Consider the following 57,671-nt stretch of genomic DNA (forward strand, 5'->3'; position numbering starts at 1 on the left):
CGCGGTGATGTAAGTCGCGATGACGTGAGTCGCGGTTGCGTAAAGACCCCCACCCCACCGAAACCGCACCGATACAACGGCTGGTCACACCTCAATTTTCGAGCGAAGCGAGACCGAGCCCCAAAGTTCGCGGCCCGTCTCGCGTCTCCGCTGCCGCTGCGCAAGCCGAAGGCAAGCAGCGGCAGCGGAGACGCGAGACCCAAAGGGGCCGCGAACACGCGACGCCGCAGGCGGCGCAAATCAAACACAGCCCGCGAACACGCGACGCCGCAGGCGGCGCAAATCAAACACAGCCCGCGAACACGCGACGCCGCAGGCGGCGCAAATTATGCAGAGTAGTTACCGGGGCCTACGTTGCGGCTGTTGCGGGTGCGCAGGGCGTGGACGTAGTCCTCGGGGGCGCCTGCTTTCTCCGCGGCGTCGGCCATCACGCCGATATAGCGGGCCGAGGGCAGTCCGCCCTCATAGGCGTCGAGGACGTAGAGCCACGCCAGGATCGGTTCGGTGCCGCTACCCGGACTCGGGGTGACCCGCAGCCGGATCTTGCGATGGATACCGAAATCCGAGCCCTCCCAGCGGTCGAGTCGCTGTTCGTCCTCGGGTGAGACGTCGTAGAGCACGACGAACACCCGCGAGCCCGGTTCTTCGACGACGGTTGCCAGCGGGCCTTCCCAACCGATGTCGTCGCCGCTGAAGGTGAGGCGCCAGCCCTCCAGCCACCCCGTTCCCGACATGGGGGAGTGCGGACAGCGCTCGAGCATCTGGGACGAGTCCATGTTGGACCCGTAAGCGGCGTAGATCGGCACCAGGAAAGGGTAACCGGTGTTGGATTTGCCGTGCTTGCGGCGCGGCCTACCGCGTCGATCCGGCGCGGGCCCGGCCGGATAACGTTGACGAGAACCGGAGATCCCGGTCCAACTGCTCGAGCGGAGGTATCCATGACCCGCATTGCGATCATCGGTGGCGGACCGGCCGGTTACGAGGCGGCGCTGGTGGCGGCCCAGCACGGCGCCGAGGTCACGCTGATCGACGCCGACGGCATCGGTGGGGCGTGTGTGCTGTGGGATTGTGTGCCGTCCAAGACCTTCATCGCCTCTACCGGGGTGCGCACCGATCTTCGTCGCGCCCGCGATCTCGGGATCACCCTCGATCCGAGTCAGGCCACGGTGCGGTTGCCCGAGGTGAACTCGCGGGTCAAGGCGCTGGCGCTGGCGCAGTCCTCCGATATCCGCTCCAAGTTGCAGACCGTCGGGGTGCGGGTGCTCGCGGGCCGCGGGCAGTTGATCGATCGGGCCACCGGCCTGGCCGCGCATCGGGTGCGTGCGCTCCTCGACGACGGAACCGAACAGGTCGTCGAGGCCGAGGTGGTGCTCATCGCCACCGGTGCGAGCCCGCGGGTGCTGCCGGGCGCCGAACCCGACGGTGAGCGCATTCTCAACTGGCGTCAGCTCTACGACCTGACCGAACTACCGGAGACCCTCGTGGTGGTCGGTTCCGGTGTGACCGGCGCCGAATTCGTTTCCGCGTACACCGAAATGGGTGTGCGGGTGAAGCTGGTGTCCAGCCGCGACCGGGTGCTGCCGGGTGAGGACGCGGACGCGGCCCTGGTGTTGGAGGAGGCGCTGGCCGAGCGCGGGGTCGAGCTGGTCAAGCACGCGCGCGCCGATGCCGTGGAGCGCACCGCAGACGGCATCGTGGTGAAACTGGCCGACGGCCGCACCGTGTCCGGCTCGCATGCGCTGATGACCGTCGGTTCGACGCCCAATACCGCCGAGCTCGGTTTGGAGCAGGTTGGCATCGAACTCGATCGCGGCGGCTACCTGCGCGTCGACCGTGTCTCGCGCACCGCGGTGCCCGGCATCTACGCCGCCGGTGACTGCACCGGTCTGCTGCCGCTGGCCTCGGTGGCCGCCATGCAGGGCCGGATCGCGATGTATCACGCGCTGGGTGAGGGTGTGAACCCGATCCGGCTCAAGACCGTCGCCTCGGCGGTGTTCACCCGGCCGGAGATCGCCACCGTCGGCGTCGGTCAGACCGCCATCGACAATGGTGAGGTCCCCGCCCGGACGGTGATGCTGCCGCTGAACACCAATCCGCGCGCGAAGATGTCGGGGTTGCGGCGCGGCTTCGTGAAGATCTTCTGCCGTCCGGCCACCGGTGTGGTCATCGGCGGCGTGGTGGTGGCGCCGATCGCCTCGGAGCTGATCCTGCCGATCGCCCTTGCGGTACAGAACAATCTGACCGTCACCGATCTGGCCCAGACGTTCTCGGTGTATCCCTCGCTGACCGGGTCGGTGACCGAGGCCGCGCGGCAGCTGATGCGCCACGACGATCTGGACTGAGTGGCGCCTGTCCGGGACAGGGCGAGTGTTCCTGTGAGTGGGTAGGTTTCGTCACGTTGCCTGTACGGCACAGTTGTGGTTCACTTCCCGCAGAGATGCGATCGATGGGTGGTCGTGTGGTTTGGTGTCGGGGGATTTCCTTTCCTGACGCGAACGGCGGGCAGCCCTGGGCTGTTGCAGCCCGAGCGTCTCACCAAAGACAGCTGAGTGTGGTCCGCGCGCGACCGCACCCGGGAAAGGGATTGGGCGAAAAGTGAAACATCGTAAGCCGAGTCGGGCGCAGCGAGCGATGGCGAGTACTTCGTTGCCGCTGGCCACCGCGGCGGCCGTAGCCACTCTGTTCGCATCGCCGGCGGGGGCCGTTCCGAACGAACAACCGGACAACCCGGCGCCGACGCAGGACGAGTCGCCGAGCCAGCCGGGCACCACGCAGCCGGAGCAGTCGCAGTCGCCGACGCAGCCGGGTGTCACCAACCCGGAGCAGCCGCAGAGCCCGCAGGGCAATGCCACGCCGAGCCAGCCGGGAGTCACCACCCCGAACACCGAGAACAACGATCAGAAGGACCCGAAGCTGGCCGGTCCGCGCCAGCCCGGTGTCACCGCGCCGCGCGTGGCGCCGCTGCCGGTGCCCGGTCAGGGCCCGGTGCAGCCGGTGGTCGTGCCCGAGCAGAAGCCGGGCGAGGGTGATCCGAACCGTCCCGGCGCCATCGACCCGCGCGCCGAGGGTGTCGTCACGCCGGAGGGTGACTCCGAGGCCGAACCGGCCATCGACGACGACACCGCCCGCGCCATCGTGCCCGGTGCCGAGTCCGAGACCCAGACCCTGGTGCAGCCGCAGTGGGAGGCCCCGCGCCTCGACGCCGCTCCGGCCGCTCCGGTCGTCCAGATGACCGGCCCGCACGCCGAGGTCGGCGCCACCATCGATGGCGGTAGCCTGCTGCCCGGCCACCTGGCCAACACTCACCACTTCACCAACGAGGCCGGTTACGTCGGCACCGTCGGCTACAGCACGCCCACCGGTCGCGGTGACGCGGGCATCGCGTGGGAGTTCCTGGACCAGGACCACATCAAGGTGAACACCTTCACCGGTGGCGCGGGCCTGGCCGACAACAAGTTCGAGACGGTGCTCGACACCACGCAGCTCAATGCCGCGAAGGCGACCGTCGAGCAGTGGATCGCTCAGCAGCCGGGCGGCGTCGCTGCGCTGGAGGCGGCCTCGCAGGTTAAACTGCCGACTATCGTGCAACCGGGCAACTTCGACCCGCAGACGATCAATGTCGCTGGCGTCACCACCCAGTGGGGTGGTTCGCTCCAGTACTGATATGTACTGATTCGACGGGTGGGGCGGTCGTTCGCGGCCGCCCCACACGTGTGTTCCGGGAAAGGATTGGGTGTGTCCGGCGAGGGCGAAGGCAAGGACAGCGGGTCCGGCGGTTCGGATTTCGGCCCGCCGGTGGGGGACTTCGGGCCTCCGATGTCGGATTTCGGTCCGCCGCTCAGCGATTTCGGCCCGCCGACCACCGGTGGTCCCGATGTGGGGTGGCAGGCCGAACCGGCGCCCGAGAAACCTGGTCTGACCTGGCGCCCGGCCGGTGAGCCCGCGCCCGAGCCGCCGCCGAACCTCCCCCCACCGCCGCCGCAGTTCCGTGCGCCGGACAGTACGACCTTCCCGGACAATCCGCCGCGGCCGCCGCGCCCTGAACCCGCGGATGTGGGGGAGGACCGGACGGTGCGCATGTCGACCACCGAGGACGAGAGCTGGTGGAACCAGCCGACCAAGTCCGGTGAGCCGCCCGCACCGCCCACCGAGCCCGCGCGGGAGTCGGGTCTGTCCTGGGCCGATGATCCGATCGCCAAACGACTGACACCGCAGTCGGTGAGCGAGGCGCTCGCGCGTCCGGCCAAACCGAAACGTCCGATGGGGCCGATCATTGCCGGTTCGGCCGCCGTCATCGCCGTACTGGTCGCGCTCACCCTGACCATCGTGCTGATGACCGGCGACGACAGCGACGCCGAATCCGCCCAGGCACCCGCCACCACCAGCGCGGCCCTGAGTTGCCCGGCCAGCAAGGACGGCAAGGTCACCGTCGGTAACGGCGCGGGCGATACCTCGAGCGGGGCGGGGGCCATTCTCGGTTACCAGCATGCGTTCTACTCGACGCGTGACGGTGCGAAGGCGCATACCTTCGCCGCACCGGGCGCGAACGTGCTGCCCGTCGCGGATCTCCAGCGGGTCATCGATGACGAGATCCCGCAGGGCACCACCTACTGCCTGCGCATCACCGAGCGTGAGCCCGCTCTCTTCGACGTCGATCTGACCGAGCACCGTCCCGACGGGAGGACATTCGTGTACGCGCAGACCGTGCAGACCGTCGAGCAGGACGGTAAGAATCTGATCTTCGTCATCCTCGACCGATGAGCCGAAGGGCTGACCCGATCTGAAAGACTCGCGATGCGTGCTTCATGAAAATCACATGAGCACAACAACTTTCGCTGTTCGTGCGCGGAGATTGCCATTGCGTTGCGCGGATTCTCTCCGGTAGGGTTCGAGACGGAATCAAGGGAGGGAGTACCCATGTTGAAGAAGTCGTTCGCCGGTGCCGTGATCGTGGCCGGTCTGCTGTCTGCCGGGTCGGTCGTCGCACCGGCCATCGCGGTGGCGGGTCCTTGTCAGCCGGGCGTCACCACGGACTGTAAGGAATCCAGGAAGCAGCCGCCGTGCCAGCCCGGCGTGACGAAGGACTGCAAGGGCACGAAGCCTCAGCGGCGGTAATCCGCGAGGATGAACAACGGCCCCATCTCGGTCACGAGATGGGGCCGTTTCTTTCCCTCATTGCCCCTATTCGTCTCAATATATGAGACAGTGATTTCACATCATGGTTAGCGGCATGCGACAGTGGAGGCGGCGCACCTCGCGTAATCCCTGGAGGTTCCATGTCGCAGCACCTGCCCCCGCTGGCCGGACGGCTGAGCGGCCTGACCAGCTCGGCCATCCGTGACCTGCTCAAACTCACCGCTCGCGCGGAGATCATCAGCCTCGCCGGTGGTCTACCCGACGCGGCGTTGATGCCGGCCGAACGAATCGCGGTAGCCGCCGACGCCGCCCTACGCGACGCCGCCGCCCTCCAGTACACCGAATCGCCCGGATGGGGGCCGCTGCGCACGGTCTTGGCCGAACGTGAGAGCGCCCGGCTGGGGCGTACCGTCGCGCTCGACGAGGTGTTCGTCACCCACGGTTCCCAGCAGGCGTTATCGCTGCTGTCGGAGGTGTTGCTCGATCCGGGCGCACTGGTCGTCGTCGAGGACCCGGCCTATGTGGGGGCGCTGCAAGTCTTCCGGGCGGCGGGCGCGCGGATCGTGGCATTGCCGTTGGATGCCGACGGTATGCGGATGGATCTGCTCGATGAGCTGCTCGCACGTGGTGAACGTCCCGCAGTGGTGCACACCGTGAGCAACTTCCACAACCCCGGCGGCGTCACCATGAGTCCGGCGCGACGCCGTGAGCTGGCCGCGCTGGCCGACCGGTACGGCTTCTGGGTGATCGAGGACGACCCGTACGGCGAACTGTGGTTCGACAAACCCGCCCCGGAACCGGTCGCGACCTACTCGCCGAAGGTGATCCGGCTGTCGAGCGCATCCAAGATCCTGGCGCCGACCCTGCGGGTGGGCTGGATGGTCGCGCCGGACCCGGTGTGCCGCGCGGTGGAACTGCTCAAACAGGGCGCCGATCTGTGCGGTTCGGCGCTGACCCAGCAGATCGCGACCGACCTGCTCGCCGACACCGACTGGCTCACCGACCATATCGACACCGTTCGCGCCGCGTATGCCGAACGCGCGAGCGTGCTGGTCACCAGCGTGCGCGAACGCTTCGGCAACCGGCTCACCTGCACCGACGCCGATGGCGGCATGTTCGTCTGGGCGGACTTCACCGACGGCACCGATACCGCGACGCTGCTACCGCACGCGCTCGACGCCGGAGTCGCCTACGTTCCCGGACAGGCGTTCTCGGTGAGCACGCCGCGCCCGCATTCGCTGCGCATGTGCTTCACCACGGGCGATCCCGAGGCGCTGGCCGAAGCCGTGGCCCGCCTCGATCGCGCGGTGGCCGCGCAGGCTCCGGTTCAGTCGGCCCAGTTGTAGGTGCGTTCGACGGCCTTGTTCCACGCCGCCAACCGCGCCTGACGATCGGCGTCGGTCATGGTGGGCTCCCAGGTCTTGTCGGCCGCCCAGTTGGCCTGGATATCCTCGGTGCCCGCCCAATAGCCGACGGCAAGCCCCGCCGCGTACGCGGCACCCAGCGCGGTGGTCTCGTTGACCACCGGCCGCACCACCGGGACACCGAGAATATCGGCCTGGAACTGCATCAGCAGTTCATTGCTCACCATGCCACCGTCCACCTTGAGGGCAGTCAACTCCAGCCGCAGCTGCTGGGATTCGGCATCGGCGCGCATGGCGTCGGTGACCTCGCGGGTCTGGAACGCGGTGGATTCGAGCACGGCCCGTGCCAGATGGGCCTTGTTCACGAAACGGGTCAGACCCGCGATCACACCGCGCGCGTCCGGCCGCCAGCGTGGGGCGAACAAACCGGAGAACGCGGGCACGATATGGGCGCCGCCGTTGTCGTCGACACTGCGCGCCAGCGGTTCGATCTCGGCGGCGGAGGAGATGATGCCGAGGTTGTCGCGGAACCACTGCACCAGGGAGCCGGTGACGGCGATGGACCCCTCGAGCGCGTAGACCGGCGCCTGCTCGCCCAGGCGATAACACACGGTGGTGAGCAGACCGTGCTTGCTGAACACCGGCGTCGTCCCGGTGTTGAGCAACATGAAATTGCCCGTGCCGTAGGTGTTCTTGGCGTCGCCGGGTGACAGGCAGGCCTGGCCGAAGGTGGCGGCTTGCTGATCACCGAGGATGCCGGCCACCGGAACACCGGCGAGCGGTCCCGAGGTGATCTCCGCGTACACCTCCGATGAGCTGCGGATCTGCGGCAGCATCGCCATCGGCACACCGAATTCGGCGCAGATCTGACCGTCCCACTGGAGTGTGCGCAGGTCCATCAGCATGGTGCGCGAGGCATTGGTGACATCGGTCAGGTGCTGACCGGTCAGATTCCACAGCACCCAGCTGTCGACGGTGCCGAAGCACAGCTCACCCGCCTCGGCGCGTTCGCGCGCACCCTCCACGCGATCGAGGATCCACCGCAGCTTCGGGCCGGAGAAATACGTCGACAGCGGCAGCCCGGTCCGGTCCTGATACCTGGTCCGGCCGATATCGCCTGCCAGTTCGGTGCACAGCGCCTCGGTGCGGGTGTCCTGCCAGACGATGGCATTGTGGATCGGCTTGCCGGTGGTGCGGTCCCAGACGACGGTGGTCTCACGCTGATTGGTGACGCCGACCGCCGCGATCTCGGCGGCGGTGATACCGGCCGCGGTCAGCGCCTCGCCGAGCACGGCCTCGGTGTTGTGCCAGATCGTCTCGGCGTCGTGTTCCACCCAGCCCGGTTGCGGGAACAGCTGCTCGTGCTCGCGCTGGGCGATACCGGCGACGCGGCCCGCGCGGTCGAAAACGATGCACCGACTCGACGTCGTCCCCTGATCGATGGCGGCTACATAGCGTCGCATTGGTGCAGGCTACCGGAACCAGCGGCCGGTCACGGCGGGCTCGGGCAACCAGGAACCGCAGGCGCGCAAGGGCGTCGCGCGCATGCGGTGCGCCCACGGCGATAGGGTGTATCCCGAAGCTCGAACGCGCCCGATCCAGGACCACAACGTCGACCACCGGCGCTTGCGTCGGTTGGAGGAGCCGAGCAATGACCAAGAAGCCCGAATCGCAGTTCCTCGGTCCGCAGCAGCGGCTGGACGCCTGGGGCAGGCTGGGCAAGGACCATTTCGATGTGGTCGTCGTCGGCGGTGGTGTGGTGGGCGCGGGTATCGCGCTCGACGCCGCGACGCGTGGTCTGCGGGTGGCGCTGGTCGAGGCGCGCGATCTCGCCTCCGGTACGTCGAGCCGTTCATCGAAGATGTTCCACGGCGGGCTGCGGTATCTGGAGCAGCTCGAGTTCGGTCTGGTGCGTGAGGCGCTGGCCGAACGCGAACTGTCCATGTCTACCCTGGCGCCGCATCTGGTCAAGCCGCTGCGGTTCCTCTACCCGCTGACCCACCGGGTGTGGGAGCGGCCGTATGTGGCGTCGGGGTTGCTGCTCTACGACACCATGGGCGGGGCCAGATCCGTTCCGGGGCAACGTCATCTGAGCAGGCACGGTGCGCTGCGGTTGGCGCCTGGTCTGCGCCGCGATTCGATGATCGGCGGGATCAGCTACTACGACACCGTCGTCGACGATGCCCGCCACACCATGACCGTTGCCCGCACCGCCGCCCACTACGGTGCGGTGATCCGCACCTCGACCCAGGTGGTCGGTTTCCTGCGGGAGGCCGATCGGGTGGTCGGAGTCAAACTGCGCGACAGCGAGGACGGGCGGACCACGGAGACCCGCGCGCATGTGGTGATCAATGCGACCGGCGTGTGGACCGATGAGGTCCAGGCCCTGTCGCATCAGCGCGGACGGTTCCATGTGCGCGCCTCCAAGGGTGTGCACATCGTGGTCCCGCGCGATCGGATCGTCAGCGATGCGGCGATCATTCTGCGCACCGCGACGTCGGTGTTGTTCGTGATCCCCTGGGGCAGTCACTGGATCATCGGCACCACCGACACCGACTGGAATCTCGATCTGGCGCATCCGGCCGCCACCAAGGCCGATATCGACTATCTGCTCGAACACGTCAACCGGGTGCTGGTCACCCCGCTCACCCCGGACGATATCGACGGCGTCTACGCCGGACTGCGGCCGCTGCTGGCAGGGGAGAGCGACGATACGTCGAAACTGTCCCGCGAACACGCTGTCGCCCGGATCGCGCCCGGTCTGGTCGCCATCGCGGGCGGTAAGTACACCACCTACCGGGTGATGGCCTACGACGCGGTCGACGAGGCGGCGCAGGATATTCCGGCGCGGGTCTCGCCGTCGATCACCGAGAAGGTGCCGCTGCTCGGCGCCGACGGCTATTTCGCGCTGGTCAACCAGACCGTGCAACTGGCCGAGGACTACGGTGTACATCCCTACCGGATCAAACATCTGCTCGACCGCTACGGCTCGCTGATCGATGAGGTCATGGCCGTGGCCGACGGTAAACCGGAACTGCTGCAACCGCTGACCGACGCACCGTCCTACCTCCAGGTCGAGGTGGTCTACGCGGCCGCCGCCGAGGGCGCGCTGCATCTGGACGACATCCTGGCGCGGCGCACCCGCATCTCCATCGAGTACTCCCATCGCGGAGCCGACTGCGCCGAGCAGGTGGCCGGATTGGTGGCGCCGGTGCTCGGCTGGGGCGCCGCGGACATCGAACGGGAGGTCGGTCTCTATCTGGCCCGGGTGGAAGCCGAGATCTGTTCGCAGACCCAGCCCGACGACGCCGGTGCGGACGCGCTGCGGGTGGCCGCGCCGGAGCCACGCCCGGAGATCCTGGAGCCGGTACCGCTCGACCGGTGAGTCGCGCCGCGCGGCGGCCGGCATGCTCGGATGGTCGGGGCCGGACCAGCCTTGCGGTTCGTTGTGCGAACTACAGCGCTGACGACCGCCGGATCAGACCGCGGCGGCCTGCATGGCCCGCAGCTCACCCGCGTGGTGGGCGCTGAATATCCGCACGTCGTCGCCGTGCGTGGCGACCAGTTCGCGCAGCCGCTGCTGGTTGTCGATCCGGGCTCGGGCAATGGTCTGCACCGAGCGCTCGAACAGGGTGATGCCGAGTGGCTGATGTGGATGGACAGGGTCGAGGATTCCCGGATGGAAATACGAGTCACCCGCGCTGAGCAGCCAGCCGTCGCCGGTGTCGATGGCGACTCCGGCGTGACCGCGGGTATGGCCTGCCAGCGGCACCAGCAGGATCTCCGGTGGGAGTCCGGGTAGTTCGCGTACGGCCTCGAACCCGAACCACGGCTCGCCGGACTCACCGTGCACCTGCCAGTTCGGGCCGTGCTCGAACTGGATCGTTCGATAGCGGAAGCGTTCCCGCGGGCCGTGTCTGCCCTCGAGCGCATGCATTTCCTCGGCGTACACGTGCACCCGCGCCTGCGGGAAGTCGGCGAGCCCACCGGCGTGGTCGAGGTCGAGATGGGTCAGCACGATATCGCGCACGTCCTCGCGGCGATAGCCGAGCCGCTCGATCTGCCGGACCGCGGTGGCCTCCAGCTCGAGCACCGGGTTGGTGAGCCGCACGAACTCGCGGCCGAGCCATTCGCCGGGACGAAGCACCGCCTGTTCGCCGATCCCCGTTTCCACCAGCACCAGACCGGTGTCGTGTTCGATGAGGACGCAGTGGCAGACCATATCGGCGCGGTGCAGCAGTCCGCCGGTGCCGGTCATCAGGCGGCCGCCGAGGGGGCGCATGGTTCCGCCGTCGAGATGATGGATCTTCATCGGGATGTCTCCTGGTCCAGGATGGTGCGGAAGTGGTCGGCGACCGCGCGCAGTGGCTCGATATCGCGGTTGGTCTTGGCGAGCAGCAGAGCGCCCTCGAACAGGGCGAGCGCGACGGTGGACAGAGGGTCGACGCGGTCGGCGGCCACGCCCTTGACGCGGAGATATTCCGCGAGTGTGCCGCGCCAGGATTCGAAGCCGTCGGCGCAGGCGGTGCGGATCGGCTCGCTGTCGGCGGCGTCGAGTGCGACCGAGGCCAGCGGGCAGCCGCGTTCGAAACCGGAATCGATGAGCGTCGACGCCAGTCGGTCGAATACGGCATCGATATCGCCGTGTTCGAGTGCGGCGGCGAGGATCTCGCGCAGCTGTCGGCTCGATTGGCCGAGCGCTTCGGCGGCGAGTTGTTCCTTGCCGCCGGGGAAATGGAAGTACAGCGAGCCCTTGGGTGCGCCGCCCGCGCTGACCAGCTGATTGAGTCCGGTGGCGTGATAGCCCTGGGTGTGGAACAGGTCGGCGGCGGCGTCGATGAAGCGTTGCCGGGAGTCCGTGCGTGGTGTCACGCCGGAGACGTTACGCGAACTATGACGACCGGTCTAGTGAGAAATGGGGGATTTCTCCATCGGCGAAGTGGGTGGCGCCGGGGCCGACGGTGAGATAGGCGCGATCTCGGGACCTGTCGCGTGCAGCAGGAGGTAGCTGAACAGCACGGTGGCCAGCACAGCGAGCGCGGTGGCGAGGATGCGGCCGGCGATAGCGGCCAAGCGCTGCCGCGTCGGTGCCCGCATGAGGTGCTCGCTTTCGATCGGTCGGCGAAATCGACTACGCCATCCTTGTCGTGCGAACTCGTTGAATCATTAGCAACTGAAGGGCAAATCACAGCGAAAGCGCAGGTTGGCAGTGCGGACAGAAGTATATTCCGCGCTCGCGCCGCGAGACCCGATCCGACTCCGGCGCGGTCTCTCCGAGCAGCTCCACTCTGATCGGGGTACCGCAGCGTTGGCACGGTCGGCGGGCTCGCCCATAGGCCAGCGGACGCCACGGCGGCTGCTGCGCGGCCGTGGTGAGGACCCGATGCGCCTCGTTGACCAGTGCGGGCAGATCCGGTACGGCCGCGACCGGTGTCGCCGGATGCACGCGACGCAGGAAACACACCTCACTGCGGTAGATGTTGCCGATGCCCGCCAGATTGCGTTGATCGAGCAGCGCGATGCCGATGAGTTCGCCTGGATGGTTCATGAGCCGGTGCACGGCCTCGACCGGATCCCAGTCGGGACCGAGCAGATCGGGACCGAGGTGGTCGATCGCGCGGTGCTCCTCGCCGCGACGCAGCACTTCAACGGTGCCGAGGGAGAATCCGACCGCCTCCACCTCATCGGTGGCCAGCACCACGCGGGCGGTGACGCGCGGCTTGGTCCAGCGTTGGCCGCAGTGGAACACTCGCCAGCTGCCCTCCATCTTCAGATGGGTGTGGATGCTGACCGATTCGGTGCGGATGAACAGGTGTTTGCCGTAGCTGCCGACACTGTCCACGGTCTGTCCGCGCAGATCGACCGTGGCGTAGCGGGGGACGCGGAAATCGCTGCGGGTCAACACCGCACCGGCCAGTGCGGCCCGCAGGCGTTGTGCGGTGAGATAGACGGTGTCACCCTCCGGCATCGTGCGCACCGGAGAGTACGGAGGTCATGGGCGGCCTCGCAATCGCAGGCCACGCGGTGTCGCGGCGAAACCGGCGTCGGTGAGGAAGGTGGCGAAGGTGTTGCCGTGCACGGATTCGCCGTCGACCCGGTCGATCACCAGCGAATCGACCCTGCGTTCGTGGACCAGAGCCGCCAGCGCCCGTGTCGCCCGCTGCCGGGCCGACGGGTCTTCGGTGAAGGTGAGCAGCGTTTTGCCGCCGCGTTCCAGATACAGCACCAGCTCGCCGTCGACCAGCACCACCAATGCGCCCGCCTTGCGGCCGGGCCGATGCCCCGACTCGGTCTCACCCTTGGGCCAGGCCAGTGCTGCCCCGTACGGATTGGCCGGATCGCAGGCGGCCAATGCCAGCGCCTCGGGTCCGGCCTCACTGCGGTTCGTGCGTTCCGAGTCGAAAGACCGCAACCGGTCCACCACATCGGTGGTGGAGAACTGCGCGCCACCGAGCGAATCGATGAAATAGCCGCGGCGGCACCGGCCGCGGTCCTCGAATTCGGTCAGCACCCGATACATCAACGCGAAACCACCCGGCACACCCTCGCTCTGCACCGAACCCCTGGTCAGGACCCCGTAACGCTCCAAGAGCAGATCCGCGGTGGCGTGTGCGCGGATCGTGTTGTCGGACAACCGGTCCGGTAGCAGTGACCAGCGCCCGGCGACGGTCGGCGGGCCGGAACGCGTGGGCAGCGCCTGGCGCGGAAGGTAGGCCCGGCCGCGCGGGGTGCGCCGTGGTGCGCGGTGTGTGGTCGGGGTGCGGGTGGACCCGGACAATCGTGCGCGAACGGGGGCGAAGGTGTCACCGGAGACGAGCCCGGCCCACACCAGCTCCCATAGGGCCTCGGCGACGGCGGCGTCATCGAGGAGGCCGGTGGCATCGGACAGCTGACGGAAGAAGTAGGCCCCACCGCCGTGTAATACAGGTGGTACTCGCATGACAGGTGGGTGCGCGTCCGGGGCCCGGTGGGCCGGGGCAGCCGGTCGTCTGGATGCCGTCCTGTCCGTCGCCGGGTGCTCGGTGTAATCGGTCGAGTCCGCCGAGCCGTTCGGTCCCGATCGATCGCGGTTCGCGGCGGGTCGATTTCGCCCGGCGCCGGGACGTGATTTCGGTCCGGTCGGTGTGTCATCGGCGGGGCTCGGGGAGTGTGGTTGCGCCGCAGCGCCGTCGGTGGTCGGCGCGTCCAGGTCCACCGTCCTGAACGACGGCGCCGGTGCGCCGGGGGACCAGGCGGGCAGCTCGGCGCCGAGGGCGGTGAGCAGGCGCAGGTGTAGTTCGGTGAGTTCGATATCGTCGGTCGGTGGGAGGGTGATCGGTGCTTGATCGGCCGGGTGCAGGGCGATCCAGCCGTCCTTGGCGTTGATGGCGCCGTGGCCGGACCACCGCACCTCGCCGGTGGCCATGAGTTCGTCCAGCATGGCGGGGGAGTAGTCACGCACCCGCGCGGGCAGTACCAGCGATTCCAGCGCCGAGGCGGGTATCGGTACCCCGGCCAGCTGCTCCACGGCCGCGGCGACTCCGTCGACGCCACGTAGCTCGCCGGTGCCCAGATGCTGCCAGGCGGGCAGAAAACGGCCGAAGGTGGCGGTGGACACCGGCTCCACCTCGTGTCGGGCGGCAGCCAGACTGCGCCTGCGCAACCGGCGGAGCACCTGGGCGTCGCACCATTCGGAACCAGACGCAGTGGGCGTGAATTCGCCTTCCACCACCCGTTTCTCGGCGGCGAGACGATGCAGCGCACCAGCGGCGACCGCGACACCGAGACCGAACCGGGCCGCGACCGCGTCCACCCCGAACGGTCCGTGCGTGCGGGCATAGCGGGCCACCAGATCGCCGAGCGGATCGGCCACCGGCTCGATGAACGCGGCCGGAGTGCCGATGGGCAGCGGTACACCGAGCGCATCCCGTAGCCGAGCCGCGTCCTCGACGGCGGCCCACCAGACGCGACCGGCGAAGGAGACCTCCAGCGCGCGTCTGGTGCGTACCAGCTCGGCGAACCAGGGTGCCGGTTCCTCGCGACAGCGTTCGGCGGCCTCGGCGGCGGTGAGCGGGCCGAGTAGCCGCAGCAGATCGGCCAGACCCTCGATATCGCGCGCCAGGCGTTCCGGTGTGCGCCGCTGCAATTCGCTTTCGGTCTGCTCGATGACGGCCGCGTCGAGCAGTTCCCGCAGCTCCACCCGGCCGAGCAGTTCGGAGAGCAGCCCCGAATCCAGCGATAGTGCCGCCGCTCGTCGTTCGGCCAGCGGACTGTCGCCGTCGTACATGAACTGGCCGATGTAGTCGAACAACAGCGCGTTGGCGAACGGTGACGGTGTCGCCGTCTCCACCTCGATCAGCCGCACCTGCCGCCGTGCCAGCCGCCCGAGGAGATCGGTCAGGGCGGGCAGATCGTAGACATCACGCAGACATTCGCGCACCGTCTCCAGCAGGATCGGGAAGTCCGGGAACTTACGCGCCACGTCCAGCAGTTGCGCCGACCGCTGGCGTTGCTGCCACAGCGGGGCACGTTTGCCGGGATCACGGCGCGGCAACAGCAGGGCGCGCGCGGCGCATTCGCGGAACCGAGAGGCGAACAGCGCGGACCCACCCACCTGTTCGGTGACGATCTCGTCGATCTCATCGGGTTCGAAGGCGAACAGTTCGGCGCCGGGCGGGTCGTCGGTGGTATCCGGCAGCCGCACCACGATGCCGTCATCGGAGGCGTTCGGCGCGACATCCACCCCGAACCGTTCGCGCAACCGCGCACCCACCGCCAGCGCCCACGGCGCGTGCACCGGCAACCCGTAGGGCGAGTGCAGCACCAAACGCCAATCGCCGAGTTCATCGCGGAACCGTTCCACGATCAACGTGCGATCGGTCGGCAGTCGTCCGGTGGCGGCGCGTTGATCATCCAGCAGTGCAACCAGATTGGTGGCGGCGTTCGCATCGAGCCCGGCGGCGTTCAGCAGCTCCGCGATACCGTCGTGCGCGGGATCGTTGTCGGTGCTCTGCCGAGCGGGTGAGCGGGTCTGCTGCCAAGTGCCGGACCGGACCCGGTCGTCGCCCGCTGGAACGCGGCCGGATTCCTGCCCGGCCCTGCGGATGAATTCACCGAGCGCCGCGCCCAATTCGGCCGGGCGGCCGAGGCCGTCGCCGTGCCAGAACGGTAGCCGTCCCGGCTGCCCGAACGCCGGTGTCACCACTACCCGGTCGAAGGTGATCTCCTCGATCCGCCAGCTGGTCGCGCCGAGCGCGAAGACATCGCCGACGCGCGATTCGTAGACCATCTCCTCATCGAGTTCGCCCACTCTGGAGGCCTTTTCGCCCACCATGTACACCGCGAACATGCCGCGGTCGGGAATTGCGCCGCCGGAGGTGACGGCCAGCCGTTGGGCGCCGGGCCTGCCGGTCAGGGTGCCGGCGTCGCGATCCCAGACCACGCGTGGGCGAAGTTCGGCGAATTCGTCCGAGGGGTATCGCCCGGACAGGAGATCGAGCACCGATTCGTAGGCCGAACGCGGCAGCGTCGCATAGCTTCCGGTGCCGCGGACCACCTCGAACCAGGTATCGACATCGACCGGCTCGAGCGCGCATACCGCGACGGTCTGCTGGGCGAGGATATCGAGCGGATGCGCCGGGATCTGGATGGCTTCGATCTGCCCGGTGGTCATGCGCTGTGCCGCGACCGCGCAGTGGATCACATCGGTGCGGTGTTTCGGAAACAACACACCGCGCGAGATCTCGCCGACCTGATGCCCGGCCCTGCCGATGCGTTGCAGTCCGCTCGCCACCGAGGGCGGCGCCTCCACCTGCACCACCAGATCGACCGCACCCATATCGATACCGAGTTCGAGGCTGCTGGTGGCGACCACACAGCGCAGCCGCCCGCTCTTCAGATCGTCCTCGATCAGTGCGCGCTGCTCCTTGCTGACCGAGCCGTGATGGGCGCGGGCCAGCAGCGGCGCGGCGCCGTGGACCACCTCGGTGGACGCGCCGAGCTGCGCGGGCGGCGCGTGTTCGGTGTCGACCGGATCGCCGGTCCGTTCGGCGAACGTCTCGTTCAGACGAGCGGTGAGCCGCTCGGCCAACCTACGCGAATTGGCGAATACGATCGAGGAGCGATGGGCGAGCACCAGATCCACGATGGCCTCGTCCACATGCGGCCAGATCGACCCAGGCTGATCCGATTCACCGGGTTCGGTCATATCCGCGACCGGCACCCGCACCGACAGGTCGAAGGTCTTCGGCGCGGGCGGTGACACGATGGTCAGCGGTGCGTTGCCGACGAGGAAGCGCCCGACCTCCTCGGGCGGACGCACCGTGGCCGACAGCCCGATCCGCTGCACCGGACGTTCGGTGAGCTGATCGAGCCTGGCCAGCGACAAGGCCAGATGCGAGCCGCGCTTGGACCCGGCGATGGCGTGCACCTCGTCCACGATCACCGTTCGCACCGTCCGCAGCGTCTGCCTCGCGGCCGAGGTGAGCATGAGGAACAGCGACTCCGGGGTGGTGATCAGGATGTCGGGCGGGGTGCGCTGCATCGAGCGCCGTTCGCCCGCGGTGGTGTCGCCGGAGCGTACGCCGACGCTGATATGCGGCGGGTCGAGGCCGAGGCGTTTGGCGGTCTGGGTGATGCCGACCAGCGGAGCACGCAGATTGCGTTCCACGTCGACGGCGAGGGCCTTCAACGGCGAGACGTAGAGCACCGTGGTGCCCGGCTCATCCGATTTCGCCCCGGTGGCCAGCTGATCGATCGCCCACAGGAATGCCGAGAGCGTCTTACCCGAGCCGGTCGGCGCGATGACGAGGGTGTGTTCACCGGCCGCGATCGCCCGCCATGCGCCGAGCTGGGCGGCTGTGGGCGCGGGAAATGCGCCGTCGAACCACTCCCGGGTCGCGGTGGAGAACTCGGTCATGAGATCAGTGTGCACCCCGGCACCGACACGAACGCCGCGACCAGCGCCGATACCCGTACCCTTCCCCTGTGCCCGGTGTGCTGAAACTCGATCTGATCGGCCACGGCGTGACCGAGGCCATGCGCCGCGCGCGATTCCCCGATGATGAACCACTCACCGAATCCGGCCGCAACGCGCTCGGGCCGTATCGCCCGCCCGCCGATGCGGCGGTGTTGATCGCCCCCGAGCGCCGCGCCGTGGACACCGCGCGCGAACTCGGCCTGTCGGGCAGCACCGACTCCGCCCTGCGTGATCTCGATGCGGGCAGCTGGCGCGGCCGCGAACTCACCGCGCTCCCGGTGGCCCAAGCGCATGCATGGCTCACCGATCCCGGGTTTCGCGGACACGGCGGGGAATCGGTCAGCGAGGTGATCACCCGGATCGAGGCGTGGCTCGGCACGGTCGCCGCGGGCGGCCGATCCACGGTCGCCGTCACCCACCCGGCGGTGATCCGGGCCGCCCTGCTGGTGGCTCTCGACGCGCCGGCCGCCTCCTTCTGGCGTCTCGATATGGCACCGGGGCAGGCCGTCCGGCTGCACTATCGCGGTGCCTGGACACTGCGTTTGGGTGGCTGAACAGCGCGAACGTCAGCGGTGAGCAGCATGCGGGCGGCGTCGGTGATCAACCGCGCCGACAGGCTAGTGTCTGGAAACATGAGTAACAACAACAGGCCACACCGTCGTGGCTTGGCCATCGGATGCGGTGGCACGCTCGGCGCCGCCTGGATCGTGGCCGCGCTCGACTCCGTACGCGATGCGCTGAACTGGGACCCGCGCACGGCGGACGTCTTGATCGGCACCTCGGCCGGAGCGGAGCTGGTCACCATGCTCGGCAGCGGTATCGGGGTGGACGAGCTGGTGTCGATGCAGCGTGGCACGACCTCGAACCCGATCCTGGCCGCGCATATGCGCGATGAACCCGGTCGATTCCCGCCGCTGCCGCGGTTGCGGTGGAATCCGTCGCGGCTCGCACTGCGCGGCCCGGCTTCCGGGCAACGGCTGCTGACCGCCGGTAGCACGCTGCTACCGGTGGGCGGCGGTGACGCGAGCTGGTTGCAGCGGCTCGCCGACGGCGTCGCGCCCGGCCGGAATTGGGTGTCACATCCGGCGGCCTGGCTGGTGAGCATGGACGCCGCGACCGGCGCGCGCGTTCCCTTCGGCGCTCCCGATGCCCCCGCCGCCACGCTCGGTGAGGCATTGCGCGCCTCCTGGGCGATTCCCGGCTGGTATCCGCCGGTGACGATCGACGGCCGCCGCTTCGTCGACGGCGGCGCCGGTTCCACCGCTTCGGTGGATCTGCTCGCCGGACAGCAGCTCGACGAGGTGATCGTGCTCGCCCCGATGGCCTCGGCCGAACGGGTTCCGGCCGACGGCCCCTGGCATCTGCTCGAACGGCAGTTGCGCGATCGGATGAGCGCTCAGCTCGCCACCGAGATCGCCGCCCTGCGCGCCACCGGCACGCGGGTGCTCATGCTCGGCGCGACCGCCGACGACCTCGCCGTGATGGGCCCCAACTTCATGGACGGCCGTCGCCGCGTGGCCACCTTCGAACACAGCCTGCGCAGCACCCGCTGGGCGCTGGAACATACCGCACTCGTCTGAGTAAACGGTCCGGGAGGCGGTCGCGCCACGCTTCCCTCCGAGCCCTGACCAGGCGCCGATGGACACTCTGAGGAGAACGACAATGGGAATTCTGGGCCACGGATACCCCGGTATCGACCTTTCCGCCGCGACGGTGCTGATCACCGGCGCCGGTCGCGGAATAGGCCAGGCCACCGCGGAACTGTTCGCCGCCAAGGGATCCGATGTGGTGATCGCCGATGTGGACCTGGCCGCGGCCGAAGCGGCGGCCGCCGCGATCGGTGCGCGCGCCTTCGACCTCGATGTGCGTTCGCGGCCGGGCTGGGACGCCGTCGTCGCCGCGATCGGCGCGGTCGACATCCTGGTCAACAATGCGGGAGTGATGCCCGCCGGAGCCTTCCTCGACGAATCCGATGAGGTCGGCCACGCCACCATGGACATCAATGTCTGGGGCCCGATCCACGGTATGCGCGCGGTGGTGCCCGGCATGATCGAACGTGGTCGCGGCCATGTGATCACTGTGGCCTCGCTCGCGGGTAAGGTGCCCGTGGCGGGTCTGGCGGTCTACAACGCGAGCAAGTTCGCCGCGGTCGGTCTCTCCGCCGCCACCCGGCTGGAATTCGCCGAACACGGTGTCAGCGTGAGCGCGGTGCTGCCATCGGCGGTGCGCACCCGTTTGTCCTCGGGCCTCACGCTCGGCCGCGGGATGCCGACGGTGGATCCGTCCGATGTGGCCGAGGCGATCGTGCAGACCTGCCGCACCCGCCGCGCCGAGGTGGCCGTGCCCGGCTACCTGGGCCCGATCGATATCGCGCTGGCCGCGGCGCCGGAACGTGCGGTCCGGCTGGTGCGCGACCTCTTCGACGGCAACCGCGCGCTGCACCCGGCCGATGAGCAGACCAGGGCCGCCTATGAGGCCCAGGTCCGTTCGATCACCTGAGCGCTCAGCCGAATTCGATGCCCTGCGCCAAGGGCAGGTCGTCGGAGTAGTTGACGGTATTGGTGGCGCGGCGCATATAGGCCTTCCAGGAATCGGACCCGGATTCGCGCCCGCCACCGGTCTGTTTCTCGCCACCGAAGGCGCCGCCGATCTCCGCGCCGGAGGTGCCGATATTGACATTGGCGATACCGCAATCGGATCCGTCGGCGGCCAGGAAGCGTTCGGCCTCCCGCTGATCGGTGGTGAACACCGACGACGAAAGCCCCTGCGGCACCGCATTGTGCAGTTCGATCGCGGTATCGAAATCGTGGTAGGTCAGCACGTACAGGATGGGTGCGAAGGTCTCCTCCCGCACCACCGCCGTCTGGGTGGGCATGCGGATGATCGCCGGACGCACGTAGTAGGCGTTATCGCCGAACCCGTCCACTCGTTCACCGCCGCAGATCAATTCGCCACCGTCGGCCAGTGCGCGATCGACCGCTGCTGTCATCCCCGCGTAGGCCCGCCCGTCGATGAGCGGTCCCACCAGCACGCCGGGCTCGAGGGGATTGCCGACGCGCAGTTGCAGATACGCGTTCTCCAACAGCTCCAGCAGCGGGCCCGCCACATCGGCGTGCACGATCAGCCGCCGCAGCGTCGTGCACCGCTGTCCGGCCGTGCCCGCCGCGGCGAAGACGATGCCGCGCGCGGCCAACTCCAGATCCGCCGATTCGGTCACGATGGCCGCGTTGTTGCCGCCCAGCTCCAACAGGCAACGCCCGAGGCGGGCCGCGACCCGCGGCGCGACCGTGCGACCCATCCGCACCGAACCCGTTGCGCTCAGCAAGGCCACCCGTTCGTCGTCGACGAGCCGCTCACCGGCCTGCGCGCCACCCAGGATCAGCTGATGGACCTCCGGATCGGCGCCGACGTCGGCCGCGGCGCGACGCAGCAGCGCATGGCAGGCCAGCCCGGTCAGCGGGGTGGTCTCCGAGGGCTTCCACACCACGGTGTCGCCGCAGACCAGTGCGATCGCGGTATTCCAGGCCCACACCGCGACCGGGAAGTTGAATGCCGAGATCACCCCGACCACGCCCAACGGATGCCAGGTCTCCATCAACCGGTGGCCCGGCCGTTCCGACGGCATCGTCCGCCCGTAGAGCTGACGTGACAACCCGACGGCGAATTCGCAGACGTCGATCATCTCCTGCACTTCGCCGACGGCCTCGGCGCCGATCTTGCCCGCCTCCAGCGAGACCAACTCGCCGAGGAGTTCTTTGTGCGCTTCGAGCAGCACGGCGAGTCTGCGGACCAGCGCGCCCCGCACCGGTGCGGGCACGGTGCGCCAGGTCCGAAACGCGGTGGCGGCGCGGGTGATCGCGGCGTCGACATCGTCGGGGGAGTGGGGGCGCAGGGTGGTCAGCTGTCCGCCGGTGATCGGGGTGCGGGCCACCAGCGTGCCCGGTTCGGGTGGTTCGGCGCCGAGCGCGTCGAGCAGTGCTTCGGCTCGGCCCGGCAGTACGCGGGCCGAGTGTTCACCGACGAGATGGGTCATCTTGGTCCTCCGCTTCGACGTGGGTGACCGGTGGGCACGGCGCTCCGGTCGCGGAATGAACGATCACAAGTTTTCTGCACGGGCCGCGTTGGCTGCGTTAGCCTTCGCTGATGGCGGAAACACCGGCAAAGCCCGTTCTCGACGATATCGATCGGCTGCTGATTCGCGAGTTGATGTCCGACGGCCGGGCGACCCTGTCGAACCTGGCGGAGAAGGCGAGCCTGTCGGTGTCTGCTGTGCAGTCACGGGTGCGCAGGTTGGAGGCGCGTGGCGTGATCCGGGGTTACACCGCGAACGTCGATCCCGAGGCGCTCGGGCATCTGCTGTCGGCATTCGTCGCGATCACTCCTCTCGACCCGTCCCAACCCGATGACGCGCCCGCATTGTTGCAGCAGGTCCCCGGAATCGAGGCGTGCCACTCGGTGGCGGGCGATGAGAGTTATGTGCTGCTGGTGCGGGTGGCCTCGCCGCGCCATCTGGAGCAGTTGCTGCAAGAGATTCGGGCGACCGCCAATGTCCGCACACGAAGCACCATCATCTTGCAGACATTCTACGACAAGTAGGTCTTGACCGGAGTTTATCCGTTTCGTTGTAGAGATTTCGCTAAATTTTTCGTACCCTGCGGATGTGACCATCGAACTGGAGCGCACCCGCTCGGATGGTGACGAGGTATCGGTCACCACCGCTCACCGGGTCCACGAGATCTTGTCGGCGAGCATCCTCGCCGATGGCTTCGAGCTGGTTCTGGACCTGCGACATTCGCAGGGCCGCCATCTCGTCGACGAACGCGACGGCAGCAGCTATCTGGACATGTTCGGCTTCTTCGCCTCCAATGCGCTCGGGATGAACCATCCGGCGCTCGCGGGCGACCAGACGTTCGTCGCCGAACTCGCCGCCGCCGCCCTCAACAAGCCCAGCAACTCCGATATCTACACCGTCGCCATGGCCCGCTTCGTACAGACCTTCGTGCGGGTGCTCGGCGATCCCCGGCTCCCGCATCTGTTCTTCATCGATGGCGGCGGCCTCGCGGTGGAGAACGCGCTCAAGGTGGCTTTCGACTGGAAGAGCAGGCATAACGAAAGCCACGGCCGATCACCGCGACTCGGCACCCAGGTGATGCATCTGACCGGAGCCTTCCACGGCCGCACGGGCTACACGCTGTCGCTGACCAACACCGATCCCACCAAAACCGCGCGGTTCCCGGCGTTCGACTGGCCGCGCATCGACACGCCATACCTGGGCGGGGACCGCGATATCGCGGACGCGGAACGGCACGCGCTCGACCGGGCTGCTCTCGCCTTCGCCGAGAACCCGCACGATATCGCCTGTTTCATCGCCGAACCCATCCAGGGCGAGGGCGGCGACCGGCACCTGCGCCCCGAGTTCCTGCTCGCCATGCAGCGGCTGTGCCACGACAACGACGCCCTGTTCGTCCTCGACGAAGTGCAGACCGGGGTCGGCATGACCGGAACCACCTGGGCCTACCAGCAATTGGGTCTGGCGCCGGACGTGGTGGCGTTCGGTAAGAAGACCCAGGTCTGCGGTGTGATGGCCGGTGGCCGGGTCGACGAGGTGCCCGATAACGTGTTCGCGGTCAGCTCCCGGCTGAATTCCACCTGGGGTGGCAATCTCGCCGATATGGTGCGTACCCGCCGGATCCTCGAGGTGATCGAACGTGACGGCCTGATCGAACGCTCTCGGCAACTCGGCGTCCATCTGCTCGACCGGCTCACCGACCTGGCGGATCGGCATCCGACCGTCACCGAGCCACGCGGACGCGGACTCATGTGCGCGATCGACCTGCCCGACACCCGATTCCGTGACGATGTGCTGATCCGGCTGCGCGAACGCGAACATGTGCTCATCCTCGGCACCGGTGCACGCGGCATCCGGTTCCGCCCGCCGCTGACGGTCACCGCCGAGGAACTCGACGCCGCGGTGGCGGCACTGGACCGAGTGCTCACCGATCCCGACTGAGCGGTCCCCGGCCCGACTCGGACTCACACCCCGCTCGGCGCGGACAGCTGCGCTATCGCCTGGCTATCCCTATGCTTCGCAGCCATGTCCTCCCGTCAGCAGCACAATCCATCGCCGGTATCCGGTGTGCGCGGTCGGTGTTCGGCGGCTGCGGCACCGGCGACCAGGGCCCGCATACACCGGATCGAGCGCGGCGTGCGGCGCCGCCGGGTATCACTCGTCGCTTCGATCGCGATGGTCGCCGCCGTCGCCGGTTGTTCCACCACGAGCGAGGCGGGCTCGGTCCAGCACACCGGAGGTGATGCCAGCGCGACCACCTCCGCGCCGCCCCCGCATCTGCGCGATCTGCTTCCCGGTATGCCGCCACCACTGTCGGACACCGACGTGTACGCGGCCAACCGAGAACTCGATCCATCGGTCGCCGGCCATCGGGCGCTGGTGTACGTCCCCAACAGCGAATCCGATACCGTCACCGTGATCGACCAGGCCACGTTCCAGGTGGTCGACACCTTCCCCTCGGGCGGACAGGAGCCCCAGCACGTCGTCCCGTCCTACGATATGCAGACCTTGTATGCCACCAACGATCTGCCGATCGGCGGCGGTAGCCTGCTGCCGATCGACCCGCGTACCGGCACACCGGGGACGCCGATTCCGGTGCGCGATCCGTACAACATGTATTACACCCCGGACGGTGAGTACGCCCTCGTCGTCGCCGAGGCGGACAAGTCCCTCGACTTCTACGATCCGAAGACCTGGCAGAAGGTGCACGGCGTTCCGGTACCCGACTGCGCGGGCGTCGACCATATGGACTTCACAGCCGACGGCCGGTTCGCGCTGGCCAGCTGTGAATTCATCGGCCGGATGCTGGTTTTCGACATCGCCGAACGCAAGCCGATCAGGACCATCGACCTGCCCGGCGGCCGCTCCGGCAAACCGCAGGACGTGAAGCTCTCACCGGACGGCACCCAGTTCTTCGTCGCCGATATGGTCGCCGACGGTATGTATGTCTTCGACGCTCTCACCTTCGAGAACACCGGTTTCGTGCCCACCGGCAAGGGTGCGCACGGGCTCTACATCACCCGCGACTCGAAACAGATGATCATCACCAACCGACACGAGGGCAGCATCTCGGTCTGGGATTTCGCCGAGGACGAGCTGGTGCACAAGTGGTTCCTGCCAGGCGGCGGCAGCCCCGATATGGGCAATATCTCCGCTGACGGCCGCGTCTTCTGGGTCTCGGGTCGCCACCACGGTGAGGTGTACGCCATCGACATCATCGACTGGAAGCTGTTGGCCCGCATCCCCGTCGGCAAGGGCGCGCACGGGCTCACGGTATGGCCGCAGCCGGGGCGCTATTCCACCGGGCATACCGGCGTGATGCGCTGAGCCTTCGTGCCGCGCGGTGCGACGTCCGTGGGTCCGGCCTTCGGCGGAGCGAGGTCGGGCTCAGCCCACCGGCCTCGGGTTCAATCCGAGTGCGCCCTCGGTGAATCGGCGGACCGCCGTCAGACCGGCATCGAGGGCTTCGCCGTAGCCCGGTCGGGACCAGCCGGTGATATCGGCCGAATCGTCCTCGGCGGGCGTCACCACGATCTCGGCGACCATTTCGGCAGTGGTGGGTTCGCAGACCGCCCAGGAGAATTCCGTCTCCGCCGCCCAACCCGCCGTGCGCCGGTCGACATGATCGGGATCGGTGATGCCGCCCGCCGCGAGCGCGGGGCGGTCATCGATACGTTCGTCGGCGCGCAGCGCGCGCAGGTACCACGAGCCCGCATTGATCTCGATCGGTTCCATCAGCTCTTTTCCGTGTCGTTTCCCGAACAGCAGCGCGCCCGTCAGCGGGATCGCCAGAAACCACAACCAGCCGCCCGCGGTGACGTCAGCCACGTCATTCAGATTAGCGCCGCCCGGCCCCATGGCAGCCGGGCGGTGAGCCACGACCGGAGCCGGTCAGTGCCGATCGCGCTGCGTCACGGTCTCGGCCAGCGCGATATGTGCCGCCTGCCGCCCGATCTCGAGCGCCCGCGCCAGCAGATCGGTATCGCGGGCCGCGCTGTCGACGGTGGGTGAGCCCGCGGGCGGGTGGATTTGCAGGACGGCCGCACCCAGACCGGTCAGCACGCGGTCCTCCACCGATTGCTGGTGCGGACGCTCCAGCCAGGCACGGTAGGCGCCGGGCGCGCGCATCCGCAGATAGGCGCCACCGACGACGGAATGGATACGCGAGGCGGGTGGGCGTTGCTCGTCGACCCGCCGGGTGCGCAGCACCAACGCATGGGTGGCGCCCGAACGCAGCGCGGTGCGAATCGGCACCGTCTCGGCCAATCCGCCGTCCAGGTAGTACGCATCGCCGAGCGCCACCGGCGGCCCCGCCAGAATCGGCAGCCCCGCCGAAGCACGCAGCGCGGTCATCAACGTGCGCTTGTCCACGATATGGCGGCCCAGATCCACCGCGAGCCCGGTGCGGACATCGGTGGCCACCGGATGGAAGGTGGTGGAGTTGGCCAGGATCGCCGGAAAATCCATCGGCTCGATGCCGTCGTAGACCTGATGCACCAGATACCGCAGATCGAACGCCGGACGGCCACGCAGCAACCGAGCCGGATCGATGGCGCGGCGCATGATCACCGGATCGGTCCACGACCGCATACCCGGCTCGGCCCGCCCACAGAGCAGCCACGCACCGTTGATGGCGCCCGCCGAGGTGCCGTAGACAGCGTCGAACACCGAAGAAAGCCCGAGTTGCTCCAGCCCGTGCACCATGCCGCTGGAATACACCCCACGGCTGCCGCCACCCTCCACGACGAGCACCAGCCGGTGTCCGTCGGCGCGGCTAGCGGATTCGACGCGGGCACGAATGACCTCCGCGACGGCGGGTTTGGAGCTGGTCACCCGACCACGATACTGGGTTCATTGGCCGCTGGCGCGGCGTGTTCGCGGCCCCTGGTGTCTCGGGTTTGCGCTCCCGCTGCTTGCCTTCGGTTTGCGCAGCGGGAGCGGAAACGCGAGACGGGCCGCGAACGGGGCTCCTCGAGGTCGCCCCTCCGGGGTCTACGGGTGGGTGGATTTCGTGCGTTGAGTGGGTCCGGTGGAAGTCGAGGCGCCTTCGAGTGGGCGGTGGAGTTCTGCCGTTCGGTATCTCCGGGAGGGTTGGTTTCGTGCGTGCCTTCGTGTAGCAGTCGCAGAAATGGCGAACGGGCTCCGCGAGGTCGTCCTCGTGGAGCCCGTTCGGGAGGGTCTTACTTGATCTCGGCGAGGACGGTGCCCTGGGTGATGGCGGCACCGGCTTCCACGGCGAGGCCGGTGACCACACCGGACTTGTGCGCGTTGACGGGGTTTTCCATCTTCATGGCCTCGAGCACCACGATCAGGTCGCCCGCCTCGACGGTCTGGCCTTCTTCGACCGCGACCTTGACGACGGTGCCCTGCATCGGTGCGGTGACCGAATCGCCCGACGCCGCGCCGCCGCCCGCGCCGCCACGCTTGCGCGCCTTCGGCTTCTTGCGGATCACACCGGCGCCGTTACCGCCCGCGCCCGCCGCACCCGCACCGACGGTGAAGTTGCCGGGCAGCGACACCTCGACGCGACGGCCGCCGACCTCGACGACCACCTTCTGCCGCGGGCCGTCCTCGTCCTCATCGAGCGGGGCGCCGCCGGTGTAGGGCTCGACGGTGTTGTTCCACTCGTTTTCGATCCACTTGGTGTAGACGTCGAACTTCTCGCCGTCACCGATGAACGCTGGGTCCTCGACGATCGCGCGATGGAACGGGATGACGGTGGCGAGGCCCTCGACGTGGAACTCGGCCAGCGCGCGCCGCGCCCGCTCCAGCGCCTGGGTGCGGTTCTCGCCGGTGACGATCAGCTTGGCCAGCATCGAGTCGAACTGGCCGCCGATCACACTGCCCTGCACGACGCCGGAGTCCACACGCACGCCGGGGCCGGTGGGCTCGGAGTAGACGGTGACCGGGCCGGGGGCGGGCAGGAAGCCGCGACCGGCGTCCTCACCGTTGATCCGGAACTCGAACGAATGCCCGCGTGGGGTCGGATCCTCGGTGATCGTCAGCTCTTCGCCGTTGGCGATGCGGAACTGCTGGCGCACCAGATCGATACCGGCGGTCTCCTCGGTGACCGGGTGCTCGACCTGGAGACGGGTGTTGACCTCGAGGAACGACACGGTGTCGCCCTGCACCAGGTACTCGACGGTGCCTGCGCCGTAGTAACCGGCTTCCTTGCAGATGGCCTTGGCCGAGGCGTGGATGCGCGCGCGCTGATCGTCGGTGAGGAACGGCGCGGGCGCCTCCTCGACCAGCTTCTGGAACCGGCGCTGGAGCGAGCAGTCACGAGTGCCGGCGACCACGACATTGCCGTGCTTATCGGCGATGACCTGTGCCTCGACGTGGCGGGCCTTGTCCAGGTACTGCTCGACGAAGCATTCACCGCGACCGAAGGCGGCCACGGCCTCGCGGGTGGCCGATTCGAACAGCTCGGGGATCTCTTCGATGGTGTGGGCGACCTTCATGCCGCGGCCACCGCCACCGAAGGCGGCCTTGATGGCCACCGGGACGCCGTATTTCTTCGCGAATTCGACGACCTCGTCGGCGTTCTTGACCGGGTCCTTGGTGCCTGCGGCCATCGGCGCCTTCGCGCGCTCGGCGATATGGCGGGCGGTGACCTTGTCGCCGAGGTCGCGGATGGACTGCGGCGACGGGCCGATCCAGATCAGCCCGGCATCGAGCACGGCCTGGGCGAAGTCGGCGTTCTCGGAGAGGAATCCGTAACCGGGGTGGATGGCGTCGGCGCCGGACTTGGCGGCGGCGTCGAGGATCTTGTCGAACACCAGGTACGACTCGGCCGAGGTCTGGCCGCCGAGGGCGAAGGCCTCATCGGCGAGCTTGACGAACGGGGCATCGGCATCGGGTTCGGCGTACACCGCGACGCTCCCGATACCGGCATCCTTGGCCGCCCGGATCACGCGCACGGCGATCTCGCCTCGGTTAGCTACGAGTACCTTCGTGATCTGCGCGCTGGCATGGCTGGGCACTGAGCCTCCTGTGCAATCTCTGTAGTCGGCCCCTGGTCGACAACTTTTCGTCTGGGGCGAGTGTAGGCAGTCTGCCAATAGACGCCGAACTCGGATAGTCCTACCGAAGAGTAGGTCGTGGATCACACCCGCCGTGCAGCGGGCCTGTTCTACCTGGTGCGAGCCCGTCGACCGGTTCCGGCGGGGGCGGTTCCCGGCTCGGTTCCGCGAGCGATCGGCATGCGCACCGAGTTACCCCATTCGGTCCAGGAACCGTCGTAATTACGCACCGATGCGAACCCGAGCAGATACTTCAGCACGAACCAGGTGTGGCTGGAGCGTTCGCCGACCCTGCTGTACACGACCAGCGCGTTTTCGGCGGCCAGATCGCCGTACAGCTCGTCGAGTTCGGTGCGGGAACGGAAGCGGCCATCGGAGTTGAACGCCTCGGTCCACGGGATGTTCACCGCGGTCGGGATATGCCCGCCGCGCAGGGCGAGGTCCTCGGGGATCGACAGCGCCTCCCCGCTGTACTCCTCCGGTGACCGCACGTCGACCAGCGGTTTGCCGAGGTGGCCGAGCACTTCCGAACGGAAGGCCCGGTCGGTGCCGTCATCGCGGCGCACGGCCGGATATTCGCTGCGTCCGATGCGCGGCGGGTCGAAGGTGGTATCGCGTTCCTCGCCGATCCATGCCTCGCGGCCGCCGTCGAGCAGCCGGACGTCCTCGTGGCCGAACAGGGTGAGCACCCACAGTGTGTGCGCGGCCTGCGCATTACCGCGGTCGCCGTAGACCACCACCGTGTCGTCGCGGTCGATGCCCTTGGCGCGCATGAGTTCGGTGAACCGGGCGCCGTCGATGTAATCGCGGGTGACCGGGTCGTCGAGATCACCGCGCCAATCGATCTTGATGGCGCTGGGGACATGCCCGATGTCGTAGAGCAGGATATCTTCGTTCGACTCGAGGATCTTCAGTCCGGGAGCGCCGATGTTTGCCGACAGCCATTCCGTGGTTACTAGTCGTTGTGGGTGTGCGTAGGCACCGAATGCGGGATTGGGGTCCGGGGCAACGGGCACGTCGAGGATCCTTCACGCGTGGTGGGCGGCGGTAGGGCGGTTTCGAGTCGCACAGTGCATGCTATGTGTGACCCGAAGATGAATCTCGCTTCAGATCACGAATCGGCTGAATGGGCGAATAAGTCGCACGAGCATCCGATAAAGTCTCCCGGGAGGAGGGGTGAGCTATGTCCGATTCATGGCCGCGGCGGCGACTGCTCGCGATCCTACGTGGCGCCAGCGAGCCTCTCGACGCCCAGGAGTTGGCCAAGATCACCGGACAGCACGTCACCACCGTCCGTTTTCACCTCGATGTTCTCACCCGTGAGTCCCTCGTTCGCCAGTTCCAGCAGCCCCCACGCGGCCGCGGACGCCCGCGGATCGGCTACCGCGCCGTGCAGCGAACGGTCGGTTATCAGGAATTGGCCCAGGTGCTCGCCGATCAGCTCGGTCCCGACGCACGCCGCCGCGCCGAAGCGGCGGTGGCGGCGGGCCGCGCCTGGGGCGCACGGCTCGATGTGGTCGAGCAGCCCGCCGAATCGCTGGCCGATGCCAAAGATCTGGCCATGTCGCTGATGTCGGAACTCGGCTTCGCACCCGAACGAGATCCCGCTGGCGACACCGACGAGAAGGTCACCATCCGGCTGACCGCCTGCCCACTGCGCGAACTGGCCCGCACCCACGCCGAGGTCGTATGCGGCGTCCATCAGGGGCTGGTGCAGGAAGTCTTGGATCGTAACGGCGCGCGTGAGCGGGTCGAGGTCACCATCGACCCGTTCGTGGAGGCCGAGGTGTGCGAGCTGCGGCTGGCGTTGGTCGCCGTCGGGCGTGCACGCTACGACGAGAGCCCGCGCACGCCGCCTGCCTCAGTGGTCGGACGGCTCACGCCACAGGTCCGCGACACCGACCCCGACATCGCCGAGCAGCCTGCGCAGCAGCGGTAATCCGATACCGATCACGCTCGACGGATCACCGTCGATGCGGTCGACGAACCAGCCGCCGAGACCGTCGAGGGTGAACGCGCCCGCGACGTGCAGGGGTTCACCGGTGGCGATATAGGCGTCGAGCGCCTCGGGTTCGGGTTTGGCGAAATGAATCGTGGTGGAACTACAGTCCACCGCCTCGGCCGTCACGACCCCGTCGAGCAGCCGCAGCACACAGTGCCCGGTGATGAGATCGGCGCTGCGTCCGGCCATCGCGTTCCAGCGCGCCCGTGCCACCTCGGGTGTGTGCGGTTTGCCTTGCAGCATGCCGTCGATCAACAGCATGGAATCACAGCCGACCACTACACAGTCGGCCGCGAACTCGGGAACGGTACCGGCGACCATGGCCGCCTTGGCCTTGGCCAGTTCGACCACGACACCCTGCGGCGTGGTGTCGGGCGGCAGCGCTGCGGCCACGGCGTCTTCGTCCACATCGGAGACCCGCACGATGGGGTCGATTCCCGCCGATCGCAGCACCGTGCGCCGGGCCGGGGACGCCGATGCGAGGACCAGTTCGGTCACGGTGGATCCCCTCCCGGCACCGATGGATCAGCGCAGATGAGACAGCTGCGGGAACGCGTACGGCGAGAAGGGCGAGGTACCACGGTGCATCATGGTGGGCTTGCCCCAGAAATCGCTCGGTCCCTGCGGACCTGCTGCCGCACCGCTGCTCGCCGCCGCGGTCAGCACAGTCACCAATGCCGCGATCTCCTCATCGGTGGGCGCGCCCTTCTCGATGACGAGGAAGGGCTTGTCGCCGGTGACCGCGGCCAGGGCAGCGTCGACGTCGACGTCGGCGGCGACCACCGCGGTGTCCTCGGCGAGCGAGTCGACAGCGAGGTCGAGTTCGGCGGCGGTCAACACATCTTCATCTGCCACAATCGTCACGGTGCCAGATCCTCTCTCTCACCTCGGCCAGACGGGGGTGGTGTCGGGCCGAGAGACGCAATCATCGTCGGATTCACTCATTGCATCAATGCAACCAGTGTGCGCGGCTCAACGAGGGTATCGCTGATTCACAGCGGAATGTTGCCGTGTTTCTTCGGTGGCAGGGTCACCATCTTGCGTTCGAGCAGTCGCAGCGCGGACACGATCTGTCCGCGGGTGTGCGACGGCGGGATGACCGCGTCGACATAACCGCGCTCGGCGGCGACGTACGGGTTCACCAAGGTGTCCTCGTACTCGTTCTGGAGTTCGAGCCGCAGCGCATCCACGTCGGCGCCCTCTTTGGCGGCCTCGGCCAGCTGTTTGCGGTAGACGAATCCGACGGCGCCCGATGCGCCCATGACGGCGATCTGCGCGGTCGGCCAGGCGAGGTTCACATCGGCGCCCATGTGCTTGGAACCCATGACGTCGTAGGCACCGCCGTAGGCCTTACGAGTGATGATCGTGATTTTGCCCACAGTGGCCTCGCCGTAGGCGTAGAGCAGCTTCGCGCCGCGTCGGATGATGCCGTTGTATTCCTGTCCGGTGCCGGGCAGGAAGCCGGGGACATCGACCAGCGTGATGATCGGAATATTGAACGCGTCGCAGGTGCGCACGAAGCGTGCGGCCTTCTCCGAGGCGTCGATATCGAGGCAGCCCGCGAACTGGGTCGGCTGGTTGGCGACGATGCCGACGCTGCGGCCGTCGATCCGGCCGTAACCGATGATGATGTTCATCGCGCGCTCGGCCTGCACCTCGAGGAATTCGTCGTCGTCGAGCAGGCGACGGATGACCTCGTGCATATCGTAGGGCTGGTTCGGCGAATCCGGGATCAGGGTGTCCAGCTCACGGTCCTCATCGGTGAGCGAGTCCTCGATGGCGCCGTCGATCGGATCGGTGGCCGGGAAGCGCGGCGCCTCGGCGCGGTTGTTGCTCGGCAGGTAGGACAGCAGATCCTTGACGTAGTCGAGGGCGTCCTGCTCGCCGGAGGCAACGTAATGCGCGACGCCGGACTTGGTCATATGGGTGTGCGCGCCACCCAGCTCCTCCATGGTGACTTCCTCACCGGTGACCGTCTTGATGACGTCCGGGCCGGTGACGAACATCTGGCTGGTCTGATCGACCATCACCACGAAGTCGGTCAGCGCGGGGGAGTACACATGCCCACCGGCGGCGGGGCCCATGATCAGCGAGATCTGCGGGATCACGCCGGAGGCCTGGATATTGCGGTGGAAGATCTCGCCGTAGAGGCCGAGCGAGACCACGCCCTCCTGGATGCGGGCGCCCGCGCCCTCGTTGATGCCGATCAGCGGACGGCCGGTCTTGATCGCCAGGTCCATGACCTTCACGATCTTCTCGCCGTAGACCTCGCCGAGGCTGCCGCCGAAGACGGTGACGTCCTGGCTGAAGATGCACACGTCGCGGCCGTCGATGGTGCCGTAGCCGGTGACCACGCCATCGCCGAGCGGGCGGTTGTTCTCCAGCCCGAAGTTCACGCTGCGGTGCCGCGCCAGGGCGTCCAGTTCGACGAAGGAACCCTCGTCGAGCAGGGCGAGGATGCGTTCGCGGGCGGTCATCTTGCCCTTGGCGTGGACCTTGTCGACCGCCGCCTCACCCATCGGGTGCTGCGCTTCTTCGAGCCGATTCCGCAGGTCAGCCAGCTTGCCGGCGGTGGTGTGGATATCTGGGGCACCCGCCGGACCCGGCGAAGGCTGCTGCTGGACACTCGTCATGGGTCGGAGTGTAACCAGTACCAATCCCGTCGGGGAAGCCAGGAAGGGCTACCGGTCAGTAAAAACCGCAGGTGGGCAGGGGTCGGCACGAATAATCGGCTTCTTTTCGCCATACGTCCGCAATACGCTGTGAGCGTTGGTTTTTCGAAGCGGCGAGTAGCCTGCCCGTATGCAGAGGCCAGCGTTGGATATCGCGCAGTTGCGGAGCAGTCTCACCGAGGTTGCCGAGCTGTCGTTCTACACCGGCGTCGAGGTGGTGGAGTCCACCGGATCCACCAATGCGGACCTGATCGCGCGGGCCGCCGCCGATCCCGGCATCGACCGGATCGCACTGTTGGCCGAAGCGCAGGAACAAGGACGTGGCAGGCATGCGCGGGTGTGGGTGAGCCCGCCGCGCGCGCAGATCTCGTTGTCGGTACTCGTGCGGTTGCACGGCATCGATCCGAACGCGCTCGGCTGGCTAACCCTGTTGACGGGGGTGGCCGTGGTGGACGCCCTGCGATCGACCGCCTCGGTGCCCGCGGCGCTCAAATGGCCCAATGACGTCCTGATCGAGGGCCGCAAGGTCGCGGGCATCCTCGCGGAGGTGGCCGAGAGCGGTGCGAACCCGGCGGTGGTGGTCGGCGTCGGGCTGAATGTGAGCCTCACCGAGGACGAACTGCCGGTGCCGCACGCGACCTCGTTGACGCTGTCGGGCGCCGCGATCACCGACCGCACCGCACTCGTGCGGTCGATGCTCACCGAATTCGCTCGTCGGCTCACCGCCTGGCGAGATGCGGGCTGGGCCGTCGACGAACTCGCCGCCGATTACCGCACGCGATGCGCGACGCTCGGCGCCCGGGTGCGGGCCGATCTGCCCGGCGGGCAGGCCCTGACGGGGATCGCCACCGATATCGATGCGGCGGGCCGGTTGCTCATCGGTGATCAGGCGGTGTCGGCGGGTGACGTCACCCACCTGCGCGCCGAGTAGACGAGCGGGCGCGAACGCCGTTTCTCGAGGTAGCCGCTCGCCCGTGGGATACGGTCGAGTTCGTCTCGGAATTCTTCGATGCAGCGCTGAAACTGTTGCGGCCGAAGAGCTTCCACGATCGTAGGAGTGCGAGGGTCGCTGGGTCGCGGCGCCGTTGCGGATCGGGGGCGCACGTCCCAGTGCCGTTGGGGGACAGCGCCGTATCCGATCTCTCTCGGCCCACCTGCCGGTTCGTGACGTTGCGCGCCGGTCATTTCGGCATTCCGGGCGGTAGGGTTCGGCACATGGGTTATCCGGAGGACGTCCTGGCGCCCGACGAAGAGCTGATTCTGCATCGTCATCCGCACTGGAAGATGCTGTTCTGGCCGATCGTGACGCTGATCGCCGCCACCGCGCTTGCCGGTTTCGCCGGTGGTCTGGCCTGGCGCAACACCGAATCGCCCGGCCGGTCGATCCTGTTGCTGGTGATCTTGCTGCTGTGGCTGTTCATCATCGTGTGGCGTTGTGTCGTACCGCTGATCAGCTGGAAGTCGACGCATTTCATCATCACCCAGCGTCGGGTGCTGGTCCGCCAGGGCGTGATCACCCACACCGGCATCGATATCCCGATGAGCCGCATCTCCAGTGTCCAGTTCCGGCACGGACTGTTCGATCGTCTGCTCGGCACCGGCACCCTGATCATCGGATCCTCCTCGGAGGAACCGCTCGAATACGACGACATCCCCGGCGTCCAGCAGGTGCATGCGCTGCTGTACCACCAGGTGTTCGAGGTCGAGCGTGGCCATCGCGACGATCTGCCCGGTTACCGGTGAGCTGCGCGTCGGTGTTCGCGCGGATCCGTAATCTTGCTCTATGACCGCTGTACTGCTGGCCGAGGACGATGAGGCCATCGCCGCGCCGCTCTCGCGCGCACTGGGCCGGGAAGGCTATTCGGTCACCGTCGAACGGTTCGGTCCCGCGGTGCTGCGCCGGGCGCTCGAGGGCAACCATGATCTGCTGATCCTCGATCTCGGGCTACCGGGTATGGACGGGCTCGAGGTGTGCCGGCAGGTGCGGGCGCGTGGGGCCGATCTCGCGGTGTTGATGCTGACCGCCCGTACCGACGAGGTCGACTTCGTGGTCGGGCTCGACGCGGGCGCCGACGATTACGTCGGCAAACCGTTCCGGCTGGCCGAACTGCTCGCCCGCGTGCGAGCCCTGCTGCGGCGCAGCGGAATCGGCGACGACACCGTCGAAGTCGGTGGGATCAGACTGGAGCCCGCGGCGCGGCGGGTGCTGGTCAACGGTGTCGAAGTGGGTCTGGCCAACAAGGAGTACGAGCTGCTCAAGGTCCTGATCGACCGGGCCGGGCAGGTGGTCTCGCGCGAGACCATCCTGCGTGAGGTCTGGGGCGATGCCGAACTACGCGGCTCCAAGACGCTCGATATGCACATGTCCTGGCTGCGGCGCAAGATCGGCGACGAGGGCCCGATGGCCGAACGGCGCATCGTCACCGTGCGCGGTGTCGGATTCCGGCTGAACACCGACTGACGTGCGGCGCCGGATTCTGCGGTCGATGCTGACCGTACTCATGCTCACCACCGTGGCCCTCGGTGTGCCGCTGACCTACACCGCCTGGCTGTGGGTCGAAGACATCACCAGAAACGATTTGCAGAGCAGACTCGAGCGGATAGCGGTGGAGGTGATCGCCCAGGAGCGCGATGACGGTCGGGTGCACGACGGGCTCGATCTGCGTACCGTGCGCCCCCTGGTGCCCGATAACGGCCGACTCACCATCGTGTATCCGGCGCCGCACGACAATGCCTCACAGGTCGATATCGGGGCCGAACGGGTCGTCGATCCGCTGCTGGAATCGCTGTCCATGGGGGCGTCGGGATCGTTGCGGCTGGAGGTGCCGTCGGCGCCGATGCATGCCAGACAGCGTCAGGCCGTGGCCGTGGTCGGACTGGCTGTGCTGGCATCCCTTGCCGCGGCGGTGACGGTGGCGGTGGTGACCACCCGCCGGGTCGCCGATCCGTTGCGCGATGTCGCGGCGCGCGCGGCCCGGCTGGCGATGGGCGATTTCCGGCCCGATCCGCGCAGACACGGCATCGCCGAACTGGATCGGGTCTCCGATGTGCTCGATTCGGCGACGGTCGAGATCGCCGGACGCCTGCAACGTGAGCACGCCCTGGTCGCCGATGTCTCCCATCAGCTGCGCAGCAGGCTGACCGCGGTACGGCTGCGGTTGGACGAACTGTCGGCGCATCGCGACCCGGATGTGGTGCACGAGGCCGAGGAGGCGATGGCGCAGGTCGACCGGCTGACCGAAGCGATCGACGATCTGGTGCGCGCATCGCGCGATGAGGACGCCACTGAACGCGATCCGGTGCCGGTCATGGACGAACTGCGCGGGATCGTCACCGAATGGACCCACCCGTTCACCGAGGCCGGGCGCAACCTACAACTGATCGGCGATGAGGAACTGCGCGCGCCGATCACCGGTTCCCGGTTGCGGGAGGCGGTCGCGGTGCTGATCGACAATGCCCTGATGCACGGCGGTGGCACCTGCACGGTGTCGGTGCGCACGGTGCGGCCGGGCCGGGATCGGGAGCCGCTGGTGTGTGTGGAGATCGCCGATGAGGGCGACGGCGTCAGCGATGAGTTGGCCCCGCATATCTTCGATCGGGGTTTCTCCGGCGCCGGATCGACCGGGGTGGGGCTGGCGCTGGCGCGGGCGTTGATCGAGGCCGACGGTGGGCGGCTGGAATTGCAGCGGCGCAGGCCCGCGTTGTTCGCGGTGTTCCTCGGCGCGCCGACGACGGCGCGTCAGGCCAACGGTGTGGTGGGGGAGCCGCGATAGCAGCCCTCGACCGGATCAGCTGTGGCCGAGCCGACGTTCCTCTTCGACGAGTTCCTCGAACTCTTCCATGATCTGTTCCATCTCATCGGGGAAGACCCAGCGGCGCATGGCCCAGAAACGGAACGCCATCTGGAGCAGGTTGCCGATGATGAACGCGCTGACGAAGTCGGCGATGTTCTCGACCAGGAAGCTCACATCGGGCTGACGCAGGTGGAAGACATAACTGGACACCCACAGCGGTACGAAGCTGAGCACCACACCGACACCGCTGACGGCGAAGAACAGCGCCGCCTCGTGATGGCGTTCCCGGCCGCCACGGTTCTTGAACGACCATTCGCGGTTGAGAATGTAGGAACAGATCACCGCGATCACACCGGAGATGATCTTCGCGGTGACCGGCTTCGGTTCCAGAACGGTCCACTTCAGCAGGTAGAAAATTCCGCTGTCGATGATGAACGTGGTCGCGCCGACGATGGCGAACTTGATCAGTTCGCGGTGGCGATACGCGATATCCTGCGCAGGCTTGGGAAGGACGCGGACCACGTCGTCGACGAATGACACAAGGCCCGAGTGTACCGGTAGCGGTCATTCGCAGCGGACATGACAGTATTGACCGACGTGAGCGCACGTTCCTTCGATCCTTCGGCGATGCCGACCGTCACCATGATCGGCGGTGGCCAGCTGGCGCGCATGACGCATCAGGCCGCCATCGCACTCGGCCAGCGCCTTCGGGTGCTCGCCGAACAACCCGGCGACCCGGCCGCGCAGGTCAGCCCCGATGTCGTCCTCGGTAGTCACACCGATCTGGCCGCGCTGCGGGCCGCCGCCGTCGGCTCGCACGCGCTGACCTTCGATCATGAGCATGTGCCGACCGAGCATCTGGAGACGCTGGTCGCCGAGGGCGTGAATGTCCAGCCGCCGCCGTCGGCGCTGCTGTACGCACAGGACAAGCTGGCCATGCGGACGAAACTGTCGAGCATGGGGTTGCCGGTGCCCGCGTTCGTCGAGGTGTCCGAACCGGCCGACTCGCTGAAGTTCGGCGCCGAACAGGGCTGGCCCATCGTCATCAAGGCGGTGCGCGGCGGCTACGACGGGCGCGGTGTGTGGATGCCGGAGGACGCCGAGGAGGCCGAGCAGATCGTCACCGATCAGCTCGCCCGCGGGGTGCGATTGCTGGCCGAGGCGCGGGTCGACCTGGCCCGTGAGCTGTCGGCGATGGTGGCGCGTTCGCCGTTCGGGCAGGCAGCCACCTGGCCGGTGGTGGAGACCGTGCAGCGTAAGGGGCAGTGCGCGGTGGTGATCGCGCCCGCGCCGGGGCTGTCGGAGCAGGTGGCCGCGGAGGCCGAGACCATGGCGCTCGCACTGGCCAATGAACTCGGTGTGGTCGGCGCCATGGCGGTGGAACTGTTCGAGACCCACGACGGCGCCTTGCTGATCAACGAGCTGGCGATGCGTCCGCACAATTCCGGGCATTGGGGGATGGACGGCGCCCGCACCGGACAGTTCGAACAGCATCTGCGCGCGGTGCTCGACTATCCGCTCGGCGATACCAGCCCGTTGGCGCCGGTGACCGTGATGGCGAACATTCTCGGCGCCCCCGAGGCTCCGACCATGTCGATGGATGAGCGCCTGCATCACCTGTTCGCCCGGATGCCGGATGCGAAGGTGCATCTGTACGGCAAGGGGGAACGCCAGGACCGCAAGATCGGGCATGTGAACGTGCTCGGCGAGGATGTGGCCGCGGTGCGGGAGAAGGCCGAGCGTGCGGCACATTGGATGTCGCATGCCGTATGGACCGATGGATGGGATCCGCATGAGTGAGCAGCAGGAATCCGGCGATCGTTTCGCGGGTCCGGCGGTCGGCCTGATCATGGGCAGCGATTCGGACTGGCCGACGATGGAGGCCGCCGCCGAGGCGCTGGCCGAATTCGGGATCCGCTTCGAGGTCGGCGTGGTGTCGGCGCACCGCACACCGCAGCGCATGCTCGACTACGCCCGTGACGCTGCCGGGCGCGGTATCAAGGTCATCATCGCCGGTGCGGGCGGCGCCGCCCATCTGCCCGGCATGGTCGCCTCCGCGACACCGCTGCCCGTCATCGGTGTGCCGGTCCCGCTGAAATACCTCGACGGGATGGACTCGCTGCTGTCCATCGTCCAGATGCCCGCCGGTGTCCCGGTGGCCACCGTCTCCATCGGCGGAGCCCGCAACGCGGGTCTGCTCGCCGCTCGTATCCTCGCCACCAACGACTCGGCGCTGCTGGCCCGGATGCAGCAGTTCCAGGCCGGGCTCGAGCAGATGGTGCTCGACAAAGACGAAGCCCTGCGACAGCGTCTGCTCGGCTGAACGCTGCTCGCTCGCGACTTCGATCCGCTCGGACAGGGGCTTTCGCTGGTGAACAGCGGGCTGTGGAACACGGCGATGTTCCCGTTCCGGCCATCGGGCGGCCGTAGGTGATCGGTGAGCGAGGCTGCCAGCGCCTCGGGTCCTGTTCGCTCCAGCGGGATTGCCAGTCACGGGAAACGCACCGACGCCGCATTAGGGTCCAGGCGGAATCGTCGCCGGAATCAAGGGGTGCGAGGTGGAGTTCCCATTCGACCGGGTGACCGCCAATCAGTTGTCGTTCGCCGAGCGCGACGAGCGGTATCGACGGCTGCACGAATGGCCGGAGGCGACCCACCGGCATTCCTCGGGCCTGACACTGGTGTGGAAATACGACGACGTCCGGGAATTGCTGGAATCGGCTTCACCCGGCGTGACCAATGCGAACTCGCTCGATCCGCTCGTCGGATATCCACGGATCGCGGCGACACCGCGGGCGATCCCGCATATGGTGCGTCATCTGGTGCCGTTACCGGCGAAGGCGACCGCGAACCTGGCCGATGAGCAGCTGCACAAGCAGGTGTGGGACACGATGGCGGGTCCGAACGGTCATTTCACCATCGCGGCGGCCGACCGACCACGCGAAGCCGCGACCATGGCCGCGCACTTCCGGGAAGCGCTCGACGAACTCGGGACCCGCCGCGGCGGACTGGACGTGACCGCGCTGTCGATCGCCTATGCCATGCGTATCACCGGATCGGCCGTCGGGTTGCCCCCGGCCGACCGCGGCAGTGTCGCGGTCTGGAGCGGTGCGCAGTCGGGGTTGCTCGGCCGGAACATGCGCGGGCGCGAGCTGGCCGACGCCGTCGGAGCGCTCGGGCAGCTGTTCACCGTCAGCGGTCGGGTCGTGCGCGAGGGGACGGGCGGATTCGCCGCTCGGCTGCGCGACGCCGGAATCCCGCGCCGGGTGGCGACGGCCGCACTGGCGAATTCGCTGGCCGCGGGGGTGCACACGATCAGTGGCAGCATCCAGCAGGGTGTGCAGCGTCTACTGAGTGATCCGGACCGGCTCTGGTGGAAGCTGCTCGGCGATCAGCACACCGCAGGCCAGGTCGCGGCGAAGGTACTGCAACTGGATCCGGGACTGGTGGCATGGAAACGCCTGGTGACCGAGCCGGTCACCCTCGCCGGTGGCACCGAGCTTCGGCCCGGTCCGGTGCTGGTGATGTTCGCCGCCGCCAATCGGGATCCTGCGGTCTTCCCGGACTGCCTGAGCCTGCGCGGCACCGGTAAACGTCCGCTGACCTTCGGGTTCGGTCGTCATATCTGTCCTGGCAGGCAACTGGCCACACTCGCGGTCGAGGTGTTCCTGCGGGAGCTGTACGAATTGGTCCCCGACGCCGCGTCCACCTCCGAACCCGGCCCGCCCCGCCCGGCCGACCTGCTGTTCAGCGGCGCGCAGGTGACGCTGGATCGATGACCGGCCTCGCCGCTCCAACGCATCGGCTCGGTGGCCGCTGACTACGGTGAAACGATGGCAACCGACGAGACCGCGCGGGAGAAGACCGGCGACGACACCGTCCGCTTCCGGCTCGCCGTGGTGGATGTGGCCCTGCGTTTGTTCGCCGAACAGGGGTATGAAGCGACGTCGGTAGACGAGATCGCGGAGGCCGCCGGGATTTCGCGGCGCACCTTCTTCCGGCAGTTCCGGTCCAAGGAAGACGTGATCTTCGCCGATCACGAGGCGCAGCTTGCGGCGGCGGCGCAGTATCTGGCCGGGACCGATGAGGATCCGTGGGATGCGGTGTGCTCGGCGGTGGTGCAGGTCTTCGAGCGGTTCACCCAGTGGCGCGATATCGCGGCCCGGCGCTACCGGGTGGTGCGGCGGGCGCCCGCGCTGCGCGAACGCGAGATCGTCGCGGTGTTCCGGTACGAGCGGCTGTTCACCGACTTCCTGCGCGAACGGCTGCCGGAGGTGTCGGATCTGGCGCGGGTGCAGTTCGCCGCGGCGGTCACCGCGACCCACAACTATCTGCTGCGCCGCATGGTGCGTGGTGAATCCGATGCCGGTGCGGCCGATCTGCGGGTCGAGCTCGCCGCCATTCCGCGCGGTGCGGCGCGGGCGAGAAGTGAGGAGATGGTGCTCGCGGTATTCCCGCGTGACCTGCCGCCCCAACGGGTGGCCGATCTGCTCGCGCGTCGCCTCGGTAGTCTGTGACCAGCGACACACTGGATCGGTGACACTGAGTGCCAAGCGGTCTCTGCCGGTACGGCAGGCATGGCGCGTATACTGATCGACGAAGTGGCACTGAGTGCCGGACCGGTCTGTGTGTCCGGATAGGACCACAGCTTTTCTCATACGATCAGGAGCGTGCCCGATGGCGGGAAACCCCGATTTCGACCTGTTCAAGCTCGAGGACTTCCACGATGAGCTGCGCGCGGCTATCCGCGGTCTCGGCGAGAAGGAGATCGCGCCCTACGCCAAGGACGTCGACGGCAATTCCCGCTTCCCGGAAGAGGCGCTGAGCGCGCTCAATGCGGCGGGCTTCAACGCCGTGCATGTGCCGGAGGCCTACGGCGGGCAGGGCGCCGACTCGGTCGCCACCTGCATCGTCATCGAGGAAGTCGCCCGCATCTGTGGCTCCTCCTCGTTGATCCCCGCGGTCAACAAGCTCGGCACCATGGGCCTGATCCTCAACGGTTCCGAGGGGCTCAAGCAGAAGGTCCTCAGCGATATCGTCAACGGTGAGATGGCCTCCTACGCGCTGTCCGAGCGGGAGGCGGGCTCCGATGCCGCGAGCATGCGCACCCGCGCCAAGCAGGACGGCGACGACTGGGTCATCAACGGCTCCAAGTGTTGGATCACCAACGGCGGCAAGTCTTCCTGGTACACCGTGATGGCCGTGACCGATGCCGACAAGGGCGCCAACGGCATCTCCGCGTTCATGGTGCACAAGGACGACGAGGGCTTCGTCGTCGGCCCGCTCGAGCACAAGCTCGGCATCAAGGGCTCGCCCACCGCCGAGCTGTACTTCGAGAACTGCCGTATCCCGGGCGACCGGATCATCGGTGCGCCGGGTACCGGTTTCAAGACCGCCCTCCAGACCCTCGACCACACCCGCCCCACCATCGGCGCGCAGGCCGTCGGCCTGGCCCAGGGTGCGCTGGACGCGGCTATCGCCTACACCAAGGACCGCAAGCAGTTCGGTAAGGCCATCGCCGATTTCCAGAACACCCAGTTCATGCTGGCCGATATGGCGATGAAGGTCGAAGCGGCCCGGCTGATGGTCTACACCTCGGCCGCCCGCGCCGAGCGCGGCGAGCAGAACCTCGGCTTCATCTCCGCCGCCGCCAAGTGCTTCGCCTCCGATGTCGCCATGGAAGTCACCACCAACGCCGTCCAGCTCTTCGGCGGCGCCGGCTACACCACCGACTTCCCGGTCGAGCGCATGATGCGCGACGCCAAGATCACCCAGATCTACGAGGGCACCAACCAGATCCAGCGCCTGGTGATGAGCCGCGCCCTGCTCAAGGGCTGATTCCGTAATCGACCGGTTATTCCGTATCGGCCAGGCCGCTCGCAGGCCGTATGCGAGGGCGGGCCGGAATATCCGGTCGATGGTTGCGGGCCGCGGAAGTGTGTAGAAGAGGCAGGGGCCGGTGTGCGACACCGGCCCCTGCCTTCGTATGTATTTCACGTGGGCGAGTGCGAGTCCCGGAGTGGCCGACATGAATAACGCTGGCCGTGCGGCTATTCGCCGCGCGACCCCCGTTCCGAGGCATCCGGGTCCGGAGTGAGCAGTGGTGGCGCGATGCCCACCGGGGCGATGTGCACGCCCGACCATGGGCAGCGTGTGTGCCCGTCCAGTGTATGAACGGCGATGCGCTCGTCGAGTATCCGAACATGGCAGCCGGTGCACCTGCCAGGACAGCCGACGCTCACCACCGGTCCGGTGACGTTTCCGCGAAGGTAGATGCGTAGCTGGCGCAGCGTGATCCAGGGACCGCGTCCACAGGGGCACCTACGGAATTCGGTGACTTTCATTCCCTTCCAAGGGCATTCGCCCGGCACATTTCGCCAGTGCGCCTCCACCCGGCCTTCGATGAGGGTGATGCCGCGCAGGCAGTGTGCGGCTTCGGGGCATCGATACCGCCCGGATGTCGCTATCGCGCGCAGCATCCCGACGTGAATCCATGGTTCGGATCGGCAGTCGCACGGAGGTTCGGCTGCCTCGAGGTGTGCGAGGTCATGTCTCACCGGTCGCGCTGCCCGGTGGGAGTGTTCGGGTGTGGATCGTGTCCGAGTCCGGTACGAGCGCCGATACGTGCCGAGTCGGGTGTCGGACCGTTGGTCGTCATATCCGCGTGACACGTCGCGGGTAGTGCCTGTAGCCCGATGGCGACACGCCGGAGGACCGACGGGTCCGTACATTCGCTTGCACGCCACAGGCGCAAGGTCGCTGCCATCGCGCGATCGGCGGGAATGCGAGTGGGCAGGGGAGAGCGCTCCGTATTCATCGGTGACCTCATGTGATCGGATGGCTGGAATTCCCGCTGTTTCCAGCGGTTTTGCGCATGTTTATCCCGCTAAACTCTGCGGTGATCGAGATGTGCAGATGTTTAGAGGGTATAAACTAGAACGATACGTCGTCGATCGACGGGGGTCAAGGCCCTCTAAACTCGGCGAGGTGGGTAGCGACGAGTTCGAGCAGGTCCGTTCCGAACCGGACCCGGTGCGGCGCGGGCGACGCGCAACCGAACTCATCACGCGTTATCAACAGCGCGCCGTCGAATTGGCGCGAATTCGTAAAGAGGCGATCGAAGAGGCGTATCGGAAAGGACTGAGCTACACCGAAATCGCCGAACTCTTCGGCATCACGAAGGGTCGGATCAGCCAGATCAGGTCGAGTGCGCCGCCCGCCGAGCGTGCGTTCTTCGGGGTGGGGCCGGTGGCGGTCGGCATTCCCCGTCGATCCGGGGTCGAGGACGGTCGCGACCGTTCGTTCTTCGATGCGAGCGACGAGGAGGCAAGGGAGCGGGTCGAGGGCATCTTGGCCGAGCTGTCACTGGCCACTTCTCGATTCGCGATCGAGCCCGATGCGGAGGAGATCCCGGAAGGTGACGCCGTGGTGATCTGCGGTCCCAAATCCGCCCCGGTGGCCCGGTCGCTCCTGGACGCCGACGACGCCTTGGAATTCGAGCAGATCGACGGCACCTGGTGCATTGTCGAGAAGGCAACGGGTAAGCGGTACGAATCGCCGCACCGCGCCGATTCCGCGCACCGGACCGATATCGCCTATCTCGGCCGCCGCGGTGAGAACGGACGGGTGGTCGTCCAGATCGCTGGCGTTACCAGCGTCGGTTCGCTCGGTGTCGCGCACTGGCTGAGCAGCAACCTGTCCTCGATGTACGATCCGGCCGCGCAATTCACCAGTGCCGTCATCGAATGCGATTTCGACGCCGAGATGTCGATCACCGACAGCCGGACGCTTGCCGGTCCCTTCTCGACCCCGGAATGATCTCGTGGAGATCCGCGGCGCCGAGCTACCGGAGCGGTCCGATGCGGACCGTGTGCTGCGTTTCGACTCCGGGGTGATCGTGCTGGACGGTGCGAGTTCCTATGATCGCGCCGTACCGCCCGCCGCCCGGTATGTGGATGCCCTCGGCAGCGCTCTCGCCCACTGCCTCGATGCCGGTGCCGCTGTCCCGGCGGCGCTGGCAGAGGCGATCCGCATCACCGCCGAACGTCTCGGTCTGTCGCGCGGGGCCGCGCCGTCGAGTGCGATCGCTGTCGTGCAGGTCTGGCCGGAAACGGTCGAGGTGCTGGTGCTGGGCGATATCACCGTCGTCGTCGGTTCCGGCCACGGCAGCTGTGAGTTGTTCAGCGACGACCGAATGGATGCCCTCGCCTTGCCGGAGAGAACCGAATACCGGCGCCGCCTGGCCGCGGGCAGCGGATACGACGACACCCACCGCGCACTGCTACGCGGCCTCCAGCGCGGTCAGCGGGCACGGCGCAATCGCGACCACGGCTACTGGATCGCCGAAGCCGATCCCGTGGCGGCCGCCCACGCGGTGCGAAGGAGCTATCCCCGCGCCACGGTCGAGTGGGTGGTGCTGGCGACCGACGGCGCGCACGAAACGCTGGCGGTATTCGATATCCCCTGGCCGGAGATCGCCGCCCGATCGGCAACCGGGCTCCATCGCCTCCTCGTCCGCTGCCACGACTGGGAGGCCGACATCGATCCGGACGGCCGCCTGCTGCCCCGCGCGAAACGGCACGACGACAAGGCGATCGCGGTCCTGCGCCCGTAGTCCCGACCGGCCGATGGCCCGGTTCTGCCTACGCGTGCCGGACGGCACGACGAAAGGCGATCATGGTCGTGTGGCCGTAGTCCCGACAGGCCGATGGTCCGGTTCCGCTACGTGTACCGGGAGGCGAGTGCGCGAAGTAGGCGCACGTAGCCGCTGTGTCGGGCCGGCCGGGGGAGATGTCCGCTGGTATTCAGTTCGGCGCGGTCGAGGGCATCTTCGAGCAGGGCGTCGTGCATCCAGCGGTAGCACAACGGCCAGGTGAGGCGGGCGGTGCTGTGCAGCCGCATGGCGAGCAGATGGCGCAGGGTGGTCGTGCCGTCGTCCTCGTCGTGGATGGTGAACTCGTGGAATCCGTCGAACCCGCGCGGTCCGGTGAAGCGAAATCGCACCCACCGGCCCGGTTGCCAGCTCTCGACGTGGTAGCGCACCGGACCGTGACCGCCGACCGCACCGATCGCGAGGGGGCGATCGAAACGCATGGCGGGCCACCGGTCCGAGGGTCAGAGTCGATCATCTTCGCCGGCGAGCGAGTCGATGAGAGGTCCGACCCGGCTGGACGGGGCGTTGAGTCGGCGGTTGTGGATATTGAGGACTGCCATGCGCGTCTCCAATTGGAGTGATTACTCTAGAACGATTTAGAGCATACCCTCTAATTAGTTCGCCGTGCCTGCGCCGGTGCCGCGGCGCGGTATTCTGCGGTTGCGGCATATGCGGCCGAGTTCGCGTTCGGTCACCGAGCACCTCGGCCGGGGCGCAGTGCGGCGGCTGTGGATATCTGCCGCACCGCAGCGACAGAGAGTGAAGATCGTCGAATGACCGAGCCTGCGCCGCAACCGTCGCGCAGACGCACACACCTGATCCGCAGCGCCATCGCACTCGGGGCGGTGGTGGTGATCGCGATCGGCGGCGCCTTCGCCGCGACGGCGATCATGTCGATTCCGGCGCCGCCGACCCTGTTCCAGCTGAGTATCGATCCACCGTCCACGCAGGGTGAGCTGTTCGCCTCGCGGACCGTGCCCGCGTCACCGGATCCGCGGCCGCTGCCGACCGCCACGGTCGAGCTACCGGACACCGTGCCGTGGAAGGGTGCCCAGATCCCGATCGCCGAATTCCTGGATACGACCGAGACGAATTCGTTCGTGGTGCTGCGCGATGGCGCGGTGATCCACGAGTGGTACCGCGACGGCGTCACCGCGGAGACGCGGCAGTCGTCCTGGTCGGTCGCGAAATCGGTGGTGTCGCTGCTGATCGGCCGCACCATCGACGCGGGGCAGATGCGCGAGGACGACCGGCTGGTCGACCTACTGCCCGAACTCGTCACCGGCGGTGACTACGACGAGGTCACCATCGGTGATCTGCTCGATATGAGTTCCGGGGTCGATGTCTCGGAGAACTACAACAAATGGGCGCCGTTCACCGGCACCGCCCGCATGTACCTCACCACCGACCTCGCCGAATTCATCGACCAGCACCGCACACTGACCTTCCCGCCGGGTAGCACCGGCGACTACCGCAGCGTCGACACCCAACTGCTCGGCATGGCGCTGGCACGGGTCACCGGTACGCCGCTGGGTGAGCTGCTCGCCCGCGATATCTGGGCACCCATCGGCGCCGAACATGACGCACTGTGGAATCTCGATCGCAGCGGCGGCCAGGAGAAGGCATTCTGCTGCCTCAATGCCACCGCCCGCGATTTCGCCAGGATCGGGCAGCTGGTGGCCGACGGCGGTCGCGTCGGCGACAACCAGATCGTGCCGCCCGCCTGGATCGAGCGCATCAGCACGCCTTCGCGGCACCGGATCTCCGATGAGGGCTATGCGGCGCAGTGGTGGCATCCCGACGGCGGTGACGGCGCCGATCTCTCGGCGGTGGGTGTGTACGGGCAGTACATCTACGTCGATCCGCCCAGTCGCACCGTCATCGTGAAGCTCAGCGATTACGGCACGTCACAGGACGAGACCGAGACCTTCGAGGTGTTCCGCACCATCGCGCACACGGGCTGAATCCCCGCCCGGTCCGGTGGGCCGGGCCGACGGCTCAGCCGACGAGTTCGGCGTACTCGGGATGCGAGCCGATGTACTGGTCGACATACCAGCAGGTGGGGACCACCGAGAAGCCGTTGTCCTTGGAATCGGCGAGGGCGTACTCGACCACCTGGGCGGCCACACCGCGGCCACGGAACTCCGGGAATGTCATGGTGTGGTGGAAGTCGCGGACCTTGGCGTCCTCGCGTTCGGCGTAGTCGGCGTAACCGGCGAGGGTGTCGTCGATGTAGATCTCGAAACGAGTATCGGCGACATTGTGTTCGAGCCTGGTGGTCATATCGGGGTGGAACTCCTTCTCCGGCGCGGTTGTTCCGGCTGTGCTCGATTCGATCACAGGATGGCGCCGGGGTTGAGAATGCCGTTCGGGTCGAGCGCGTCCTTGATGCGTGAGGTCAATGCCATCACATCGGGACCGAGCTGATCGGGCAGCCACGCCTTCTTGAGCCGGCCGACGCCGTGTTCGCCGGTGATGGTGCCGCCCAGCGAGATGGCCAGATCCATGATCTCGCCGAAGGCACGGTGGGCGCGTTCGGTCATCTCCGGATCGGTGGGATCGTGCACGATCAGCGGATGGGTGTTGCCGTCGCCCGCGTGCGCGATCACCGAGACCAGCACATCGTTGCGTTCGGCGATCTCCGCGATGCCCTCGACCAGATCGCCGAGCCGCGGCAGCGGTACGCCGACGTCCTCGAGCAGCAGCGGCCCGAGCCGTTCGACGGCCGGGATCGCGAACCGCCGTGCCGCGGTGAAGGCCTCGCCCTCTTCGGCGTCTTCGGTGTGGAACACCTCCGTGGCGCCCGCCTGTTCGCAGGCGGCGACCATGACCTGCGCCTCGTGGGCGGCGAACGCGCCGGGCGCGTCCGAACGCGCGACGAGCAGCGCCGCGGCCGCGCGGTCGAGGCCCATCCGCATCTCGTCCTCCACCGCGTTGATCGCCACGGTGTCCATGAACTCGAGCATGGCCGGACGCAGCGCGCCGGTGATCGACAGGATCGCCTCCGTGGCCGCGGCGAGCGTGCCGAACGAGGCCACAACGGTGCTCTGCGGCGGCTGTGCGGGCAGCAGCCGCAGCGTGAGTTCGGTGATGACGCCGAGGGTGCCCTCGCTGCCCACGAACAGTTTGGTCAACGACAGTCCCGCGGAATCCTTCAACCGCGGCCCACCGAGCCGCACCGGTGTGCCGTCGGCGAGCACGACTTCCATGCCGAGCACGTAATCGGTGGTCACGCCGTATTTCACGCAGCACAGCCCGCCCGCGTTGGTCGCGGCGTTACCGCCGATCGAGCACATCTCGAACGATGACGGATCCGGCGGATACCAGAGCCCGTATTCGGCCACGGCGCGTTTGACCTCGGCATTGAGCAGACCGGGCTGGACAACGGCGGTGCGCGTCACCGGATCGACGGTGATCGCGCGCATCCGTTCGGTGCACAGCACGATGCCGCCGTCCACCGCGGTCGCCCCGCCGGACAGCCCCGATCCCGCCCCACGCGGCACCACCGGCACCCGATGCGCGTTCGCCCACCGCAGTGTGGCCGTCACGTCGGCGGTGCCGGTGGCCCTGACCACCGCCAATGGGGTTCCGGCAGCGGGATCGCGGGCCCAGTCGTGCCGGTAGCCCTCGAGCAGATCGGGGTCGGTGACCACCGCGCCGTCGGGGAGGGATGCGATCAGATCATGCAGGTCCACGCCGATAACACTAGGGCCGGGCCGGTGCGCGCAAGCCACCGAATGTGATGTCGCGCGCCGGAGTGGCCTCTCGCGGCCAGGGGGGAGAGAATCATTCGTCGGGGTTCGTGCACTGGTAGGGCGGAGGGATGGCGTTGCAGCGAATCGAACCGCAGAGTTGCCGGGAGCTGGTGGCCGCGATGTTCTCCGCCGAGTTCGTCGACGGTGGCGTGGACCCGACGGCGCTGCGCCGCGTACACGCGGGTGAACACACCGAATGGGTGGATGCGCTGGACCGATCCGGGATGTTCGGCGTCGACACCGTCGCCGCGGTCACCGAGCGGTGGCGGCAGGATCCGCGGACACTGTTGGACGCGCTGCTCACCGAGGCCGACGACGTCACGCGTCGCCGCTGTCTCACCGCATGGTCGGCACTGGACGACGGCGCGGCGGGCACCCGGGCTCGCATGGCCTGACCTGCTCGTTTGCCCGGCGATCACCTGGCCGACACCTGCCGCTGGCACGCTGGCCGCCGTGCATGAACCGGCCTCCGCCACCGACACCCTGGCCGACCGTTTCACTCGCTCGTGTCGGGCCGTGGTCGCCCGGCTGCCGTGGGGGCTGGACCGGATCGTCGCGCCGACCCTGCTCGGTTTCGCGGTGATCAACAGCTTCACCTTCGGTGTGGATCTGCTGCTGCTCACCATCCTGCGCAGCGGCTTCGGCCTGCCGCTGTGGATGTCGGTGACCGTCGGCTATGTGTGCGCGTTCGGGCTGGCCTTCCTGCTCAACCGCACCTTCAACTTCCATTCGCACGCTCCGATCGGCCGTCAGGCCGTGGTGTACGCGGTGGTCGTGGTGATCAACTATCTGGCATTCATCCTCGGTGTGAGCACCGGTCTCACCGCGCTCGGTCTCGACTACCACCTGTCCCGGCTCGCGGCGGGAGCGTGCGAGGCGGTGTACATGTACAGCGCCATGCGCTGGGTCGTCTTTCGCCGCGCCGCGCCGCAGCTTCATGCGTAGTGGCGGACCTCGTCGCCGTCGACCACGATCACGTCGTCGTCGGTGAGCGCCCAATGCGCGATGCCGGCCGCGCGATAGGCCGCGGACAGGCGATTGCCATCGCCGTCGGGATCGGTGGCGGAATCGATGTGCGGCACGATCGGCCGGTCGATGAGTCCGAGTCCGTCCCAGCGTGGCTCGATGCCGCAGGCGGGCCGGACCTCGGCGGGATCGTCGGCGCTGTCCAGACCGTGCAGATCGGGCGCGAGGACGCAGGCCCCGGCGCTGTAACCGGCGTACACCAGCGCATCCTCGGCGAGGAGTTCCGGGATGACGAGATCGGCGCCGCTGCGGGCGAATTGGGCACGCAGGACGAAAGTGTTGCCTCCGCGCACCCAGAGCAACGAGAACTCGGCCAGATGCTTCGCCAACTGCCCGGACCGCCCGACATACTCCCGCAGATCGACCTCCTCGGCCCGATACCCCAACCGGCGCAACGGCACCAGATCGCTGGTGATGGCCGCCGCCCGCGCCGCGGGCCACCCGTCGCATGCATTGCCGATCACCGCGACCCGGCCCGGCGCACCGGCCAGCGCGGCGAGCCGGTCGTAATGCGCGCCGAATCGGTAGGAAGCCAGGAACAGCCGCACCGAGCTAGATGGTGAAGGCGAGGTTGCGTACCAAGCGCCTGCCCAGTTCGTCGTCTCCGGTGATGCCGATCTCGCCCATCCGCGAATCAGCGGTCACGCGCCCACCGCCGAGCCGGACCAGCAGACCGGAATCCAGGGTGATGGTCGTGTGTGGCGGCCCGTCGAGCGCGTCGACGTAGCGGGCCCGGCCCGCGACCTCGATATGCAGGGTGCGGGCCAGCGGACCGGTCACCTCGAAGGTGAGCCGGGAACCCTCCGGCGCCTTGCCCACCTTGGCGATCACTCTCGGCACGGTCTGGAGGAACTCGGCCAATGCCAGCTCACCGCGCGCCCCACCCTCCTCGACCCGCACCCCGAGCGCATCGGCGATATCCAGTTCGTGCATCCAGCAGTCGAACAGCCGCACCCGCATGAACCGGCCATAGCTCACCGGACCGATCGGTGACGGGGTCTGCGCCTGCCACTGCGCCTCGTCCAGCGCCGACAGCGCCTTGCGCCTGCGCTCGGTGACGTCCAGGAACCGTTGCAGCAGCGCGGTTCCGGTGAGCGGGCGCATCCGCTGGATCCAGATCTCGTTGAACACCGCGGTCTCATTGCGCACATGCGGCAGGGTGTGCACATCGATATCGGGCTGCGAGCGATCACGCGGGGGCGGCTTCTCCCCGAGCAGGAAGGACTCGGTGCCGATGACATGGGCCACCACATCGAAGACCGTCCAGCCGGGCAGCGTCGTCGGCGTACGCCAGACATGCTCGTCCAGTCCGTCGACGAGTGCGGCGATGGCCGCCCACTGCTGCGGCAGCAGTGCGGTGAGCTCGGCCTGATTCGGCGTGTCGGTCATCGTGATGTGGTCCCTTCCCCCGAGCAGGGCGGTTCGGTATCGAGTTCGGTTGCGGTGGAAGTGGTGTCGAGTGCGGCGATCCCGGTGCGGATCGCGGCGGCGGTGGATTCGGGTTCGTGCGGGCGGCGCAGCAGGAACCCCGCCGCGATGCGCAGCTTGTCGCCGTGGCTGCGTGGCACCACGTGCAGATGGACGTGCGGCACGGTCTGGAAGGCCGCGGTGCCGTCGTTGAGGATGAGGTTGGCGCCGTCGGCGGCCAGCCCGCCGCGCCGGATCGCCAGCGCCAGCCGATGTCCGACGCGGAACAGTTCGGCACCGGTGTCGGGGTCGAGATCCTCGAGTTCGGTGGCATGTCGTTTGGGCACGATCAGGGTATGGCCGCGGGCGATCGGACGAATGTCGAGGAAGGCGCACAGGGTGTCGTCCTCGTACACCTTGGTCGCCGGGGCTTCACCCGCCACGATGCGGCAGAAGACGCAGTCGCTCACACGGTGACCATACGGCGCACGAGTGGCCTGGAACACCCCGCGTCCGGTCAGTGGCGTGATGCGTATCACCACGCAGCGCCTCGGCGAGTGCTGGACCGGGCAACCTACCCAAAGGTTGGTAACCCACCTGGAGGGACGCTCTTGTGTCATTCGCCCCGCTTGGTGACTATCTCAATCTGTTAGGGCAACCAAACCCGGCGGTCCGTGTGTGACGGGACTCTCAGCTAAGCTCACCGCGGGCCGGGTACAGTTGCGAGGATTTGGTGGAACTTACTCTTCAGTAACCTAGTTCGGCCGTCGATGATCGGCGCTGAATCGTTCCGTGGAGCTAAGCCAGCACGAGAAGGAAGTCTGACAGGTGGAGACAACGCACAACGTGGGCGAGGAGTCCCCGCGCGGCGCGCGTGTCGGAGTCGTTCGCGAAACCGGTGCGGGCGAGCGACGTGTCGCATTGGTGCCCAAGATCATTCCGGCTCTGGCGAAACAGGGCGTGCAGGTGGTCGTGGAGTCCGGTGCCGGGCTCGGCGCGCTCATCCCCGACGAGGCCTATGTGGAGGCCGGCGCGACCATCGGTGATCCGTGGTCGGCCGAGGTCGTGGTGAAGGTCGCCCCGCCGAGCGATGCCGAGGTGGCGAAGCTGACCTCGGGGCAGACCTTGATCGGGTTCCTGGCGCCGCGCAATGCCGACAACCAGATCGGCGCGCTGAAATCGGCAGGGGTGCAGGCCTTCGCGGTGGAGGCGATCCCGCGGATCTCGCGTGCGCAGGTGATGGACGCGCTGTCCTCACAGGCGAATGTGGCCGGCTACAAGGCCGTGTTGCTCGCGGCCTCGGAGTCGACCCGGTTCTTCCCGATGCTCACCACCGCGGCGGGCACCGTGAAGCCCGCGACCGTGCTGGTGCTCGGTGTGGGTGTGGCCGGTTTGCAGGCGTTGGCCACGGCCAAGCGGCTCGGCGGGCGCACCACCGGTTACGACGTGCGTCCCGAGGTGGCCGATCAGGTGCGTTCGGTGGGTTCGCAGTGGCTGGATCTGGGGATCGACGCCGCCGGTGAGGGTGGGTACGCCCGTGAACTCACCGAGGAGGAGAAGGCGCAGCAGCAACAGGCCCTCGAAGACGCGATCAAGGGCTTCGATGTCGTGATCACCACCGCGCTGGTGCCAGGACGTCCGGCGCCGCGTCTGGTGACCGCCGCCGCGGTGGAGGGGATGAAGCCCGGCAGCGTGATCGTCGATCTGGCCGGTGAGACCGGTGGCAACTGCGAGCTGACCGAGCCCGGTGCGACCGTCGTCAAGCACGGCGTGACGATCTGCTCGCCGCTGAACCTGCCCGCGACGATGCCCGAGCATGCCAGCGAGCTGTACTCGAAGAACATTGCGGCGCTGCTGGAACTGATGCTGGTCGACGGCAAGCTCGCCCCTGATTTCGACGATCAGGTGCTCGCCGATTCCTGCGTGACGCGTGAGGTGGAGAACTGATGTACACCGAACTGCTTGCCAATATCGCGATCCTGGTGCTGTCGGGCTTCGTCGGCTTCGCGGTCATCTCCAAGGTGCCCAATACCCTGCACACTCCGCTGATGTCGGGTACCAACGCCATCCACGGCATCGTCGTGCTCGGCGCGCTGGTGACCCTCGGCAAGGTCGAGGACCCGTCGGTGGGGATGCAGATCATCCTGTTCGTCGCCGTCGTATTCGGAACCCTGAACGTCATCGGTGGTTTCGTGGTGACCGACCGCATGCTCGGCATGTTCAAGGGCAAGAAGCCGGCTGCGCAGAAGGCGAGCGAGTAAACCGATGGACAACCTGGTCAATATTCTCTACATCGTCGCGTTCTCGCTGTTCATCTACGGTCTGATGGGCCTGACCGGCCCGAAGACCGCGGTGCGCGGCAACTGGATCGCCGCCGCCGGTATGGGTATCGCGGTCGTCGCGACTCTGATCGCCGTGCGCGACACCGGTAACTGGATCCTCATCATCGCCGGCCTCGTGGTCGGTGTCGTGCTGGGTGTGCCGCCGGCCAAGTTCACCAAGATGACCGAAATGCCCCAGCTGGTCGCGGCATTCAACGGTGTCGGTGGCGGCACCGTCGCGCTGATCGCCTGGGCGGAATTCCTGGACACCACCGGGTTCTCGAACTTCCAGCACGGCGAGGAACCGACCGTGCACATCGTGATCGGTTCGCTGTTCGCGGCCGTCATCGGTTCGATCTCGTTCTGGGGTTCGCTGATCGCCTTCGGCAAGTTGCAGGAGATCCTGCCCGGTCGTCCGATCGGGTTGGGCAAGCTCCAGCAGCCGTTGAACCTGCTGTTGCTGGTCGGTGCGATCGCGGCCGCCGTATTCATCGGCGTGAAGGCCGCCGACGGTGGCGCCTCGCAGTGGTGGATGGTCGCGGTGCTTGTGCTCGCGGGCATCCTCGGCCTGATGGTCGTGCTGCCCATCGGTGGCGCCGATATGCCCGTGGTGATCTCGCTGCTCAACGCCCTCACCGGTCTGTCCGCCGCGGCGGCGGGTCTGGCGTTGAACAACACCGCCATGATCGTGGCGGGCATGATCGTCGGCGCGTCCGGCACCATCCTCACCAACCTGATGGCCAAGGCGATGAACCGGTCCATCCCGGCGATCGTGGCCGGTGGGTTCGGTGGTGGCGGTGGCGCCGCGGCCGCCTCCGGTAGCGGTGAGGCCAAGCAGGCCAAGGCCACCTCCGCCGCCGACGCCGCGATCCAGATGGCCTACGCCAACCAGGTCATCGTGGTGCCCGGCTACGGTATGGCCGTGGCCCAGGCCCAGCACGCGGTCAAGGAGATGGCGGCTCTGCTCGAGGCCAAGGGTGTCGAGGTCAAATACGCCATCCATCCGGTCGCCGGTCGGATGCCCGGCCATATGAACGTGCTGCTGGCCGAGGCCGAGGTGTCCTACGACGCCATGAAGGAAATGGACGATATCAACGGCGAGTTCTCCCGCACCGATGTCGCCCTCATCATCGGCGCCAACGATGTCACCAACCCGTCGGCCCGCGAGGACGCCAACAGCCCCATCTACGGCATGCCCGTCCTCAACGTCGACCACGCGAAATCGGTCATCGTGCTCAAACGCTCGATGAACTCCGGCTTCGCCGGTATCGACAACCCGCTGTTCTACGCCGATCACACCTCCATGTTGTTCGGCGACGCCAAGAAGTCCGTCGGTGAGGTCACCGAGGAACTGAAAGCGCTGTAGGACTGCCCGCTTCACCAACACGTCGGCCCCCGTGCGGAATCGCACGGGGGCCGACGTGTTGCGGGACCCCTCGCCGACGGGTCGGCCATGCTATGTCGACGGACTCGTGTACAGCCCGTCGATGACGATCTCGAGCAGTCGGTGCGGTTCGTCGAGGGCGGCATCGGATCGCGCCGGGGCCAAGGCAATACCGACGACGAGCTGAATCACCTGGCTCGGTGTGACATCCGCGCGCGCCCCACCCTCGCGCTGGGCCAGGGCGAGCATATTCGCGGCCGCGCCGTGAATTCTGGCGTGGCAATCGAACCCGAGGTCGTCGCCGGCGAGCGTGGCGCCGCCGAGACCGTGGTCGGTGCGGGCGTGGACGAGGAACGCGTGCAACCACTGGCGCAGCGCCGAATCCGGGTCGGTGGTGGCCAGTTCGTCCGCGCGGGCGCACAATGCGTCGACCCGGTCGCCCACGATGGCGGCCTGTAGCGCCTGGCGATTCGGAAAATGCCGGTAGAGCGTGCCTGGGCCGACGCCTGCGCGCCGGGCGATGTCGTTGAGCGAGGCCTCGGGTCCGTCCGCGGCGAACGCATCGGCCGCGGCGGCAAGAATCCGTTCGTAGTTTCGCTGCGCATCGGCTCTCATGCCTGTCCCTTGTTATCCGGAGAAGTTCTCCGTAATGTACTCCCCGATAAACGGAGAGCCTCTCCGGTAAAAGGATGGCGGGAGTTGTGAGATGACAGATCGACAGTTGGGTCCCCTCGGTATCTGGACTTTCGCCTTCGAGAATCAGTCCGCGGGGCGGGTGCGCGAGGCGGCGGCCGAACTCGAGGACATCGGTTACGGCGCGGTGTGGTTCGGTGAGGCGATGGGCCGTGACGCGGTGGGGCAGGCGTGGCTGCTGCTCTCGGCGACCGAGCGCATGGTGGTCGCCAGTGGGATCGCCAATATCGCGTTCCGGGATCCGATCGCTATGGCGACCGCCGAACGCACCCTCGGCGAGGCGTTTCCCGGCCGTTTCGTGCTCGGCCTCGGCGGCCAGCGCGTCGGCGGGCAGACCGGAGTGCTGGACGGGTATCCGATGCCACCGATCGGCGCCAAGCCGTTGACCGCCGTGCGTGAGTACCTGAACGCCATGGACGCCGTACCGAAACATGGTCCGGTTCCCGACCCGGCGCCGCGTCGGATGCTTGCTGCGCTCGGCCCGAAGATGCTGGAACTGGCCGCCGAACGAACGTGGGGCGCGCACCCGTACTTCGTTCCCGTCGAACACACCGAGCTGGCGCGCCGCACGATCGGCCCCGACTCGACGCTCGCGGTCGAGCAGGCTGTGGTGTTGGATACCGATCGCAGTCGTGCCAGGGAGGTCGCCCGTGCGCATGTCGCCGGATATGTCACAACGGCGCCGCACCAGCAGGCGAACATCCGGAGGTTCGGCTACGGCGATGCCGATATCGTCGGCGGGCCCAGCGACCGCCTGGTGGACGCGATCGTGGCCTACGGCGACCTCGACGCCATCGATCGCCGTATCCGCGCCCACCTGGACGCGGGCGCCGACCATGTGTGCCTCCAGGTCCTGACGGCCGAGCCGGGCATGCTGCCGTTGCCCCAGTGGCGCGAACTCGCCGGGCTCATCCCCGTCGGAGCCGCCTGAGAAATTCATCACCGCGCCGATAATCGCTGGACGATCGTCGTCCGAGCGCGAAGCATGGTGGCGGTGTTCGACCACAGTGAAGCTCTGCGGCTGGTCGGTCCACCGGCGGCGTCCGCGGATGCCACCGGCGGTCTCGACTGGTCGGTCCGGCTCGACTCCTACTACTCCGCCCGTGACGTTCTCGACGTGCTCGCCCTGACGCCGTTCGCGCGCGGTGCGCTGCCCTGCTATCGGAAGGTGCATCTGGAACGGGTCCGCCCGCAGGCACTGCTGCGGCCAGCGGGGGCGACCGTATCGCGGATGATCAACGACGGTGGCAGCGTCTCGGTCCTGGTGCACGGTGACGGATGGACGTTGCGATCCGATCGCTGGGAAGACCGCAGCGGCGTCGTCGAGGTGATGGCGGTCGACGACGAGCTGGCCGAACGGATCATGACCGAGTCGATCCAGGACGCGGTGGAGGAGACCAGCTCCGACGATGTGAT

Annotated in this window: 54 protein-coding genes and 1 pseudogene (1 of these 55 running past the window's edge); 31 read left to right on the forward strand and 24 right to left on the reverse strand. The window is 67.7% G+C overall.

Going from position 1 to position 57,671, the window contains the following annotated elements:
- Positions 1-326: 326 nt before the first annotated feature.
- Positions 327-806, reverse strand: coding sequence for a gamma-glutamylcyclotransferase (locus QH168_RS01150; RefSeq protein WP_280232474.1), 480 nt, complete (start codon positions 804-806; stop codon positions 327-329).
- A gap of 132 nt (positions 807-938) precedes the next feature.
- Here QH168_RS01150 and QH168_RS01155 point away from each other — a divergent pair, with 132 nt between their 5' ends.
- The 4 genes from QH168_RS01155 to QH168_RS01170 all read left to right on the forward strand — a co-directional run bounded on the left by QH168_RS01155 (position 939) and on the right by QH168_RS01170 (position 6,482).
- The gene (locus QH168_RS01155; RefSeq protein ID WP_280232475.1) at positions 939-2,342 is read left to right on the forward strand and encodes an NAD(P)H-quinone dehydrogenase; all 1,404 of its coding nucleotides are present in this window, start codon (positions 939-941) and stop codon (positions 2,340-2,342) included.
- Positions 2,343-2,631: 289 nt separating this feature from the next.
- Positions 2,632-3,663 carry a hypothetical protein gene (locus tag QH168_RS01160; RefSeq protein WP_280232476.1) on the forward strand — a complete coding sequence of 344 codons (1,032 nt, stop codon included), beginning with the start codon at positions 2,632-2,634 and terminating at the stop codon, positions 3,661-3,663.
- A 72-nt stretch (positions 3,664-3,735) separates the two neighbouring features.
- Positions 3,736-4,761: a hypothetical protein gene (locus QH168_RS01165; protein ID WP_280232477.1), complete on the forward strand. Its 1,026-nt coding sequence runs from the start codon at positions 3,736-3,738 to the stop codon at positions 4,759-4,761.
- Between the two features lie 515 nt (positions 4,762-5,276).
- Positions 5,277-6,482, forward strand: a complete 1,206-nt coding sequence (locus QH168_RS01170; protein ID WP_280232478.1) for a PLP-dependent aminotransferase family protein — start codon at positions 5,277-5,279, stop codon at positions 6,480-6,482.
- Here the strand turns inward: QH168_RS01170 and glpK are convergent.
- Positions 6,464-7,963, reverse strand: coding sequence for a glycerol kinase GlpK (gene glpK / locus QH168_RS01175; protein ID WP_280232479.1), 1,500 nt, complete (start codon positions 7,961-7,963; stop codon positions 6,464-6,466). The genes QH168_RS01170 and glpK overlap by 19 nt on opposite strands.
- A 188-nt stretch (positions 7,964-8,151) precedes the next feature.
- Between glpK and glpD the strand changes: the two genes are divergently transcribed.
- Positions 8,152-9,885, forward strand: coding sequence for a glycerol-3-phosphate dehydrogenase (glpD, locus tag QH168_RS01180; RefSeq protein ID WP_280232480.1), 1,734 nt, complete (start codon positions 8,152-8,154; stop codon positions 9,883-9,885).
- 93 nt (positions 9,886-9,978) lie between these two features.
- Here glpD and QH168_RS01185 read toward each other — a convergent pair whose 3' ends face one another.
- The 6 genes and pseudogenes from QH168_RS01185 to QH168_RS01205 form a co-directional block, all read right to left on the reverse strand.
- Entirely contained in the window at positions 9,979-10,812 is an 834-nt protein-coding gene (locus QH168_RS01185; protein ID WP_280232481.1) for an MBL fold metallo-hydrolase, read from the reverse strand.
- On the reverse strand, positions 10,809-11,372 hold the full coding sequence (locus QH168_RS01190; protein ID WP_280232482.1) for a TetR/AcrR family transcriptional regulator: 564 nt from the start codon (positions 11,370-11,372) through the stop codon (positions 10,809-10,811). Before QH168_RS01190 ends, QH168_RS01185 begins: the two co-directional genes overlap by 4 nt.
- 33 nt (positions 11,373-11,405) lie before the next feature.
- Positions 11,406-11,597, reverse strand: a complete 192-nt coding sequence (locus tag QH168_RS01195; RefSeq protein ID WP_280232483.1) for a hypothetical protein — start codon at positions 11,595-11,597, stop codon at positions 11,406-11,408.
- Between the two features lie 88 nt (positions 11,598-11,685).
- The gene (locus QH168_RS01200) at positions 11,686-12,468 is read right to left on the reverse strand and encodes a DNA-formamidopyrimidine glycosylase family protein (protein WP_280232484.1); all 783 of its coding nucleotides are present in this window, start codon (positions 12,466-12,468) and stop codon (positions 11,686-11,688) included.
- A 24-nt stretch (positions 12,469-12,492) separates the two neighbouring features.
- Entirely contained in the window at positions 12,493-13,440 is a 948-nt protein-coding gene (locus QH168_RS27650) for an Lhr family helicase (protein ID WP_432421011.1), read from the reverse strand.
- Between the two features lie 321 nt (positions 13,441-13,761).
- A pseudogene (locus tag QH168_RS01205) lies at positions 13,762-17,397 on the reverse strand (ATP-dependent helicase); the annotation flags it as partial.
- Between the two features lie 68 nt (positions 17,398-17,465).
- On the opposite strand from QH168_RS01205, the gene QH168_RS01210 reads away from it, so the two are divergent.
- The 3 genes from QH168_RS01210 (at position 17,466) to QH168_RS01220 (ending at position 19,956) form a co-directional block, all read left to right on the forward strand.
- A complete protein-coding gene (locus QH168_RS01210) occupies positions 17,466-18,011 on the forward strand; it encodes a histidine phosphatase family protein (RefSeq protein WP_280232486.1) in 546 nt (181 codons plus the stop codon).
- A 78-nt stretch (positions 18,012-18,089) separates the two neighbouring features.
- Positions 18,090-19,037: a patatin-like phospholipase family protein gene (locus tag QH168_RS01215; RefSeq protein ID WP_280232487.1), complete on the forward strand. Its 948-nt coding sequence runs from the start codon at positions 18,090-18,092 to the stop codon at positions 19,035-19,037.
- A gap of 82 nt (positions 19,038-19,119) precedes the next feature.
- Positions 19,120-19,956 (forward strand): SDR family oxidoreductase, encoded by an 837-nt coding sequence (locus QH168_RS01220; protein ID WP_280232488.1) that lies wholly within the window; start codon positions 19,120-19,122, stop codon positions 19,954-19,956.
- A 4-nt stretch (positions 19,957-19,960) separates the two neighbouring features.
- Here the strand turns inward: QH168_RS01220 and amaB are convergent, their stop codons facing one another.
- Positions 19,961-21,490: an L-piperidine-6-carboxylate dehydrogenase gene (gene amaB / locus QH168_RS01225; protein WP_280232489.1), complete on the reverse strand. Its 1,530-nt coding sequence runs from the start codon at positions 21,488-21,490 to the stop codon at positions 19,961-19,963.
- Between the two features lie 110 nt (positions 21,491-21,600).
- Here amaB and QH168_RS01230 point away from each other — a divergent pair, with 110 nt between their 5' ends.
- The 3 genes from QH168_RS01230 to QH168_RS01240 all read left to right on the forward strand — a co-directional run bounded on the left by QH168_RS01230 (position 21,601) and on the right by QH168_RS01240 (position 24,853).
- Entirely contained in the window at positions 21,601-22,053 is a 453-nt protein-coding gene (locus tag QH168_RS01230; protein ID WP_280232490.1) for an Lrp/AsnC family transcriptional regulator, read from the forward strand.
- A gap of 64 nt (positions 22,054-22,117) precedes the next feature.
- Positions 22,118-23,467, forward strand: a complete 1,350-nt coding sequence (gene lat, locus QH168_RS01235; protein WP_432421009.1) for an L-lysine 6-transaminase — start codon at positions 22,118-22,120, stop codon at positions 23,465-23,467.
- Between the two features lie 84 nt (positions 23,468-23,551).
- A complete protein-coding gene (locus QH168_RS01240) occupies positions 23,552-24,853 on the forward strand; it encodes a hypothetical protein (RefSeq protein WP_280232491.1) in 1,302 nt (433 codons plus the stop codon).
- A 60-nt stretch (positions 24,854-24,913) separates the two neighbouring features.
- On the opposite strand, the gene QH168_RS01245 is transcribed toward QH168_RS01240, so the two are convergent.
- The 4 genes from QH168_RS01245 to QH168_RS01260 all read right to left on the reverse strand — a co-directional run bounded on the left by QH168_RS01245 (position 24,914) and on the right by QH168_RS01260 (position 29,564).
- Positions 24,914-25,261, reverse strand: a complete 348-nt coding sequence (locus QH168_RS01245; protein WP_280232555.1) for a hypothetical protein — start codon at positions 25,259-25,261, stop codon at positions 24,914-24,916.
- Positions 25,262-25,417: 156 nt separating this feature from the next.
- Positions 25,418-26,359, reverse strand: a complete 942-nt coding sequence (locus QH168_RS01250; protein ID WP_280232492.1) for a patatin-like phospholipase family protein — start codon at positions 26,357-26,359, stop codon at positions 25,418-25,420.
- A 347-nt stretch (positions 26,360-26,706) separates the two neighbouring features.
- Positions 26,707-28,509, reverse strand: a complete 1,803-nt coding sequence (locus tag QH168_RS01255) for an acetyl/propionyl/methylcrotonyl-CoA carboxylase subunit alpha (protein WP_280232493.1) — start codon at positions 28,507-28,509, stop codon at positions 26,707-26,709.
- Between the two features lie 149 nt (positions 28,510-28,658).
- Positions 28,659-29,564: a sulfurtransferase gene (locus QH168_RS01260; RefSeq protein WP_280232494.1), complete on the reverse strand. Its 906-nt coding sequence runs from the start codon at positions 29,562-29,564 to the stop codon at positions 28,659-28,661.
- A 167-nt stretch (positions 29,565-29,731) separates the two neighbouring features.
- Here QH168_RS01260 and QH168_RS01265 point away from each other — a divergent pair, with 167 nt between their 5' ends.
- On the forward strand, positions 29,732-30,487 hold the full coding sequence (locus QH168_RS01265; RefSeq protein ID WP_280232495.1) for a helix-turn-helix transcriptional regulator: 756 nt from the start codon (positions 29,732-29,734) through the stop codon (positions 30,485-30,487).
- On the opposite strand, the gene QH168_RS01270 is transcribed toward QH168_RS01265, so the two are convergent.
- The 3 genes from QH168_RS01270 to QH168_RS01280 form a co-directional block, all read right to left on the reverse strand.
- Positions 30,410-31,048, reverse strand: coding sequence for a nucleoside triphosphate pyrophosphatase (locus tag QH168_RS01270; protein ID WP_280232496.1), 639 nt, complete (start codon positions 31,046-31,048; stop codon positions 30,410-30,412). The two genes, QH168_RS01265 and QH168_RS01270, sit on opposite strands and share 78 nt — an antisense overlap.
- 27 nt (positions 31,049-31,075) lie before the next feature.
- Positions 31,076-31,414: an acyl-CoA carboxylase subunit epsilon gene (locus QH168_RS01275; RefSeq protein WP_280232497.1), complete on the reverse strand. Its 339-nt coding sequence runs from the start codon at positions 31,412-31,414 to the stop codon at positions 31,076-31,078.
- Between the two features lie 128 nt (positions 31,415-31,542).
- Entirely contained in the window at positions 31,543-33,183 is a 1,641-nt protein-coding gene (locus tag QH168_RS01280) for an acyl-CoA carboxylase subunit beta (protein WP_280232498.1), read from the reverse strand.
- Between the two features lie 169 nt (positions 33,184-33,352).
- On the opposite strand from QH168_RS01280, the gene QH168_RS01285 reads away from it, so the two are divergent.
- The 4 genes from QH168_RS01285 to QH168_RS01300 all read left to right on the forward strand — a co-directional run bounded on the left by QH168_RS01285 (position 33,353) and on the right by QH168_RS01300 (position 36,995).
- Positions 33,353-34,153, forward strand: coding sequence for a biotin--[acetyl-CoA-carboxylase] ligase (locus QH168_RS01285; RefSeq protein WP_280232499.1), 801 nt, complete (start codon positions 33,353-33,355; stop codon positions 34,151-34,153).
- A 284-nt stretch (positions 34,154-34,437) separates the two neighbouring features.
- Positions 34,438-34,965, forward strand: coding sequence for a PH domain-containing protein (locus QH168_RS01290; RefSeq protein WP_280232500.1), 528 nt, complete (start codon positions 34,438-34,440; stop codon positions 34,963-34,965).
- Positions 34,966-35,005: 40 nt separating this feature from the next.
- Positions 35,006-35,683 carry a response regulator transcription factor gene (locus QH168_RS01295; protein WP_036533618.1) on the forward strand — a complete coding sequence of 226 codons (678 nt, stop codon included), beginning with the start codon at positions 35,006-35,008 and terminating at the stop codon, positions 35,681-35,683.
- 1 nt (position 35,684) lies between these two features.
- Positions 35,685-36,995, forward strand: a complete 1,311-nt coding sequence (locus QH168_RS01300) for an ATP-binding protein (protein WP_280232501.1) — start codon at positions 35,685-35,687, stop codon at positions 36,993-36,995.
- Positions 36,996-37,010: 15 nt separating this feature from the next.
- Here QH168_RS01300 and QH168_RS01305 read toward each other — a convergent pair whose 3' ends face one another.
- Positions 37,011-37,556, reverse strand: coding sequence for a GtrA family protein (locus QH168_RS01305; protein WP_280232502.1), 546 nt, complete (start codon positions 37,554-37,556; stop codon positions 37,011-37,013).
- Positions 37,557-37,595: 39 nt separating this feature from the next.
- Between QH168_RS01305 and QH168_RS01310 the strand changes: the two genes are divergently transcribed.
- From QH168_RS01310 to QH168_RS01340, 7 genes are all read left to right on the forward strand, one after another.
- A complete protein-coding gene (locus QH168_RS01310; RefSeq protein ID WP_280232503.1) occupies positions 37,596-38,816 on the forward strand; it encodes a 5-(carboxyamino)imidazole ribonucleotide synthase in 1,221 nt (406 codons plus the stop codon).
- Positions 38,809-39,339: a 5-(carboxyamino)imidazole ribonucleotide mutase gene (purE, locus tag QH168_RS01315; protein ID WP_280232504.1), complete on the forward strand. Its 531-nt coding sequence runs from the start codon at positions 38,809-38,811 to the stop codon at positions 39,337-39,339. The genes QH168_RS01310 and purE overlap by 8 nt, the downstream gene beginning before the upstream one ends.
- 235 nt (positions 39,340-39,574) lie before the next feature.
- Entirely contained in the window at positions 39,575-40,795 is a 1,221-nt protein-coding gene (locus QH168_RS01320) for a hypothetical protein (protein ID WP_280232505.1), read from the forward strand.
- Between the two features lie 54 nt (positions 40,796-40,849).
- Complete coding sequence (locus QH168_RS01325; protein WP_280232506.1) at positions 40,850-41,533, forward strand: TetR/AcrR family transcriptional regulator; 684 nt, start codon at positions 40,850-40,852, stop codon at positions 41,531-41,533.
- 160 nt (positions 41,534-41,693) lie between these two features.
- The gene (locus tag QH168_RS01330; protein WP_280232507.1) at positions 41,694-42,854 is read left to right on the forward strand and encodes an acyl-CoA dehydrogenase family protein; all 1,161 of its coding nucleotides are present in this window, start codon (positions 41,694-41,696) and stop codon (positions 42,852-42,854) included.
- A 1,149-nt stretch (positions 42,855-44,003) separates the two neighbouring features.
- A complete protein-coding gene (locus QH168_RS01335) occupies positions 44,004-44,834 on the forward strand; it encodes a sigma factor-like helix-turn-helix DNA-binding protein (protein WP_280232508.1) in 831 nt (276 codons plus the stop codon).
- 4 nt (positions 44,835-44,838) lie between these two features.
- A complete protein-coding gene (locus QH168_RS01340) occupies positions 44,839-45,630 on the forward strand; it encodes a protein phosphatase 2C domain-containing protein (protein WP_280232509.1) in 792 nt (263 codons plus the stop codon).
- 107 nt (positions 45,631-45,737) lie between these two features.
- Here the strand turns inward: QH168_RS01340 and QH168_RS01345 are convergent, their stop codons facing one another.
- Complete coding sequence (locus tag QH168_RS01345) at positions 45,738-46,109, reverse strand: SRPBCC family protein (RefSeq protein WP_280232510.1); 372 nt, start codon at positions 46,107-46,109, stop codon at positions 45,738-45,740.
- 333 nt (positions 46,110-46,442) lie between these two features.
- On the opposite strand from QH168_RS01345, the gene QH168_RS01350 reads away from it, so the two are divergent.
- Positions 46,443-47,633 carry a serine hydrolase domain-containing protein gene (locus QH168_RS01350; RefSeq protein ID WP_280232511.1) on the forward strand — a complete coding sequence of 397 codons (1,191 nt, stop codon included), beginning with the start codon at positions 46,443-46,445 and terminating at the stop codon, positions 47,631-47,633.
- A gap of 34 nt (positions 47,634-47,667) precedes the next feature.
- Here the strand turns inward: QH168_RS01350 and QH168_RS01355 are convergent, their stop codons facing one another.
- Complete coding sequence (locus QH168_RS01355; RefSeq protein ID WP_348537564.1) at positions 47,668-48,006, reverse strand: GNAT family N-acetyltransferase; 339 nt, start codon at positions 48,004-48,006, stop codon at positions 47,668-47,670.
- Positions 48,006-49,364, reverse strand: a complete 1,359-nt coding sequence (locus QH168_RS01360) for an FAD-binding oxidoreductase (protein ID WP_432421010.1) — start codon at positions 49,362-49,364, stop codon at positions 48,006-48,008. Before QH168_RS01360 ends, QH168_RS01355 begins: the two co-directional genes overlap by 1 nt.
- Before the next feature lie 128 nt (positions 49,365-49,492).
- On the opposite strand from QH168_RS01360, the gene QH168_RS01365 reads away from it, so the two are divergent.
- Positions 49,493-49,819: a hypothetical protein gene (locus tag QH168_RS01365; protein WP_280232513.1), complete on the forward strand. Its 327-nt coding sequence runs from the start codon at positions 49,493-49,495 to the stop codon at positions 49,817-49,819.
- A 58-nt stretch (positions 49,820-49,877) separates the two neighbouring features.
- A complete protein-coding gene (locus QH168_RS01370; protein WP_280232514.1) occupies positions 49,878-50,369 on the forward strand; it encodes a GtrA family protein in 492 nt (163 codons plus the stop codon).
- On the opposite strand, the gene QH168_RS01375 is transcribed toward QH168_RS01370, so the two are convergent.
- From QH168_RS01375 to QH168_RS01385, 3 genes are read right to left on the reverse strand one after another with little or no spacing between them, the layout of a single operon-like run.
- The gene (locus tag QH168_RS01375; RefSeq protein ID WP_280232515.1) at positions 50,360-50,998 is read right to left on the reverse strand and encodes a Type 1 glutamine amidotransferase-like domain-containing protein; all 639 of its coding nucleotides are present in this window, start codon (positions 50,996-50,998) and stop codon (positions 50,360-50,362) included. The genes QH168_RS01370 and QH168_RS01375 overlap by 10 nt on opposite strands.
- A 4-nt stretch (positions 50,999-51,002) precedes the next feature.
- Positions 51,003-51,839 (reverse strand): maleylpyruvate isomerase family mycothiol-dependent enzyme, encoded by an 837-nt coding sequence (locus tag QH168_RS01380; RefSeq protein ID WP_280232516.1) that lies wholly within the window; start codon positions 51,837-51,839, stop codon positions 51,003-51,005.
- Positions 51,836-52,327 (reverse strand): HIT family protein, encoded by a 492-nt coding sequence (locus QH168_RS01385; protein ID WP_280232517.1) that lies wholly within the window; start codon positions 52,325-52,327, stop codon positions 51,836-51,838. Before QH168_RS01385 ends, QH168_RS01380 begins: the two co-directional genes overlap by 4 nt.
- A gap of 358 nt (positions 52,328-52,685) precedes the next feature.
- Between QH168_RS01385 and QH168_RS01390 the strand changes: the two genes are divergently transcribed.
- The 3 genes from QH168_RS01390 to QH168_RS01400 are packed head-to-tail and all read left to right on the forward strand — an operon-like array spanning position 52,686 to position 55,544.
- Positions 52,686-53,804, forward strand: coding sequence for a Re/Si-specific NAD(P)(+) transhydrogenase subunit alpha (locus QH168_RS01390; protein WP_280232518.1), 1,119 nt, complete (start codon positions 52,686-52,688; stop codon positions 53,802-53,804).
- Positions 53,804-54,118: an NAD(P) transhydrogenase subunit alpha gene (locus QH168_RS01395; RefSeq protein WP_163825992.1), complete on the forward strand. Its 315-nt coding sequence runs from the start codon at positions 53,804-53,806 to the stop codon at positions 54,116-54,118. The genes QH168_RS01390 and QH168_RS01395 overlap by 1 nt, the downstream gene beginning before the upstream one ends.
- A 4-nt stretch (positions 54,119-54,122) precedes the next feature.
- Positions 54,123-55,544, forward strand: a complete 1,422-nt coding sequence (locus QH168_RS01400) for an NAD(P)(+) transhydrogenase (Re/Si-specific) subunit beta (RefSeq protein ID WP_280232519.1) — start codon at positions 54,123-54,125, stop codon at positions 55,542-55,544.
- A 90-nt stretch (positions 55,545-55,634) separates the two neighbouring features.
- On the opposite strand, the gene QH168_RS01405 is transcribed toward QH168_RS01400, so the two are convergent.
- Positions 55,635-56,177 (reverse strand): TetR/AcrR family transcriptional regulator, encoded by a 543-nt coding sequence (locus QH168_RS01405; RefSeq protein ID WP_280232520.1) that lies wholly within the window; start codon positions 56,175-56,177, stop codon positions 55,635-55,637.
- A gap of 91 nt (positions 56,178-56,268) precedes the next feature.
- Between QH168_RS01405 and QH168_RS01410 the strand changes: the two genes are divergently transcribed.
- Together QH168_RS01410 and QH168_RS01415 are read left to right on the forward strand one after the other, a co-directional pair.
- Positions 56,269-57,186, forward strand: a complete 918-nt coding sequence (locus QH168_RS01410) for a TIGR03620 family F420-dependent LLM class oxidoreductase (protein WP_280232521.1) — start codon at positions 56,269-56,271, stop codon at positions 57,184-57,186.
- Between the two features lie 54 nt (positions 57,187-57,240).
- On the forward strand, positions 57,241-57,671 hold the 5' portion of the coding sequence (locus tag QH168_RS01415; RefSeq protein WP_280232522.1) for a DUF5925 domain-containing protein. The gene runs 724 nt beyond the window's last position; only the first 431 of its 1,155 coding nucleotides appear in the window; the start codon lies at positions 57,241-57,243; its stop codon lies beyond the right edge, outside the window.

The sequence above is a fragment of the Nocardia cyriacigeorgica genome (assembly GCF_029868385.1).
GTDB lineage: Bacteria > Actinomycetota > Actinomycetes > Mycobacteriales > Mycobacteriaceae > Nocardia > Nocardia cyriacigeorgica_F.

Coding starts and splice junctions, on each gene's coding strand:
- QH168_RS01155 (WP_280232475.1), top strand. CDS start 939: ATGACCCGCATTGCGATCATCGGTGGCGGACCGGCCGGTTACGAGGCG.
- QH168_RS01160 (WP_280232476.1), top strand. CDS start 2,632: ATGGCGAGTACTTCGTTGCCGCTGGCCACCGCGGCGGCCGTAGCCACT.
- QH168_RS01170 (WP_280232478.1), top strand. CDS start 5,277: ATGTCGCAGCACCTGCCCCCGCTGGCCGGACGGCTGAGCGGCCTGACC.
- glpK (WP_280232479.1), bottom strand. CDS start 7,963: ATGCGACGCTATGTAGCCGCCATCGATCAGGGGACGACGTCGAGTCGG.
- glpD (WP_280232480.1), top strand. CDS start 8,152: ATGACCAAGAAGCCCGAATCGCAGTTCCTCGGTCCGCAGCAGCGGCTG.
- QH168_RS01185 (WP_280232481.1), bottom strand. CDS start 10,812: ATGAAGATCCATCATCTCGACGGCGGAACCATGCGCCCCCTCGGCGGC.
- QH168_RS01195 (WP_280232483.1), bottom strand. CDS start 11,597: ATGCGGGCACCGACGCGGCAGCGCTTGGCCGCTATCGCCGGCCGCATC.
- QH168_RS01200 (WP_280232484.1), bottom strand. CDS start 12,468: ATGCCGGAGGGTGACACCGTCTATCTCACCGCACAACGCCTGCGGGCC.
- QH168_RS27650 (WP_432421011.1), bottom strand. CDS start 13,440: ATGCGAGTACCACCTGTATTACACGGCGGTGGGGCCTACTTCTTCCGT.
- QH168_RS01215 (WP_280232487.1), top strand. CDS start 18,090: ATGAGTAACAACAACAGGCCACACCGTCGTGGCTTGGCCATCGGATGC.
- QH168_RS01220 (WP_280232488.1), top strand. CDS start 19,120: ATGGGAATTCTGGGCCACGGATACCCCGGTATCGACCTTTCCGCCGCG.
- amaB (WP_280232489.1), bottom strand. CDS start 21,490: ATGACCCATCTCGTCGGTGAACACTCGGCCCGCGTACTGCCGGGCCGA.
- QH168_RS01230 (WP_280232490.1), top strand. CDS start 21,601: ATGGCGGAAACACCGGCAAAGCCCGTTCTCGACGATATCGATCGGCTG.
- QH168_RS01240 (WP_280232491.1), top strand. CDS start 23,552: ATGTCCTCCCGTCAGCAGCACAATCCATCGCCGGTATCCGGTGTGCGC.
- QH168_RS01245 (WP_280232555.1), bottom strand. CDS start 25,261: ATGGAACCGATCGAGATCAATGCGGGCTCGTGGTACCTGCGCGCGCTG.
- QH168_RS01265 (WP_280232495.1), top strand. CDS start 29,732: ATGTCCGATTCATGGCCGCGGCGGCGACTGCTCGCGATCCTACGTGGC.
- QH168_RS01280 (WP_280232498.1), bottom strand. CDS start 33,183: ATGACGAGTGTCCAGCAGCAGCCTTCGCCGGGTCCGGCGGGTGCCCCA.
- QH168_RS01285 (WP_280232499.1), top strand. CDS start 33,353: ATGCAGAGGCCAGCGTTGGATATCGCGCAGTTGCGGAGCAGTCTCACC.
- QH168_RS01290 (WP_280232500.1), top strand. CDS start 34,438: ATGGGTTATCCGGAGGACGTCCTGGCGCCCGACGAAGAGCTGATTCTG.
- QH168_RS01295 (WP_036533618.1), top strand. CDS start 35,006: ATGACCGCTGTACTGCTGGCCGAGGACGATGAGGCCATCGCCGCGCCG.
- QH168_RS01310 (WP_280232503.1), top strand. CDS start 37,596: ATGACAGTATTGACCGACGTGAGCGCACGTTCCTTCGATCCTTCGGCG.
- purE (WP_280232504.1), top strand. CDS start 38,809: ATGAGTGAGCAGCAGGAATCCGGCGATCGTTTCGCGGGTCCGGCGGTC.
- QH168_RS01325 (WP_280232506.1), top strand. CDS start 40,850: ATGGCAACCGACGAGACCGCGCGGGAGAAGACCGGCGACGACACCGTC.
- QH168_RS01330 (WP_280232507.1), top strand. CDS start 41,694: ATGGCGGGAAACCCCGATTTCGACCTGTTCAAGCTCGAGGACTTCCAC.
- QH168_RS01345 (WP_280232510.1), bottom strand. CDS start 46,109: ATGCGTTTCGATCGCCCCCTCGCGATCGGTGCGGTCGGCGGTCACGGT.
- QH168_RS01350 (WP_280232511.1), top strand. CDS start 46,443: ATGACCGAGCCTGCGCCGCAACCGTCGCGCAGACGCACACACCTGATC.
- QH168_RS01365 (WP_280232513.1), top strand. CDS start 49,493: ATGGCGTTGCAGCGAATCGAACCGCAGAGTTGCCGGGAGCTGGTGGCC.
- QH168_RS01380 (WP_280232516.1), bottom strand. CDS start 51,839: ATGACCGACACGCCGAATCAGGCCGAGCTCACCGCACTGCTGCCGCAG.
- QH168_RS01395 (WP_163825992.1), top strand. CDS start 53,804: ATGTACACCGAACTGCTTGCCAATATCGCGATCCTGGTGCTGTCGGGC.
- QH168_RS01400 (WP_280232519.1), top strand. CDS start 54,123: ATGGACAACCTGGTCAATATTCTCTACATCGTCGCGTTCTCGCTGTTC.
- QH168_RS01405 (WP_280232520.1), bottom strand. CDS start 56,177: ATGAGAGCCGATGCGCAGCGAAACTACGAACGGATTCTTGCCGCCGCG.
- QH168_RS01410 (WP_280232521.1), top strand. CDS start 56,269: ATGACAGATCGACAGTTGGGTCCCCTCGGTATCTGGACTTTCGCCTTC.